At 62.9% G+C, this 57,671-nt stretch carries 40 protein-coding genes (1 of these 40 only partly in view); 15 read left to right on the top strand and 25 right to left on the bottom strand.

Translation table 11 applies throughout. From position 1 onward, the window contains the following. Nucleotides 1-120: 120 nt before the first annotated feature. From H3H36_RS18650 to H3H36_RS18660, 3 genes are read right to left on the bottom strand one after another with little or no spacing between them, the layout of a single operon-like run. Entirely contained in the window at nt 121-999 is an 879-nt protein-coding gene (locus H3H36_RS18650) for a plasmid partitioning protein RepB C-terminal domain-containing protein (RefSeq protein WP_182219651.1), read from the bottom strand. A gap of 2 nt (nt 1,000-1,001) precedes the next feature. Continuing rightward, the gene (locus H3H36_RS18655) at nt 1,002-1,907 is read right to left on the bottom strand and encodes a ParB/RepB/Spo0J family partition protein (RefSeq protein ID WP_182219601.1); all 906 of its coding nucleotides are present in this window, start codon (nt 1,905-1,907) and stop codon (nt 1,002-1,004) included. Next, nucleotides 1,904-3,478: a recombinase family protein gene (locus tag H3H36_RS18660; RefSeq protein WP_182219602.1), complete on the bottom strand. Its 1,575-nt coding sequence runs from the start codon at nt 3,476-3,478 to the stop codon at nt 1,904-1,906. Before H3H36_RS18660 ends, H3H36_RS18655 begins: the two co-directional genes overlap by 4 nt. Nucleotides 3,479-4,316: 838 nt before the next feature. Between H3H36_RS18660 and H3H36_RS18665 the strand changes: the two genes are divergently transcribed. The 3 genes from H3H36_RS18665 to H3H36_RS18675 all read left to right on the top strand — a co-directional run bounded on the left by H3H36_RS18665 (nt 4,317) and on the right by H3H36_RS18675 (nt 11,183). Next, nucleotides 4,317-4,886 (top strand): hypothetical protein, encoded by a 570-nt coding sequence (locus H3H36_RS18665; RefSeq protein ID WP_182219603.1) that lies wholly within the window; start codon nt 4,317-4,319, stop codon nt 4,884-4,886. Further along, complete coding sequence (locus H3H36_RS18670; RefSeq protein ID WP_182219604.1) at nt 4,849-7,734, top strand: protein kinase domain-containing protein; 2,886 nt, start codon at nt 4,849-4,851, stop codon at nt 7,732-7,734. The genes H3H36_RS18665 and H3H36_RS18670 overlap by 38 nt, the downstream gene beginning before the upstream one ends. Before the next feature lie 407 nt (nt 7,735-8,141). After that, complete coding sequence (locus H3H36_RS18675; RefSeq protein ID WP_182219605.1) at nt 8,142-11,183, top strand: DUF3427 domain-containing protein; 3,042 nt, start codon at nt 8,142-8,144, stop codon at nt 11,181-11,183. 319 nt (nt 11,184-11,502) lie between these two features. On the opposite strand, the gene H3H36_RS18680 is transcribed toward H3H36_RS18675, so the two are convergent. From H3H36_RS18680 to H3H36_RS18760, 17 genes are all read right to left on the bottom strand, one after another. Continuing rightward, complete coding sequence (locus tag H3H36_RS18680; RefSeq protein ID WP_182219606.1) at nt 11,503-11,739, bottom strand: hypothetical protein; 237 nt, start codon at nt 11,737-11,739, stop codon at nt 11,503-11,505. 681 nt (nt 11,740-12,420) lie between these two features. Further along, entirely contained in the window at nt 12,421-12,663 is a 243-nt protein-coding gene (locus tag H3H36_RS18685; protein WP_182219607.1) for an Imm74 family immunity protein, read from the bottom strand. Nucleotides 12,664-12,946: 283 nt separating this feature from the next. Next, the gene (locus tag H3H36_RS18690) at nt 12,947-13,348 is read right to left on the bottom strand and encodes a hypothetical protein (RefSeq protein WP_182219608.1); all 402 of its coding nucleotides are present in this window, start codon (nt 13,346-13,348) and stop codon (nt 12,947-12,949) included. A gap of 118 nt (nt 13,349-13,466) precedes the next feature. Then, nucleotides 13,467-14,096 carry a hypothetical protein gene (locus H3H36_RS18695; RefSeq protein ID WP_182219609.1) on the bottom strand — a complete coding sequence of 210 codons (630 nt, stop codon included), beginning with the start codon at nt 14,094-14,096 and terminating at the stop codon, nt 13,467-13,469. A 330-nt stretch (nt 14,097-14,426) separates the two neighbouring features. Next, nucleotides 14,427-15,002, bottom strand: coding sequence for a hypothetical protein (locus tag H3H36_RS18700; RefSeq protein ID WP_182219610.1), 576 nt, complete (start codon nt 15,000-15,002; stop codon nt 14,427-14,429). Nucleotides 15,003-15,235: 233 nt separating this feature from the next. Beyond that, a complete protein-coding gene (locus H3H36_RS18705) occupies nt 15,236-15,658 on the bottom strand; it encodes a hypothetical protein (RefSeq protein WP_182219611.1) in 423 nt (140 codons plus the stop codon). Between the two features lie 234 nt (nt 15,659-15,892). Next, nucleotides 15,893-16,354, bottom strand: a complete 462-nt coding sequence (locus H3H36_RS18710) for a hypothetical protein (RefSeq protein ID WP_182219612.1) — start codon at nt 16,352-16,354, stop codon at nt 15,893-15,895. Next, nucleotides 16,351-17,922, bottom strand: coding sequence for a PAAR-like domain-containing protein (locus H3H36_RS18715; RefSeq protein WP_182219613.1), 1,572 nt, complete (start codon nt 17,920-17,922; stop codon nt 16,351-16,353). Before H3H36_RS18715 ends, H3H36_RS18710 begins: the two co-directional genes overlap by 4 nt. Then, nucleotides 17,919-19,271, bottom strand: coding sequence for a DUF2169 family type VI secretion system accessory protein (locus H3H36_RS18720; protein ID WP_182219614.1), 1,353 nt, complete (start codon nt 19,269-19,271; stop codon nt 17,919-17,921). The genes H3H36_RS18715 and H3H36_RS18720 overlap by 4 nt, the downstream gene beginning before the upstream one ends. Nucleotides 19,272-19,279: 8 nt before the next feature. After that, entirely contained in the window at nt 19,280-21,457 is a 2,178-nt protein-coding gene (locus tag H3H36_RS18725; protein WP_229219984.1) for a type VI secretion system Vgr family protein, read from the bottom strand. A gap of 78 nt (nt 21,458-21,535) precedes the next feature. Beyond that, complete coding sequence (gene tssG, locus H3H36_RS18730) at nt 21,536-22,630, bottom strand: type VI secretion system baseplate subunit TssG (protein WP_182219615.1); 1,095 nt, start codon at nt 22,628-22,630, stop codon at nt 21,536-21,538. Continuing rightward, entirely contained in the window at nt 22,588-24,432 is a 1,845-nt protein-coding gene (gene tssF / locus H3H36_RS18735; RefSeq protein WP_182219616.1) for a type VI secretion system baseplate subunit TssF, read from the bottom strand. Before tssF ends, tssG begins: the two co-directional genes overlap by 43 nt. Nucleotides 24,433-24,531: 99 nt before the next feature. Then, the gene (locus H3H36_RS18740) at nt 24,532-25,431 is read right to left on the bottom strand and encodes a DMT family transporter (RefSeq protein ID WP_182219617.1); all 900 of its coding nucleotides are present in this window, start codon (nt 25,429-25,431) and stop codon (nt 24,532-24,534) included. Then, nucleotides 25,428-26,312 carry a DUF6024 family protein gene (locus H3H36_RS18745; protein WP_182219618.1) on the bottom strand — a complete coding sequence of 295 codons (885 nt, stop codon included), beginning with the start codon at nt 26,310-26,312 and terminating at the stop codon, nt 25,428-25,430. The genes H3H36_RS18740 and H3H36_RS18745 overlap by 4 nt, the downstream gene beginning before the upstream one ends. Before the next feature lie 20 nt (nt 26,313-26,332). Next, nucleotides 26,333-26,737, bottom strand: a complete 405-nt coding sequence (locus H3H36_RS18750) for an NUDIX hydrolase (protein ID WP_182219619.1) — start codon at nt 26,735-26,737, stop codon at nt 26,333-26,335. Nucleotides 26,738-26,809: 72 nt separating this feature from the next. Beyond that, nucleotides 26,810-27,433, bottom strand: coding sequence for a hypothetical protein (locus H3H36_RS18755; RefSeq protein WP_220459790.1), 624 nt, complete (start codon nt 27,431-27,433; stop codon nt 26,810-26,812). A 113-nt stretch (nt 27,434-27,546) separates the two neighbouring features. Next, on the bottom strand, nt 27,547-28,176 hold the full coding sequence (locus H3H36_RS18760) for an LOG family protein (RefSeq protein WP_182219621.1): 630 nt from the start codon (nt 28,174-28,176) through the stop codon (nt 27,547-27,549). 128 nt (nt 28,177-28,304) lie between these two features. On the opposite strand from H3H36_RS18760, the gene H3H36_RS18765 reads away from it, so the two are divergent. Together H3H36_RS18765 and H3H36_RS18770 are read left to right on the top strand one after the other, a co-directional pair. Further along, the gene (locus H3H36_RS18765) at nt 28,305-29,195 is read left to right on the top strand and encodes a LysR substrate-binding domain-containing protein (protein WP_182219622.1); all 891 of its coding nucleotides are present in this window, start codon (nt 28,305-28,307) and stop codon (nt 29,193-29,195) included. Nucleotides 29,196-29,370: 175 nt separating this feature from the next. After that, on the top strand, nt 29,371-30,093 hold the full coding sequence (locus tag H3H36_RS18770; protein ID WP_182219623.1) for a substrate-binding periplasmic protein: 723 nt from the start codon (nt 29,371-29,373) through the stop codon (nt 30,091-30,093). Here H3H36_RS18770 and H3H36_RS18775 read toward each other — a convergent pair. Beyond that, entirely contained in the window at nt 30,084-30,842 is a 759-nt protein-coding gene (locus H3H36_RS18775; RefSeq protein WP_182219624.1) for a M48 family metalloprotease, read from the bottom strand. The two genes, H3H36_RS18770 and H3H36_RS18775, sit on opposite strands and share 10 nt — an antisense overlap. 139 nt (nt 30,843-30,981) lie before the next feature. Between H3H36_RS18775 and H3H36_RS18780 the strand changes: the two genes are divergently transcribed. The 3 genes from H3H36_RS18780 (at nt 30,982) to H3H36_RS18790 (ending at nt 33,677) form a co-directional block, all read left to right on the top strand. Further along, nucleotides 30,982-32,022, top strand: a complete 1,041-nt coding sequence (locus H3H36_RS18780; RefSeq protein ID WP_182219625.1) for an energy transducer TonB — start codon at nt 30,982-30,984, stop codon at nt 32,020-32,022. 316 nt (nt 32,023-32,338) lie between these two features. Further along, nucleotides 32,339-32,950 (top strand): OmpW/AlkL family protein, encoded by a 612-nt coding sequence (locus H3H36_RS18785; protein ID WP_182219626.1) that lies wholly within the window; start codon nt 32,339-32,341, stop codon nt 32,948-32,950. A gap of 196 nt (nt 32,951-33,146) precedes the next feature. Beyond that, nucleotides 33,147-33,677 carry a hypothetical protein gene (locus H3H36_RS18790; RefSeq protein ID WP_182219627.1) on the top strand — a complete coding sequence of 177 codons (531 nt, stop codon included), beginning with the start codon at nt 33,147-33,149 and terminating at the stop codon, nt 33,675-33,677. An 88-nt stretch (nt 33,678-33,765) separates the two neighbouring features. On the opposite strand, the gene H3H36_RS18795 is transcribed toward H3H36_RS18790, so the two are convergent. Continuing rightward, nucleotides 33,766-35,403: a methyl-accepting chemotaxis protein gene (locus H3H36_RS18795; RefSeq protein WP_182219628.1), complete on the bottom strand. Its 1,638-nt coding sequence runs from the start codon at nt 35,401-35,403 to the stop codon at nt 33,766-33,768. A 166-nt stretch (nt 35,404-35,569) separates the two neighbouring features. Beyond that, nucleotides 35,570-36,595 carry an aldo/keto reductase gene (locus H3H36_RS18800; protein ID WP_182219629.1) on the bottom strand — a complete coding sequence of 342 codons (1,026 nt, stop codon included), beginning with the start codon at nt 36,593-36,595 and terminating at the stop codon, nt 35,570-35,572. A gap of 126 nt (nt 36,596-36,721) precedes the next feature. Between H3H36_RS18800 and H3H36_RS18805 the strand changes: the two genes are divergently transcribed. Then, nucleotides 36,722-37,627 carry a LysR family transcriptional regulator gene (locus tag H3H36_RS18805; RefSeq protein ID WP_182219630.1) on the top strand — a complete coding sequence of 302 codons (906 nt, stop codon included), beginning with the start codon at nt 36,722-36,724 and terminating at the stop codon, nt 37,625-37,627. A gap of 34 nt (nt 37,628-37,661) precedes the next feature. Next, a complete protein-coding gene (locus H3H36_RS18810; protein WP_182219631.1) occupies nt 37,662-39,335 on the top strand; it encodes a M20/M25/M40 family metallo-hydrolase in 1,674 nt (557 codons plus the stop codon). A 123-nt stretch (nt 39,336-39,458) separates the two neighbouring features. On the opposite strand, the gene folE is transcribed toward H3H36_RS18810, so the two are convergent. Further along, complete coding sequence (gene folE / locus H3H36_RS18815) at nt 39,459-40,022, bottom strand: GTP cyclohydrolase I FolE (protein ID WP_182219632.1); 564 nt, start codon at nt 40,020-40,022, stop codon at nt 39,459-39,461. Nucleotides 40,023-40,117: 95 nt separating this feature from the next. Further along, nucleotides 40,118-40,957, bottom strand: coding sequence for an NAD(+) diphosphatase (gene nudC, locus H3H36_RS18820; protein ID WP_182219633.1), 840 nt, complete (start codon nt 40,955-40,957; stop codon nt 40,118-40,120). Nucleotides 40,958-41,129: 172 nt separating this feature from the next. On the opposite strand from nudC, the gene H3H36_RS18825 reads away from it, so the two are divergent. From H3H36_RS18825 to H3H36_RS18845, 5 genes are all read left to right on the top strand, one after another. Continuing rightward, nucleotides 41,130-52,736, top strand: coding sequence for a beta strand repeat-containing protein (locus tag H3H36_RS18825; RefSeq protein ID WP_182219634.1), 11,607 nt, complete (start codon nt 41,130-41,132; stop codon nt 52,734-52,736). 212 nt (nt 52,737-52,948) lie between these two features. Further along, complete coding sequence (rfbF, locus tag H3H36_RS18830) at nt 52,949-53,722, top strand: glucose-1-phosphate cytidylyltransferase (protein ID WP_182219635.1); 774 nt, start codon at nt 52,949-52,951, stop codon at nt 53,720-53,722. Beyond that, nucleotides 53,719-54,801 (top strand): CDP-glucose 4,6-dehydratase, encoded by a 1,083-nt coding sequence (rfbG, locus tag H3H36_RS18835; RefSeq protein ID WP_182219653.1) that lies wholly within the window; start codon nt 53,719-53,721, stop codon nt 54,799-54,801. The genes rfbF and rfbG overlap by 4 nt, the downstream gene beginning before the upstream one ends. Before the next feature lie 13 nt (nt 54,802-54,814). After that, a complete protein-coding gene (gene rfbH / locus H3H36_RS18840) occupies nt 54,815-56,140 on the top strand; it encodes a lipopolysaccharide biosynthesis protein RfbH (RefSeq protein ID WP_182219636.1) in 1,326 nt (441 codons plus the stop codon). Continuing rightward, on the top strand, nt 56,140-57,671 hold the 5' portion of the coding sequence (locus H3H36_RS18845; RefSeq protein WP_182219637.1) for a thiamine pyrophosphate-binding protein. Its footprint extends 292 nt past the window's final position; the window shows 1,532 of its 1,824 coding nt (coding positions 1-1,532); the start codon lies at nt 56,140-56,142; its stop codon lies off the right edge, out of view. Before rfbH ends, H3H36_RS18845 begins: the two co-directional genes overlap by 1 nt.

Consider the following 57,671-nt stretch of genomic DNA (forward strand, 5'->3'; position numbering starts at 1 on the left):
CGCCCTGAGAACGATGGCCCTGATACGTTTCTATTGTTAAAGAGCGCGCTACCACTGGCACGTCCAGCACCGCGGGCCTCTATCCAGAAGGATAGTAGTGCCCTCACCGGCACCTGCCAGTTATTTATCCAATACCGCCATGCTGGCGATAGCGTCGAATTCGTTCAATACATCAGGGTGATGCTTTTTCAAATGACGTAGTATCGCGTCGTTTGCCATCAGCTTCGTTAAATACCCTTTGGCCAACACTAGGTTAAGGACGTCTTGTCCATAGGACTGCTCAGCTAGCTTGAACTGCTCCTGCAAATTTCCCATTTCCCGTTCCATTTTCGCCATCTGATCAGCACTAACGCCAGCCATCTTTCTGGTCTTAGTTTCCCCTACAATCATATTGCTGGGAGTGGCCGCAAACAAGGCCTGCGCGTATGCGACCGTCAGATTATTAGCGCTGACCATCAACTCAACGCATTCGACCTGCCTGGTAGGCTTCAGCTTGCGCAGCACCGCTCCTAGATTGGCTGAAAACACCTGATCGCGAAGTAGTTCTGCAGCCTCCGGGCAAATTCCATCGAGTAGATTTAGCTTTTTCAGAATCTGGCTAATATCAATATCTAGCGCCTTGGCGAGCCTCTCCGGCTTAACCCCACGCTCAACGGCACGCCTGATCATGACATGTTCCTGGATACTAGAGAGACGATTTACTCGATTGTTGTAGGTATAGCTTTCGTCGTCAAGAGCCACTAAGCACGGTGCCGTTTCAAATCCAAGTTGTTTTAAGGCTGTCAGGCGCGAGTGCCCATCCAGCAGGATGTACTGCCTATCTCGGTTAGGCTTACCTACAGATAAAGGCTCGATCAGGCCGATGGCCTCAACAGACGCGATAATTTGCTTGAACTTTCGTGACGTGAGCAAACCATCCGGCATTTTTCGCGAAGGCAGAATCGACGAAAGCGCTAAACTCAATGGTTCTGGCAAGAAGCCTAGAGGCGGCTTTCCCATGATCAAATTCCCTTCGTCCATACACGGTCTGCAAGATACTGAGGCAATGTATCCAGTCCCTCAGCACGTAAAAGATTCCCAAAGCTCTCGTCTATAAGAAGTTGGCGCAACGCTCCGACGATGAACAGAAGACTGCGCTGCGTGGTTTCCGCTTTCCTAACAAGCTGCTTCTGCCGCTCAACTTCACGCTTGTAATTGCGCACCAGGCTCGATGAGGTGACATCCTCATTATGGTTGCGAGGTGTCACTTTCCCGCCCATTCCTCGGCCTCGTGTGCGGCGGCGTTCAATCACTCTACGCGCTTGGATCAGGTGGCTACCACGCAACTTGCCGGACTCATAAGCATCCTGCAGAGCTGCCTGGATCGCTTTATCATCGTTGCCTGCGCCGGCGATGGTGATGGCGGCATTTAGCGGAATACGCCCGCTACCGACGGCCATCAAAAGCCGCTCTTCACCGTTTTTGAGTAGGTACAATATGCCCTGCACATAGTCCATGCTCAAGCCCGTCTTCTCCGTAATAGCTTTTTTATCGTAGCCCTGATCGCGCAACTGCTCAATTCCGGAAAGCAGTTCCAGCGGACTGAACTTGCGCCGTGCGATGTTCTCCGTAAGGCTCATGATGAAAGCCGACTCGTCATCGACGCTCATGACAATCGCGGGAATTTCCGACTGCCCAAGATTTCTAAATGCTTTAAAGCGTCCTTCGCCGCATATGAGCAAGTACCGAACGCCATCGCCAACTGGCCGCGGTGTCACAACTATGGGTTTCTTTAGACCGAGGCTTTGGATGTTGGTAACAATCTGTTCGAACACTCGATTATTGCGGTCGCGAGGATTGAGCACGTCAATCCTTTCCAATGGAATCATGCGCAACTCAGAGTGCTGATAGCCCTTGTCATGGGTCATGCGCTCCTCCGTAAACGACTGCGCCGTGCCATGCCGTATAGGTAATCCAAGCTGTCGAAGTGGTAGCATTCAAGCTCGATGCCATTGTGGTCGGCGAGGTGAATCCGAGGTTGCCCAAAGTCGAGCCGAGGTAATAAGTAATAATCCAGAGCAGTTTGATTTTCACTATCCAAGCGTACAGCCACCGTAATATCCGGTGCGAGTGTCGTATCGAAGCGCACCTTCCATCTACGTCGTCCATTGTCGAATGACTGGCAGCGGGCCAGCACTAACGAGACCGTAAATTCTCGATTGACGTTCAGAAGGTCTGTGGCCGGATCACGCTCAACCACACCACCTACGTCAGAGATCATTCGTTCAGTCTCAGTGACGATTTTTGGATGCAGGCGCCGCAGAAACTGGTTAGCTTCGAGGTACTGGTAATCCCTGTCCGGCGTAAAACCAACTGCTTGGTATGCACGGATCAGACTTCCAAACCTATGTGCATAGGCTGCCGCCGAGGGCATACCTTCAGCTTCGTTAATAATCAATCCCGAAAGGTATCCATGTCGCTGGTAAAGGCTGCGCAGTTTTTCGACTAGTTCCTCGTTGCTATATCGGTGCGCGCGTGCGCGCAAAATACCTTGTGTAGTATAGAAAAGCTCTGCAGGGACGATACCATCGAATGCCCCTTCCTTTTTGATCCACATATCCGGGCTGTTGACCACACGATGCTTCTTAAGTTTGAATGATCGGCGGTTGTAGACATTATTTCCGATATATTTCTCGTTGGACAGCACCTCTCTGACCGTAGCCCGTGTCCATGCGCGGCCAAGGTCAGTCTTGATGCCCTGGCTGTTGAGCCGCTCTGCGATCTCAGATTCCACAAAATTGTCATCGACGAACCAACGGTAGATCTGGTTGACAACACGCACTTCCGAATCTGGCCCAGGTTGCAGGATAACGCGGTCCGTCTGTAGGCTCTTGTGTTCACCCCGAGTCAGTTCGCTTTTGAAGACCCCCGTCTGATCTACTAAGACGCGCCGTAGCCCATACCCTGCAGGCCCGCCCTGTCGAAAACCCAGCTCAATCAGGCGGCACTGACCGGCGAATACTTTGGCCGAGAGCTCCCTGCTATATTCGCCGGCCATCGCGCGCTTGACGCCCTTGACGATCGTGGACACGGGAGAACCGTCGTTCTCAAACTGCTCTGCGCAATAAGCCACATGAATGCCAGCGCGCCGACAAATATACTCGTAATAAGCACTTTCATCGGCATCCTGAAACCGCCCCCAACGACTCACATCATAGACAAGGATGATCTGGAAATCCGCATTGCCCGTCTCAACGTCTTTGATTAACTGCTGCAAGGCTTGCCGGCCATCGATGCGCAGACCGCTCTTGCCGGAATCCGCGTAGGTACGAATGATCTCGATACCACGCCGCTGTGCATACTCGCGGATCTTGTCAGCCTGGTTCTCAGTCGAATACTGCTGATGCTCGGTAGACATCCGCACATATTCAGCAGCACGAAAAGTTGCCTGAGATTTCGGACGGTCAGGCACGCCCGCTGATTGTTCGTCTAGATACATAACACCGGCCCCCTCCGCTTTGATATGCACGCGCTCAGATCACTTAGCATTTCGCCGCGACCAAGCTTGGCCGAGGCGCATTCCGCAGCAACCTACTTGTCCAGTCGATCGAAAGCACAATGGGCCGAAAATACCGAACTTCAGCAAAAAAACCTAACAAGTCCTCTCTTTGCACACGTCCTTTTTGCAGGGACAGTCCATACACATAGCTGTAATTTTGACGATCAAAATACCGTCTCTAGACACGTCGCCTCCTCTGGCAGGCGCAATTTTGTACATCCCCGATGGCAACGTCATTGGTGGCATCCACGCGTCCATCTTTACACCGCCGGTGTTGCTAAATGGCTCAGTCCGTTGTCGATTGCGCCGGCGTTCGGCATACTCTGGTTGCGAATTGCGATACTGGCGCCAGTAGTCTGGATGGCTCGCTTGCCAAGCGCGCTGAGCCTGCCGTTGGTTAGCCCGGTAATCCGGATCGGTTTGCAACTTACTCTGTTGCCATTGGCGCTTCCTGGTACGCTGACAAGTCGGGGCTGAGCAAAAAGTTTGGTTGGGAGTTTGTGGTCGCGGGTGAAACGCCTTTCCACAGCCGGTGCAATACCTGATTGTCATTAATTTCTCCATAAGACAGGGTATGGAGTAGGGGTGCGAACTTATCCAGAAAGCTTTTAGTGACCAACATAGTCCAAAGACGTTTGCCAGCTTTCATCATGTTCAACATCATCTGACATTTACCATACAACAGCTATTCATGCTAAATTTGCCATATCAAGACTACATGTGGCGATTGTGGGTTACACCGCAGAACGCGGGGCTCCATCGCACCTGAATTCGCACCGTGACTATCGATCTCGTTCTAAAAGGCATTGACTACATCATCAAGCTGCTCGAGCGTCGCGAGAAGCGGGCGAAGGACCGGCAGGAAAAGATCTTCGCGCCGCTCTTCGCAGACCTGTGCAGCATCGACCAGAACTACAACCAGTTATTCCTATCTATTCAGCAATTATTTCCGTTCGACATCGAACCGCCCACCGCCAATACACAGGCTCAAGTTAGGGCTGCATGTGAAAAGATTCGCGAGATGCGCGTGGCCTTCGCCAGCACCCGCCAGCGCATCAGTGCCGTTGCGTCGGAACTGCAGTTGATGGACGAGTTGTCGCAAGCTGAGCGGGACTTCCTGCAAGCCGTAGTGGACTATTTACCCTGCGGCGAACTACGGCTACATGCCGAGGCACATGCAAACGCATCGGACATGACGCGAGCCACGCTTTTGCTGGACTTGCTTTACGAAAACCTCGAAGAACAGAACACGCGGCAGGTCGTCGATCGCACTGTAGCTATCAACAACAAACTCTGGAGAGAGGTTTGCCGTGCCTATTCCACGCTTTCTTACGCCGCTGCTGGATAGGTTTACCCGGCCCGCAGCGCCGTTAATTGATCTGGAGCGCATGCAGTTCATTGCTGCGAGGCCAGCACATTCGGGCCAACTCGGGCCGGTGTTACCACCCTTTCCCGACTTCTACAAACTCATGGATTGTCGCCAGCTAGCAGACACCGGCAAGGCGCAACTGTTCGTAGGCCGTGATCCTGAAGGACTGCAAAAGGTCATCAAATTCTGTCGCTTCCCTCGGAGCCCAGAGGAAGATTCACCACGTGCTGAGGAGATGGCTAACGCGCTGAAGATGAGCTTTTCAGAAGCTTACTCCCTGCCAGTTGATCGGGTCGCCAGTATCTGCCAGCATCCGCTAGACGCTGCTACGTATGGCTTCGCATACCAGATGCCGTTCTGCATCCATGGCAGCCTTGCAGATCACGCTGCTCATGGCTTTGCCTCACAGCACGAGGCTGTCGCAGTCGCGATGGCGACGCTTATCCCTTTGCTGTTGCTCAACGACCAGGGTGGCGCACACGGCGATATCAAGCCATCCAATATCCTTTATTGGGGGGGGGAGAACGCCAGCAGCAGAACGCAAGAAGGCCTCCGACTGGTCCTGGCCGACTTCGGAGCCTCCATTGACCTTCGGCATCGCGCGGGGACAGAACGGGACCTGCGGCGGGGTACGTTCCGGTACTGCGCGCCGGAGGCGCTTGCCGGTGCGTTACCCACGCACGCAGACGACATATGGGCGTGGGCAACCACTGTAATTGAGCTATTCCTACCTGCTGCACTGAGAGACCAGCGGACTGAAAACCATCGTCCCATTAAGCTTGACGATGTTCCCAAAGGTGCTATGCCAGACTGGCTGGCTTCAACCTTGCAGCGTTGTAGGGACCAGACCCCCCGCGATCGGCCTTCCGCCGATGTAGTGTTGGCCAGCTTCTTGGAGCATTGGGAGGTTGTGCGCGAACAGGGCGTGAGCCAACGGGCGCGCGGCAAGCCGGCGCTTGTCAACCCGCTGATCGACACGGAGGTGTCCATGAGGCGGTCCACAGGCACGCGGTTGTACGTCAACTCGGGCATCGACATCGAGATAGCAACTGCCGGCCAACTGTTGATGTCCGGCGCAGATAGCGGCACGCAGAAGGCCATTGACCTGCTGTACAAAGCGCTGGTCGACGATGGTGCTGAGCGTTGCTTACTCGACCAGTTTCTAGACAACATGTGGCTGCCTGTCTACAGCCGCACCGCGAAGGAAAACGCGCACAAAATTTATCTGCCGGTACCGAACTCCAGCCTACGAGAGGGAGTTCAGCTGTACCTGAACGCATTGATCGCAAATGTACACGGGCACTTCGACAAGAGCACGCTGGAAACCCTGGAGCAGTTGGCAAACCGAATGCACGGGGCTCGCTGCGGCGAGCAGGTTCAGGCGCTCGGCCCTGACCTAGTTTATGCATTCGCAACTATCAACCGCCCCGAGCTTGCCACCGACGCATTGGACCTACTCAACGACCAACAGCACACTTCGCAAACTATGTTGAGAGCACGCGCCTACGCCTTCATGGCGCGTGGTGCATTCATCGACGCTGTAAATCACTTTGGACTGGCTTTGCGGGTCTCGGACGGTGAGGTGGAGATCCGCCAGATCATCGAGTACGCGATCCTCGCGGCGGCCTGTGGTGGCAGATTGGGCACCCTGGCTGCAGGCGTCGAAGAGATGATGCAGAGCCCAACCTACAAGATGGCTACCGAGACGCTGCAGTTTCACCTAGCCGCCGCTTATCTGGCTGGTGACGAAGGCCTGTCTGTGCTGCACGCGCAAGCCCAGATTCTTAAGTCTGGAGCGTTCATGTCTAGAGCTACAACGATTGCCGAGCTATGGCTTGCAAGCGCCTGCTTGCTACGCCTGGGCGAACCGGCGCTCGCGGTGCGCTGTGCGTCGGCTGCCCTGCATGATCCGCGTTCGCTGCTGGGTACACAAACGGCGTTTCGCGCTGCGCTGGAATCGGTCCAAGGGGGCACAGCGCTAATTCCAGAAAGTAGCGCCAATGAAACAATACCTCTGGCTGTCGCGCGCGCTGCGGCCAGTGCTGGTAACTTGGAGCAGGCGTTGAGCGGCTTCATTGCCCTGCTGAAGGACACCGAACTTTCTGCTGCAACCCTGGTGGAGATTGCCAAAGAAGCCAGCGAGCTGTTTGATCGCCATAAGCGCCACCACGAAGAACTGCAGGTCTACGCACAGTTGTTCTCGAGCCTGGAGCGATGTGCATGCACAGGCGCCGAGCGCGCGGCCATGCGTCTGGCGGTGAACGAGTTGGCTACGCTGAAGCAACTCGGGCGTTGGGACGATCTTGTCGCGCTTGCGGCTTGTCGCTCTGTGTTCTTTGCCAGCTTCTCGACGGAGGCCAACGGCCCGGAAGCTGCGCGCTTCGAGTGGTACCTGTGCCATGGTTTTGAGGAACTGGGCAGGTACCCAGAAGTCGTCACGCAGTGCGACCGAGTAATCTCTTTGTGCCGGAGGTGGGAAACCGAAGAGACACGCGCAATACTGCAGCAGGCGTTGCGCTACAGAGGCGCAACGCTCAGCCAGCTGGGGCGAGAAGAGGAAGAGGCACATACGTATCTGCAGTACTTCGAGCTGCTTGCACTGGACCCGACTGACCAGGAAGACGCAAGCAGCCGGATTGAGGTGCGCCTGTTACTCGTGCTGTTGCTGCTTCGCCAGGGACGCCGCGAAGAGGCGCTGACCCATATTGTCGCGGCGCAGGAGGAATTTGCTGCGGTGCCTGCCGGCTTGACATCGCGTGCCGTCGAGTCAATGTCTTCGATGCAAGCGCTGCTGAAAACATTGATGCAGGAGTCGCACGGCCGCTGAGGCCGTGCGCGTCTTGCCGGCGCACGCAGTCCACCCTGCAAATCGCCCCAGCTCAGCTCGTTGCACCTCGGCCATTGCCCCTAACCTCGCCTCTGCGCTCGCGCCCCGTGCTTTGCAAGGTTCACCTTTTGTCTTGCCTAGGCGTCTGGTAGGAAAGTTTCAATGATTTTGAGATTTTTTTAGGAAAATTTCAATTATTTTGAGACGGCCGACCCGTTTCGTCTCACAAGTCGTGTTCAAGTCCTTGATTTATAAGGGGCAGAATTTCAAATATTTTGAGATCCTACAGCATTGTATATGCTATGCAAAAGCCAACCGCTTGCGGTTGGCTTTTTTTGCTTTTTGGTCATACCATGCGAGTAACGTAAAGAAAAATGCAATAACGACAAATCTCCTTTCGCCACTACATGACCAGCACACTCGCTTACTACAATCAAAATGCGGAAGTCTTCTACGCCAACACCGTTGATGTCGATATGTCGGGGTTACATGACCGATTCTTGTCGACGGTAAGTCCAGGTGGAATGGTCCTAGATGCGGGTTGTGGTTCTGGTCGAGATGCCAGGGCATTTCGCGAAAGAGGGTTTCGCGTTGAAGCGTTTGATGGATCAACAGAACTGGCCCGGTTGGCATCTGAGCACATTGGCATTCAAGTCACCGTGCGTCAATTCTCAGAGGTCCGAGAACATTCCTGCTATGACGGGATATGGGCATGCGCGAGCCTACTTCACCTACCGCAAGAAGAAATCTCTTCTGCGCTGCAGCGCCTTTGGAACGCCCTCAAACCGGGCGCCACGTTTTACCTGAGCTTTAAACTCGGCGTTGGCGAGCGCGTGCAAGACGGCCGTCACTTCACCGATGTTAGCGAAGATCAGCTACAAGGCTGGTTATCGACACTCCCCGATTTCGAACGCGCCGATTACTGGCAAACGGCAGACCAACGTCCCGGCCGTTCGGAGCGCTGGCTCAACGCGATCGCGTTTCGCGCAAAGACCGCTAAGGATAAGCTGGTCACTGGCGCCGATGATCCATTCTTGCCACACATTAGCGCGGCGATCAATCACGCCACGGATATCGACATGGCTGTCGCGTTCATCAAAACGACTGGCTTGCGTCTCCTGCTGCCGGACCTTCAGAGCGCATTAGCTGGCGACGCCAAACGGGAAATCGAACCCGCGCGGGTCCGCGTTTTGACCAGCGATTATCTCGACGTCACCGATCCGGAGGCGTTACGGCTACTCATGCTGCTTCAAGAACAAGGCGCGCAAGTGAAAGTGTACGAATCAGCTGGCGGCAGCTTTCACCTAAAAGCCTACCTGTTCGCGCGATACGACGGCGCGGACGGTCTCACCGGCACGGCCTTCATTGGCTCAAGCAACATCAGCAGACAGGCACTTCAAAATGGCTTGGAGTGGAATTACCGCGTGGACTATCCAGGCGATAGCGGTTTCTTGGAAGCGCGTGCCAGGTTCGAGGAACTATTTGCGCACATCCGCAGCGTCCCGCTAACCGATGCTTGGATCGCGCAATATGAAGACGTCACGTGCGCCGCCGTTTATGCCGGCTCTCAGCTAAGTCGCGCGGACGCGCTGGAGCGCCTGAAAGACGGACGACTAGCCATCATCTTCTCGGTTGATTTGTTCAACGAGGGCGTCGACCTACCTGAAATCGACACCGTCATGATGCTGCGGCCAACTGAATCGAAAATTCTTTTCCTGCAGCAGCTTGGCCGAGGTTTACGCAAATGCGTCGGCAAGGAAAAGCTGGTCATCTTGGACTTCATCGGCAACCACAAGAGCTTCCTGCACAAGCCGCAGGGGTTGTTCGAGTTCGACGCGAACTACAAACGTCTAGCGAAATTCGCGCGCGATTACGAAACCGATAAGCTGGCGCTTCCAGAAGGCTGCTACGTCAACTATGACCTGCGCCTCATTGACTTCCTCAAATCGCTCGACAGCGACGGCATCAGGAACGATTACCAGGCAATGCGCGATACCTTGGGACGACGCCCAACGCTCGCAGAGTTCTATCGGGGTGGCGCCAGCATGCAATCGATGCGCAACGACTACGGCAGTTGGTTCCAGCTCGTGGAAGCGATGGATGACCTTGATGATGACGAGCGAACGATCACATCCGTGCATCGCGGCTTCTTCCGCGAGATTGAAATAACGGCCATGTCGAAAAGCTTCAAGATGGTGCTACTCGAAGCGTTTCAGGAATTGAACGGTTGGACCGTCCCGCCCACCACACAGACGTTGGCGGCTGCATCTTGGAGGGTGCTGCAACGTCGCCGCAAGCTGCTGGCGGACTTGCCGAACACCCAGCGACAACTGCAAGACGGCACGACCAGCGCCTGGCATCGCTACTGGCTCGATAATCCGGTGAATGCGTGGATCGGCGGCAACCGAGCGACAAAGAACAATTCATACTTCCGCGTTACTGATGGAGTATTCCAGCCTTCGTTCAAAGTCGCGCCTGAGCTTGCGCAAAAGTTCGCGCCGATGATCCAAGAGTTGGTGGATTATCGCCTCGCGAGCTATGAGGTCCGTCTTGGCACCGAGGACATCCCTGACAACGTCATCCCAATCGACCGAGCCGCAAAGGCCAGCGGACGTGTTGAGCTTCCTTATTTTCCCAATCTCAAAATCGCCTGCGGCCACTTCAAGACTGGCACTGCCGATGCAGAAGAATACCGCGCGCTTGGCCCGTCCTACGGCCGCCTAGATCCCGAGCGGCACTTCATCGCCCGTGCGGCGGGAAATTCGATGAACGGAGGAAAACACCCCATTCAAGACGGCGACTACCTGCTTTTGGAATTCATCACTCCTACCCGAGCTGGCTCTATCACGGGCGCGGTCATGGCGATCGAACGGCAGGACGAAACTGGCGAAAGCAGCCAATATCTCTTGCGCACCGTCCTCAAATCACCGGAGGGCGGGTATATCCTGCGCGCAAATAACCCCGACTATGAGGATTTGCCCGCGACCGAGGACATGCGGACGTTGGCCCGGTTGAAGGACGTGATCAATCCGTTGGACCTCGCGATCGGCCAGGCGTTTATGCGCGAAGAGATACCGGCATTGTTCGGTGACGAGTTCAGTGTCGGCAAATGGAACGTCGGCCATATTTCGTTAGCCGACCAGAAAGCGGCCGTACTGCTAGTAACGATCAATAAGCAAGGTAAGGCGGTAGATCATCGATACATGGATCATTGGATCGATGACAAAACTTTCCATTGGCAAAGCCAGAACGCGACCACGCCGACCAACAAAAAAGGGCGGGAAATAATAGATCATGAGAAAACTGGTACGACCATCCATCTGTTTGTTCGTGAAAACAGACTTCTAAATGGAAAAGCGGCACCGTTTATCTATCATGGCTCCGTACAGTACAGGAGCCATTCGGGAAGTGCGCCGACGAGTGTAGTTTTCGAGCTAAGGGACAGCTAGCCTCAACTTACCGAGCTGACAAATACGTTCGGCGCCCAACCCGTTACCGTCGTGTTTGGCGAACGCTTCACAAACGTGGTTAGTTAAAACCCGCCCCCGCACACACAAAAACCCTTGCACGTCCGCGCAGTCGCGCTACAAATGGTGCAGTTGTTACAGCTGGTCCGGTGCCGGCTGCTGGGCCACGACGATCTCAATTCGGCGCTCGTAGTGCCTGTCGCCCGCACCGGCCAACCGCGGGAACACTTCGGATTTTTAATTATTCAGACAGAAATAATAATCTAGCATTACTTTCGAAAAAATTTGTAACGCTATGACCTCAGGACCATCTGTCTTTCCCTCTTCCATATTCCTCGCGGCTGATCTCGTCACCTCCCAGCAAGGCATCATTGAATAATCGGTTATCATATGGAACTGGATGCAAGCTCTCATCTTTTCCGTAAAAACGAACATAGATTTTTTTCGTTACATGGTCCCAACGGAACATCACTTCCTCAATAAAATAATCGACAAATATATCCTCGCGCGTAAACCGCTCTCCTTTATCGATTGGCATGATAGCCCTAGGCAATTCGCTGCCACAGTCCATTGTACTGTCGCTCCGGCTCAACTAATGTCCAAAGAGCGCCGCACGACGTGCATTCATAATATGCATCTGGGCCAAGTTGAGTACCGTCAGGCTGAAACCATTTTGGCCGTTTTATTTGTATAAGCTGTCCACTTTTTAAAGTCGCCTCAACTCTACGCGCATACAACAATTGTTCAGCCCTAGAGTCGAATATTTTCTGCTCACCCAACTGAGCACATCGCGAACAGGAAGGTACCAGATTCGCGATGCTGGACATGACGGTCTGTATATTACGACTCTTTAGTTTCAAGATGGGGCCAGGCGAGTATTGCGGTGCCAAGCGCGAACGGTTTTGGCTGACCCAATCACGAAATGCCTCCGGATTAACTTCCCCCCTTCGGAATGCTCGTAATTGATCAGCAATGTCTTTATCAAGTTGACACATCATTTTGCTTTTGTTCCTTTCAGAGGAAGCACCCATGAATCGCTCCATGACTTCCTCGAGCCCAAGAGCTAATGCATGTCCCCGCTTGAAGGCGCGTGGGCCGTCGTCCTGCTGGTCGTGCCGCCAGGCGGCGATGCACTCGGTGTGCCCCAGTGCGATCTTGCAGTAGCTCGATGATCGCGGGGGTAGTTCGGCGAGCCACTCCTTCAGTGTGTCGCGCGCTACTATTCGATTTCCAACGTATGCCCCCCAAGCTCGAAGTCCGCCCGTATGTCATCAATCACATCTGCTATTTCTCGTTCGGTCAAGTCAACATCTTGATTTGGGTAGTCCCAATGCTTGATTTGGTTTGACGATATTGCAAACCCAATTTTATCACCCGCAGGGAAAAACATTTCCCCGGGCACAGTAACAGTCTTCCCAGCCAACGCTACCTTGATACTTCCTCTTGAGACCTCCAAAATCATTCCCCCCCCCGCATAAAATTCCGTTTCCGTCCTTAGTGCAGGGACAATAGCAATAATTCTTTCAATCCGACGGTTTCTTTTTCAAAGCCGGTAATTCCGTTGTTTCCCATACATAGCCTACCTGTCCAGTCCCGTCTGTTCATAAGCCAGTTTTACAAATAAGTCGGACTTCTGCCGCTGCCATTCTTTGAGCGCTTGGACCGAAGTTTTGGAGATGATGGCACGCTGGTGAATATGACGGTTGCACAGCTTTAGATGGAGGCTTTAATCATAGAATACACGTCTACTTACCGCCAAGAAATTTTACATAGCTGCTTTTTCTATTCTTTTTCCACATGCGCCATGATAATGGGAGAAAAACAAACCACTGAAGATATCCCATGACTGCCGCAATGAACCACAATGCTAGGTACCCCAAAGGCCCAGCGTCAAAAGAAGTTATTTTAAGACTGTGCATTAGATCGCTGAAAAACGCGGGGCCAAAGAAACCGGACGGAAAGCCAACAAGCATCACAGCAAGTATTCCTGTCATTCGTCTCTCTTCAATACTTCCAATTGCAAAATCACCAACACGACCAGTGGAATATGAACACAGCCCATCTATAAGCCACCATAAACACCAAGCTAACCAAGCAAACATTAGAATGTGGCGTATTATAAATCGAAGGTTTTTTATAATGCTCATTTTCTACATTCGTTCATACACGCATTACTAACTTCCAACCAGTAGAATCATAGTTCCCACTATGAGGAAACATGGCTCTAATTTATAGAAAGTTGGTAAGCCGCCCCATATATAATTCCTATTTATCGCCTCGTAGTAAGGCGCCAACATTTGAAAGCAGCGTACAATAACTCGGGTAAGTATTATCAAACTCCCGAACCGCAACACGGCCAATGTCGACCGACATTTTCTCGTCCGAACTCAATGGCCAATGATCGCGTGTTAATTTCACATAACGCTGAAGCTCCTTCAAAAATCCTGACAATAGCGGATCCTTGTCCTTCAGTAGCAAAGTTTCGGTCTCCTGAATCGCCATATCAAGTTTGTTCAGGATGGCATTCCTTTCTCGTTCAATAATTTCCTCTGTTATGCCGTTTCTCAGCCGTATTTCCTCTCGAAGTTTTCGGAGCGCAGGTGTTTCACCGCCAGTCATTTCGAGCTTGAACTCAGCGTACGCGGACTCTAGATCAGAGTATTTCCTGAGATGCCCTTCGTTAAAAAAATATGCGCCGGGCATGTCCGCCCATCTTAATGGTTCATCAACTCTTTCGGCTATCGCGTCCTCAATAAATGGAAGCAAACCACCAAGCAAACACTTCACCTGATTATCATGCTTCGCATGTATAAAAAGTTCCCTCGCCAACTTTTCAGCCTTCTTCTTCAACGCAGCTCGATCAATTTTAGGTCTGGATTTTCCAATAGATTTCATAGGAATCCGCGCAATCTAAATTAGAGAATTTCCTGAATCTAGACGAGTTTTTCCGCATCCCATTGCATTGTCGTTCCGGCTCAACCAAACCAGCCATGGCAGACAACCAAGGACGGTCTTCCGATAAAAAATTTTGCAACATCACCTTACATCTTATATGGAACAAATATATACGACCACTTTCTTTCCTGCGCCGATCTTGCGCACGCAATTTCCGCAACGCAGGTGTTTCCCCGTCGGCAATTTCCATCTTAATTTCAGCATAGACTGCCTCAAGATAACCATATTGTCCGAGACTTCATTCATTAAATAGCTACTCCCCTAGCCCAATTATTTTCTAGAGATATCAATCAACATTTTCGAATCTAAAGAAAGATGGGCAGAGAGATTCCTAAAATTTCTTTTTTCAATATACGTCATCACATCTATGGCCTTATAATTGAATTGCAACGTGCACATCTCGCTTTCATCACAGAAAGCAGAGTGCACTGAATATACATCATCATCCACTTTCGGAACTGATTCAAAATACCAGTCCTTTAGTGCTCCTCCGTCCTTGCAGAAAAACCATCCCGTATTTTCGTCTCTTGCGAAACTTGATTCTTTTGAGCATCTTTTTTTGTCATCTCCAATACTCACAACAAATTGATCAGGAAAACCTCTTCCTTTGCGGTCTTTGCTCGGTTGCAGTAGAAACCCCTCATTTCCCGTTGAAGACGTAGGCAATTCAATAAATATCCCATGACTTGCATCCAATAAATCTTTGTTGATAGCGAACGGTGCGTTCACTACATATCGACGCGGGAGACAAAATTTTGTGTCTGCGATTTCAAATGTCGCACTTGAAAATCTCTCAAACCAGAAGACACCCGCAATAGCCACCACAAAAGCAAAGAAAATTCTCATCCTTCTTCTCATTTGTTATCACGACCATCACACCATATTCAGCTATAAGTTGTAGTCGGCAATTCCAGCAAAGTTCCCCAAAAATACCTCAGTTGACACATTATGTGATTTGTAGGCCTTCCAACGATATGCAGCGACTTGCTCTGCACTTAACGCATCTGTGCCTAAAATATGGCTCAGGAGTGTCTACAATGGTCGTGGCGATTCATACTGAACAGACATTTACGATCAAACTACTGGTAGCGAACCTTATCAGGCCAGTCTCCCGGCTCCTCCATTTCCATCAATGCCCAAACCTTTCCATCAATAGTTTGTAACTTTGGTTCGTCTAGAGGCATTGACATTGCCCGTACAAGAAACCTTGATAATGCTGCGTTGAATTCAGAAGTAAAAGCCGCTGGGAGTGTACCTTCTCGACGCTCAAAGAAATATTTCCCGCTAATAATTTCAGATCGATCCAAAATGGGATTGTTAATACCATAATTAATTGCGCTCTTCAAAAGCGGAATGAGAGTTCGATCTAAAGAGTAGCTATCCGCAGCGTCTATTGGTTGGATTAACGGAAGCAGCGCGGCAGCAGTGCGGGCCAACGCGACCTTGTCAACGGCCAGATAATTTGATTCATTAAATGAAACAAGAATAGTGTGCATATCCATGGCCTCGCACCACCACATTAACAAAAAGAACAATCAGCATCAGCAAGAATAATATAATCCGCCTGCAATAAACCTCTTTTCATTGCATTAACCATCTCTACAATCTCATAAATCTTATTTTATCAGGCCAATTTTTACTCCAGGAACAAGTTGCCTTTGTCACGCAAATTTTTGCCAATTTTATTCCGCCGTTCAGCCGGCTGGCAATATATATATATATGAAAATGGCGAAGTTTAAATTTCTGCCAATTTTTCGCCTATTCTAATAATCTTTTCTTGATGCGAAAGTTTGTTCCAGAGTGTATGTGTAATTGGCGCCACTTCGACGTCTGCTGTCTCAATTGGTTCTGTCATACGCCAAGAAAACCCGCCTTGGTTCCCGCAGACCGGACAAGGAGGGGGCAATCCAATTTCAAATTGCTCCCCATCAAAATCTGGATCACAAGCGATAGCGCCAAATACCTTCTGCAATACATCGCTATTTTCAAAACTCCTTCCTTTCTTAGCAAGAAGGATTTTATCAATTTCATCAGATACTTCCGCATAAGGACGATCATTAATTGCATCTAAATAACGAATTGCATCGCGTCCTCTTCTTCGAAGCAAGAACTCGCCATAGGCATGAGGTGGAAGCTGGGCAACCTTGAAGTTCTCACCACAGCATGGACAGTTGTAATTAAATAGCACAAGTTTCATTTTTTTATTTGAGTTACAATTTGTGGTTTAAGAATTTCATTGTAGCTTTCAAGAACCGCATTGTTTACTCCCCCCATAGCACGTTCTGAATTGAATCGAATTACATTAAAACCTTCTGCTCGTGCTTTTACTCCAATGGCTTGGGTGTCAGAACTTATTGGACCACCTTTGTACCCATATTTCGCCGCTATCTTTGGATTTGTCAAATCCAAGACCTTCATAGCACCAGAATCCATGGAGAAGCGAATTCCGGTAGTAGGATCAATCCCATAATGCGCCATTTCGGCAAGTGCCGTTTCTGGCTCCTCGGCAACATAGAATGCTTTTCCAAAACGACTATTAGGATTTAGGTACTTAGGATCAATTCCTTTAAGAATACTGTCGGCCTGTTTTGCTCCAGAGGTCGCATGGTAGACATCTTTCGCTTTCGCTACGTCTATAGCTCCGCCACTCACCACTTTTATACCATCACTGGCCGACAGCACGGTTGGCGTGACAAGTGAACGAGAAGCACCAACAGATCGGTATAAATTTGTCTGGAGAACTGTTCTAGGTGCAACACTAATGGCGTGTCGGCTTGGCATACCGGTCAATGACCAAGCGACGCTCATTGCTGCCGCCCCGGCATCATTTGCATCCGCGACCCGCTGTTCAGTCCCTCCTACCAAGCGCGTCGCTGCTCCTGGCGCACCGAAAGGTCCAAGAAGTGCAATATTCAGACTGTTCGTAGTCCTGGTTCGTTGTGCCTCGCTTTGGTTCGGATCCCAAGGAACCAACTGTGGCCCCGAAGCCGCGCTTCGGCCAACTGCCTTCATTCGCTCCACCACGTTGCTTCCGCTCAGAGTATTTCGCGTTATTTCTGCCGCCAACCGCTCAGCAGGAGTTTGCTTCGTGAACAGTCCAAGAGGATCGGCCACGTTCTGGGGTGTAGCCACCGATGCACTGCCCGACCTATTCGTATGCTGTGGATTTGAAGTTGCCAGCGCCTCTTTCGGAGCTGCGCCGCTCACCGGCGGCGTCGTCACATAAATCCCCGGACAATTCCCCCCATTCATCGTGCAAGCATCCCCTTCGCGCACCACCCGCTTGCCTTCGACGCGCACCGTGCTGCTGCCCTGTACCGGCTTTACCTCCCCGCTGACCGTGCCGGACTTGATGCCTTTGCCCGTCCCCCGTTCGTCGCCCGTGCATTTCGGCTGGGTGCTGGCATCTAGCAGGTAGACCGGACAGCCGTTGAACCTAACCGTACTCGCCGTGTTGACGCTGCTGGACAGGTCTTGCACCACCGGATAAGGCACGGGCACCATCGTCGGCCCATGCGGCGTCCAGTTGATCGATGGCGCCGTGCTGATGGCTTTGAAATTGCCATGCTTGCGCGCGCCGATCTTGTTGTTGGCCGCGGGCGCCGGGCTCGGCGCGGCGCTCACCGTTTGCTTGGCCAGCTGCGCTTGCAGCGCGGCGATGTTCTTTCTCAGTTGCTGGATGCGATCTTCCTGCTCGGCCGCCACGGCAACTTTGTCGACTTCGGCATCGCCTGTGGGATCGGACAACTTCAGACGGTCGGTCATGACGCTGCCCCCGCCGCCGCAGACAGGAATTCCTGCGCCTGCAGTTCCTGATAAGCCTCAGGATCAATTCGCGCGCTGTCCCGGTCGCTGAAGGTACGCATGCGAAACTCGCAGGCGACAACGTTGGCGACTTCCTCCATCGGCACGGTGATGCGCCAGACCAGCGTTACCGCGTAGTCCTCCGGCTCGATCAACACCGTGTCGATCACAAGCGGGCGCGTCGCCGCTGGCCCTTCGTCCGGCCGCAACAGGACGAAGCATTCATGTTCTGGCAGGCGAACACGAAGGTAGGTTCGCCCAACTTTGTCCAGGTGCAGACCGGGTACATCGGTGGGACACAAATTCACCAGCTCGATCACGTCGCCACCCGTCAACCCATCAACCTGCTGATCGGGCGGCGCGGCGTTCCACATGCAAAAGTCGAAGTCGCCCGGCAGCGGCGCCCTGGTGTGCGCGAACGCATTGCTAGCCGTACCCAGCAATGCCCGCCGTTCGGGATGCAGCTTGCTGCGCACACCCAGTCCGACCGGCTCGATCTTCACGTTCTTCTTCGACGGCTTCTGCAACTGCCAGAATTGACTAGCCGTGACCGGCGCCCCCGGCAGCTCTATCCTCGGCGCTGGCACCTCCGACTTCAACGCCGCCTTCAAATACCAGTGCGGCGCAAAGCCAACGCCGATGGAGTTGGCGGCACACATCGCATGAGCAACAGGCATGGTGACGCCTGGCTTCCCGGCATCCGGATGGCTGGCCAGTTGTTCCGCCGTAAGCCGATGCGCCTTGGGAACCCAGCGCGCATCCCGTTCACCCTGATTGATGCGGCACTGTCCGCCATACGCATGCTCATCGCGCAGCGGTAGCGATTTGAACTTCTTGGCGCGGGTAAGCTTCCACGGATTGGGCTGGATCAGCGTGAGCGTGCTCCATTTGACTACCCATTGCAGCAGCCGCAGCGGCCATATCCTTTTCTTGAACGCACGCTCGCCCGTGATGCGCAACGTCTTGTCCATCAGGATCTTGAGGTTATTGCCGCTGCCACGCCCCACAGCCAGCCGGACCAGAAAGTCCCGCACCTCCACACCATTGGGCGCGCGTGCCACGGCATGGACGATCACGTCGCACTGCGGCTTGAACGGGCAGTAATCGGATTCCTGACGTATGCCCGCGCTCGTACCATCCTCGAACGGGCTGTCGGCGGTGCACAACGGCTGCTGCTTCTCCGCATACTCAAGCTGACCGCTGGCTAAGCTCAACGTCTGCCGCAGCACGAATACCTGGAATTGCTGCGCGTGCTGGTCCACCGCATCGAACGCGGCAGCGGGAAAGGGTGTGTGGTTGACGACGTCCATCGCCCACCTCAGTTCACGTCCACGTCTTTGCCGTTGATATGCACCGGCCCGGAGGCGCCGATGTTGATGCGCGTGCCGCTGATGGTGATGGCGCCGTCCGACGTCATCTTCAAACTGGCGCTGCCCACGGTGATCTCAAATGAGTCCTTCGCCGTGATGGTGTAGGTGGTGCCGGCCCTGGTGTCCTTGCTTTGCCCGACCAGTTCCACCTGCGAGCGGGCGACCGTCGTGGCCATCGAACCGCCCACCAATACGCCGTAGTTGTCGCCCACCTCCAGCGCCTTTTCCAGCATGACCATTTCGTTCTTGGCCAGCATCACCGTTTCGATCCTGGTGCCGGCGATCGTCACAATATCGTTCTGCCCGACCGTCTCGACGCGGGTGCCGCCGATGTCGATCTTCTCCTCCCCATCCACCCGCTCCGTCCGCTTCCCATGCACGGTGATCTTCTCGTCATTGCCCACTGTTTCCGTGCGGTCGTGCTTGACCTGCACGGTCTCATCGCGCCCCACGGTCTTGCTGCGGTCGTTGCCCACGCTGTGCGATTCGTCGTGCTCCACCTCGATGCGCTGGTCGCGTTCGGCGTGCAGCCATACTTCCTCCTTGCCCTTCAAGTCCTCGAAGCGCAGCGCGTTGGCGTTGTCGCGGCTGCCCTCGCGCGTGGAGCGGGTCAGGATGCCGCTCTGGGTCTTGTTGGCCGGCAGCTCCCACGGCGGCATGTTGGCCGCGTTGTACACGCAACCGATCACCAGCGGCCGGTCGCACACGCCGTCGAGGAAGGTCACCACCACCTCCTGCCCCACGCGCGGGATGCCGATCATGCCGAAGCGATTGCCGGCCATGGACGTCATCACGCGCACCCAGGGCGAGCTGGCCGCGTCGAACTTGTGGTCGCGATCCCAGTGAAATTGCAGGCGCACCCGGCCGAATTCATCGGTGAGGATCTCGCTGCCCTTGTGCCCCACCACTGTGGCCGTCTGCACACCGTAGATGCGCACGTCGCGGCTGTTCAGGCCCACATGCGGGCGCCACCGCTTACTCTTGCGCAAACAGGTCAGCGTATTGCCGTAGTGCGACAGCGCATGCCGCCCATCCTGATAATTGTTGCTGGCCTGATGGTGCACAGACACAATCAGGTACTCGCGCCCGGCCCTGTCCTCCAGCGGCGCATCGTCGTCATCGCGCCCGCGCGCGCCGCCACTGAAGTGCTCGGTCAGGCGGAAGCTGCGGCCCGGCTGGGCGGCCCGGTCGTTGCCTTCGGCGCTGAAGTCCTGGCCGCGCGCGTCGATCTCCTCCATGCGGCGCGTGGCCAGCGCTTCGCCGGCCTCGTCGTCCTTGAAGCCGTAGGCGCCCGTGTCCTCGTACACTTCGAGCGGTGCCACCTTGCCCTGCGGGTTCAGCGATGGCCGGTCCATGCGGTTGCTGCGCGCGTTCTTGAAGTTGTAGCTGTTGACGGCCACCTTGCCGGAACTCACGTGCCGCACGGGACTCCACTGATGGATGCCGTCGTCCTCCATGGCGCCGGCCGCGTTCTGGAAGCGCATCGTGCCTTCGCCTTCGATCGATTTACCCAGCGTGCTGTCGTCCCCTATCCACAGCGTGTGGCCTTCGGCGCTGTGCTCGTACCAGTAGTACAGGCCGGCCTGTTCCAGCCGGCGGTGCAGGTGGTTGTAGTCGCTCTCGTTGTATTGCACCATCAACGTGGTGTTGGGCGTCTTGCCCGTGATGGCGTAGCGGTAGTCGCGTTGCTGGTAGTCGTCGAAGGTCTGCTCGCACAGTTCGCAGATGTTGAGGTTCTGGAACACGCGGCTGTTCTGGCGCAGGCGCAGGAAGGCCAGCCAGGGTTTGAGCGTCATGCGGTAGAAGGCGAAGCCGGCGTCCGTCCTGACGAGGCTGAAATCGAACACGTAGCCGTTGAAGTAGCGCAGCGTACCGTCGTTGCGCACCAGGGCGATGGTGACCAGCTTGCCCATCATGTCCTTGAGCGGGATCAGCGCGTTGTCCGACAGCACTTCCACCTGGAACTCGAAGTCGCGCGACAGGGCTTCGTTGGCGTTGATGGCGTTGGCCAGCAGCACGCTGTCGGGCCCGTCGTTGCGGGGGAAGCTCAGCGTCAGCAGGCGCTGGCCCTGCGGGTCCTCGGCCAGGCCGGCGAGGAAGGTGGTGACGTCGTGCAGCAAATTCATGATCGATGTCCTTGGTGGCGGGAGCGATGACCAGAACCGCCAAGGTAGCGCACTCATCCGGCGCGGTCTTGCGCCGCCTCAAGCGGGGTCGATCACGTAGTGCGATGTGCCCCAGTCCGTTATCGGCCGCTTGCTGAAAACGAAGGCGTCCACGCCCAGCCGCTGGCCGGCGCCCAGCGTCACCCGGCGCATCTCCTCCTTGCGCAGCACCACCTCCACCTCGAAGCGCAGCGTGGGCAGGTCGAACATGGCCAGCATGGCGTGCAGCGCCGCGGCGCCGGGGCTGCCTTTGATGAAGTGTTCGTATTGCGCACGCTCCAGCGGACCCAGCCGGATGCCGGCCACCAGGTCGCGCCGCCACATGCGCGGCCCCAGCGTCGCGCCGCGGCCCAGCAGGTTGTTCTGCCGGTTCAGGCGGGTGATGTGCTGCGGCGCCAGCGCGTGCATGCGGCCCACGCTGGGCGTGAGCCGAACAGGAATGGCGAAGTATTCGGCCAGCACGCGCTCCACCATCACGGCCGACACGGGCCGCTGGCGGAATGCCGTCGCGTAATAGGCCGCCACCTCGTCCGGCACGGTCCGGGCACCGTGGGCGGCGTGGCCATCCTGGCCGCTCCGACCACCGTGGCCAGAAACATTGCCGGACAATGCCAGCAGGCGCGGCAGCATGCCATCGCGGCCGTCGTCCGTTTGCGGCAGTTCCAGCCGGTGCTTGCGCCACGCCAGCCAGAACAGCGCCACCATGCGGTTGGAGAACAGGTCGATGAAGGCGCGCGGGCCGTCGTCCTGCTGGTCGTGCCGCCAGGCGGCGATACGTTCCGTGTAATGGTTGGGCAGCGCGCCGTGCGCGCCCAGCAGGCCCATGAACGCGGGCGTGATGCGGATGCGCTTGAGCTTGCCCTGCGCGGCCGCCGCGTGCAGCGCCGCTTCGCTGTCGATCGCCTCGCCCGCCTCCACCCGCAGCGCTTCGATCTGGCTGGCGGGGAAGCTGAGCGACATGCTGTTGTCAAAATGCAGGTAGTCGCGCAGCACGGCCGTGCGCGGCACGCCCTGCGCCACCAGCAAGTCCTCCAGCAGCCGCACGGCCTGGACGAATTCGAAGCGCTGCGGCTCCTCCAGCATGCGTTCGATTATTCCAGCGGCCGGTCGGCGCTGCGCGGTGGGCATTTCCATAGTTCGTCTCCGGTTCGCTTGGACAGCACCACCAGCTGGCTGTACACGTTGATCTGGCCGTACAGGCCGAAGAAGTGGTCGAGCACCTGCACGAATAGATGGATGCCGCCGCCGACGAAGGCCGCCTCGTCCAGCGTCACATGGATTTCCACGCCCGGCATCAGGGCCGCGTGCGGCTGGCGTCCCACCCAGGTTTGCGCCGTGCGGTAGTGCAGGTCCACCACGCCCTGGATGTGGCGTTGCGTCACCGGCGAGCGCGGCAAGTCGTACAGCGCCAGCATGGTGCGGAATTCCTCCAGGCCCATGCTGCTCAGCGCGCGGTGATTGAGCGACAGGTGGGCGATCAGCCGCCAGTGCGCGCTGTTGCCCGTCTCGAAGCGGCAACTGGCCGTGGGCTTGCGCAGCAGCCGGATGGTGGTGCTGGCGAGCGTGCCGTCCAGCACCAGGTCGCCATCCGGCTGGCCGTAGGGCAGCGACGATGGCAGGTCGCGGTTGCTGCACAGCAGTTCGACGGACAGCGTGGGCGCGGTCGGCGCGCACGGCGCCAGCTCCTGGTCCACCAGCGCGATGCGGGTTTCGTGGCCTGGACTCAACAGGGCGGTCACCGGGTCGCGTCGCGTGACCCAGTAGCGCGGCGGCTGGTTGCCCGCATGCCGGTGGCGCCGGCCGTAAAACGGTTGCAGCGCCTCGGTACCGTCGCGCCGGGCCGGGTCGGTGACGAGGCTGGCCGACTGCACGTCGTAAATCTCGTAGGCGGCGGGGTCGGCCGCGTCCGCCAGCAGCGCGTAGTCCGGCGCCGCGTGGCTGATGCTGACCGGGGCGGCGGGACGCTTGAACAGATTGACCACCGGCACGCAGTGCGGCAGCAGGTTGTGCGGGCCCAGGCTGCCCAGCGTGCGGGCCAGGTGGGAGCCGCCGGCGACGTTGGCCAGCGCCAGCTGCAACGTCACACTGCGGCAGTCCGGCGGCAGCTGGGCGGCGATGGCGGCCCAGTCCATGTCGATGAAGTTGAATTTTTCCGGGAACGCGAAATATTCCGTCAGCAAACGATAGGCCGGATGTGAACGGGCGCCGCACGGCAGCAAGGCTTCGTCCTCGGAGAACCCCACTGCACGCAGCGGCACGCGCGCCAGCCGGCGCCAGTCCGGCTGGCCGGGCAGCACCAGGCACGCGCACGCGACGCGCATGAACAAGGTGTCGCGCAAGGCGGCGCAGAACAGTGGATCGCCGTCGATGAACAGGCGCAGTCGAGGCAGCGTCAGCCCGGCCAGGCTCGCCGGGCCGGTGCAGGAAATCGTGATGCCGATGCTGGAACTGACGCCGGCACCCAGCCCTGTGGCGTGCGGCGCGTCGATCACGGCATGGAAGCGGGCGCCCGTCACTGCGAGCGGCGCCAGCAGCACGTCGTTGGCGGTGCTGAACAGGCACTTCACGCCCTGCTCCTGCAGCGACTTCATGACGGCGCCGCGCGGCACGGTGATCACTTCCTCGGCCGCCTCCGCCTTCGTATGCCGCAAATCCAGTTGCGCGATCGAACACGGCGGGAAGCAGCGCAGGTAGTGCGGATACAGCATTTCCAGCAGCGATTCCGTGAACAGCGGAAAGTCGTCATCCATGCGCTTGGAGACGCGCGCAGCCAGCAGCGCCGTGCCTTCCATCATCCGTTCGATGTGGGGATCCTTGCAGATGCCGCCGCTCAGTTCCATCTTGCTGGCCAGGCCAGGGAAGCGTTCGCCAAAGGCGCGCATGTTCCGGCGCAGCAGGGCCAGCTCGGCTTCGTAATATGGGATCAGGTGCTCCATGGTCCACTCCCCTTGCAAGAAAGGAATGGCCATACTGTCACCGATGCAATACGCGCTGCTTGATCTATGGCAAAGCCCGCCAGCGCCGACGGGCTTCGCTTACGTGGTTGCTACCGCTGGCAAGTCCGGCCGGCGGCTTGCATAAACGGAGTGGAACAGCACGGCGACGATGATGATCGCCCCGCCCAGCATCACCTGCGCGCCCGGCTGTTCGCCGAAGCGGCTCCAGATCCACAGCGGCGCGAGCGCCGTTTCCAGCAGCAGGAACAGGCCCGTGTTCGAGGCTGCGACGTAACGTGTGCTCAGCGCGAGCAAGCCCAGCGCCAATGGCATGACGAGCGCCCCTTCGATCAGCGTCCACACGCCGTGCGTGGGCGCGAGCAGGGCCGGGATGTTGTCCAGCGGCGTCAACTGCAAGCCGGCCACGAGCAGCGCGGCCACCACGCCCCCCAGCGAAGGCAGCCCGACCGTGCCGCCCTCCACGCGCGCGGAACACAGGAATGCCATGGCCATCGCGACGGAAGTCGCCATCGCGAAATAGTTGGCGTACATCGACCCGCCGGATGGCGCGCCGCTGATCGTCACGGCCACGCCGCACAGGGCGATGGCGGCGGCCATCAGCACGGCGCGGTCCAGCCGCTCGGCGAACAGCAGGCGCGCCAGCAAGGCGGAAACGAAGGGCGTCGACGAAATGATGACCAGCACCGTCGCCACCGCGCCATGGGCCAGCGCGGACACGAAGGTGACCGAGGCGATCGCGAAAAACACCGTGGCCGCCAGGTTGCTGCGCGTGGGCCACGGCTTGCCGATCACCGCCCGCCAGCGCGGCACCAGCGCATACACCAGCACGAACGCCAGCCACATGAGCAGGCCGCGCAGGATCACGATCACCCAGGCATCGTCGATGTGCATCAGGCGGATCAGCAAGGCGTCCAGGCTGAGCAGCAGGCCGCCGGCGATGCCGATGGCGCTGCCGCGCATGGTGTTGGAATTGGTCATGAATGTTGAAATAGATGTTGGAGGGCGGCCTGCACCTGGGGCGCAAGATCGACGGGAGCGTCCGCCTTCGCACCGCGCGACCAAGTGGCGATGCGCAGCGTATCGGACTCGGGGAAATACGTCGCACCGACCTCGCGCAGCGCCGCCTTGTCCAGCCGCCGGAACAGGTCGTGGCGGAAGCAGGCGAACGGCAGCGCGTGCCCGGCATCGGACACGCGCGCCAGCGCGGCGCCCACCTGCGGCGCATGAACCGCGCCGATGGCCGCCTTGTTGAAGCGCAGCGATCCCGATTCGTCGAGGTTGCGCAAGGCCTGGATCAGCGGCGCTTGCGACGCCGTGGACGTTTCCAGCAGCGCCAGCAAATCGTAGGGCTGGCTGGCCGCCACATCCTGCCGCACCGCGACCAGCGCCAGCCCGACGGCCAGCGCGGCATGCTTGTGGAACGGCGCGACGAACACCCTGGCGCTGCTGACCAGTTCACGATGCAGGTTGGTCGCAAAGCTGTGGGAAGCATCGACCAGCTCGATGGGCGACGCCTCGCGCGACAGGCGCTGCACCGCGCCCGTGTACGGACAGACATGGGTGGTGAGCAGCGCGTCCACCGGCCGCCCGCCGCCGTTGCCCAAGGCGCCAAACAATTGTTCGACAGGCGCGTAGTGGCGGCCACGGGCCAGCGCCACGTGCCGGCCACGGGCGGCCAGCAATTGGACCAGCACCAGCAAGCCATGGGTGACGGAGGGCACCAGGAAGAGCGCGAATTCCTGCAAGCCATAGGCGGCGGCAAGGCGCTCACGCAAGGCGTTGCGCAGCATCCTCGCGTCGCGAAAGAAATTGCCCGCCCCCTCATGCTGGAAGATCGGGGCGATGGAAGCGCTGTCCATAGCTCGCTCGCCGCCTGCCGTCAGGCGATCAGCTTCTTCTTCAGCAGCAGCGGGATCACCGCGTTGGCGAACACGGAACCGACCTGCGGCGCTGGCCCCGCCAGGTCGCTGCGATACCAGACGATTTCCTCGATCTCCGCGCTCGCGCGCGGCTCGCCGACGATGTCGGCCAGGTACACATGCATCTCGATCGGTATGCCTTCGAACGCCGCCACGCCACGGAACATGCCGAGGTAGGAAGCGTCCTGTATCGCCACGTCCAGCTCCTCGCGCACCTCGCGCGCCAGGCAATCGAGGTTGTCCTCGCCGGGCTGCGGTTTGCCTCCCGGCGAAATGAAGGTCGTGGTGCCGCGCTTGCGCGTGAGCAGCAGGGCATTGTCGCGCACGATGGCGGCGGCGCATTTGACGATGGCGGTTTTCTGCATGGATGTGACGGTGTGGATGGAATGACAGCCACCGTGCGGCACCGGAAATCAGGCACCGCGCGGTGACGGGGGTTACGCCGCTTCGGCCAGCGGCTGCGGCGCCACGTGCAATTGTCCGCCCGACAGGAAGTCGATGATGCTCATGGCCAGCGGGGTTTTTTCCTGCAGGTAGGACAGGATTACCTCGTCCGATGGCGTGGTGAAGCTGTCGCCGAAGATGCTCACGCCTTCCAGCGATTTGGTCGAGATGCCCAGTTGCAGCAGCTTGTACTTGACGTCGTCGGACGATTGCGCGAACTCGTAGATCGGCGAGCGGTACGCGATGTCGAATTTCTCCATCATCTTGACGAAGTATTCCTTGGCCACCAGGCGCTGCTCGGGGAATTCCTTTTGATAGTTGGTGATGCCATCGTTGACGACGGAAATATCGTTGCGGCGGCAGAAGTCGACCAGGTGGGCGTGGATCGCCAGCTTCTCCCCCAGCAGCACCAGGTTCTTCTTGTGCTTGAGGATGTCCGTCTCGATGTGTTCGATGGCGATGGCGCGGAACGCGCCGCTGATGTCCTCCACCGTGTGGCCCACCACCAGCTCGCCGAAGCGGCGGCGCAGTTCGTCGACGCGGTGCGACAGGATGCCACGGTGCAGCGAGCAGCCGCTGTTGGCCGAATACAGCTGGACCGGAATGCCTTGCAACATGAGATGGCAGGCCGCGAGGGTACTGTCGCGTCCGCCGGTAAACATGACCAATTGGGTTGCCGCTGGTGTTCGCATCATTTTTCCTTTTGTAAGAAGTTGGTCTCCCGCGCCGCTCAGGCGGCGCGTGCGTTCTGCAAGGCGGTGAGCGGGATCTGGCTGCCGATATGGGCGGCGATCGCGTCCGCATCATCCAGTACTGTTATTTCACCGAGCTCACCGGGGTTGATGAGGCCGGAATACTCGAGACGTTCGCGCATCCACCCCAGCAAGCCCTGCCAGAACTGCGTCCCCACCAGCACGACCGGCACCTTGCTCATTTTTCGTGTCTGCATCAAGGTCAGCATCTCGAACAGTTCATCGAGCGTGCCCATACCGCCGGGCATCACGATGAACGCATGCGAACACTTGGCGAAGGCCAGCTTGCGGGTGGTGAAGTTGTCGAAAACGAGAGCAATATCCTGGTAGCTGTCGTCCAGCGGTTCGAACGGCAGGGCGATGTTGAAGCCCACCGTCTGGCTGGCGCCGGCGCTCGCGCCCGCGTTCGCCGCGCGCATGATGCCGGGACCGCCGCCGGAAATGACGGTATAGCCCTGGTTCGACAGACGCTCGGCGATCCCATATGCAAGACGATAGAGCTCGCTCTCCGGCGCAATCCGCGCGCTGCCAAATATGCTCACAGCGGTCCCGATGCGGCCCAGTGTCTGTTCGATACAGTCAAGTTCCCTGAGTATGGTTGCATGCATGGATTTGCCAGTGGAAAAGCGAAGTTAAATCGAATGAAACATTTGCAAGAAAATATTTTAGCCGCACTTTTCCAGACGGCGTAGCGAAATTAATGCACAATGGCTGCAAATAAATTTCACAGCCAATCATGCGCCGCTTACCGCCGTTACGGGCTATCCAGAGTTTCGAGGCCGCCGCCGACCATGCCAGTTTCAGCCGCGCCGCGACGGCCCTGTGCGTCACCCACAGCGCCATCAGCCACCAGATCCGCGCGCTCGAAGAATGGTTGGGGAAGGATTTATTCGTGCGTCACAACAGCGGCGTGCGCCTGACGCCGGAAGGGGAACAATTGAAAAGCGCGTGCAACGCGGCGTTCTCGCGGCTGGAAGACGAGTGCGCCCGCATCCGCGCGCCGGCCCTCGAGCGCAAGCTGACCATCGCCTGCTCGGCCAGTTTCCTGGCGCACTGGCTGCTGCCGCGCATCGAACGCTTCTCGCGCCAGTTGCCGCAACTGGTGCTCAATTTCCAGACCAGCGGCGATGTCGATGCCCTGCTGTCGCAGCGGGTGGACGCGCTGATCCTGAGCGGCCAGGCGCCCGCCTCGGCCGACATCGACGCCACCTGCCTGGCGGCCGACGCCATCGGCCCCGTGTGCGCGCCGAACTGGCCCCATCCACCGCGCGCGCCGCAGGACATCCTGGCGCTGCCCCTGTTCCACGCCACTTCGCGGCTGGACGCGTGGAACGAGTGGGCCGGCATGGCCGGCCTCAGCGCCAACCTGCATCACGGACAAACGCTGGACAGCCTGTCGCTGACCATCGAGGCGGCGCGCAGCGGCCTCGGTTTCGCCATCACGCCCCAGCTGCTGGTGCGGCGCGACCTGGAGGAGGGACGGCTGATCGCGCCGCTGGGCTTCATCCAGGCCGAGCGTTCGACCTTCCTCTACCTGAGCGCGGCGCGCAAGACGCAGCCCGACATCGCCGCGTTCCGCCACTGGCTGGTGCAGGAGGCGGACAGCGATGCGCCGCCGCTGATCTGACGGCTGCCTGCCCGGCGCGGCCGCGCGTGACAGCCGATGTGGTACAAAATTGACGCCCTCACCCGTCGTGCGGCCCAGCTGTCGTAGAATGGCCGCTATCACCGCTGTTCGCTTGCCCGCCCCCCCGCCGTAAGCGATCCGCCCCCACCCAACATCCCACGGAGGCGAACCGCCCATGCTTCGGCAATTCCTGTGTCTGCTTGTCGCCCTGTTCCTTGCTCCCGCCGCACAGGCGGCATCCGGCGAGCTCGTCATGATCGCGCCCACCGACCTGGCCATGCCGCTGGTGCAGTTCCGCGACGGCAAACTGAGCGGCGGCATCCTGAAAGACCTGGGCGATGCGCTGGCCCAGCGCCTGGGACGGCAGGCCAGCTACCTGAGCGTGGACGTCGATGGCGTCACCCCCACCCTGACCCAGGGCCGCGCCGACGGCATCTGCTACGTGCTGCCGTTCTGGATCGATGGCGACTACCAGTGGAGCCGGCCGCTGATCCCGGACGCGGAACTGGTGGTGGCGCGCGAAGGGGCGCCGCCAATCCGCTCGCTGGCCGACCTGCGCGACCGCGCCATCGGCACCGTGGCCGGCTACCGTTATCCGCGCGTGGAGCAGGTGCTGGGCAAGCAATTTTTCCGCACCGAGTCGCCCAATATGGACAAGAACCTGCGCCGGCTGATGGCGGGCGAGGTGCAGTACACCATCATGGTGCAGTCCACCATGGCCTACCTGAGCCGCAACGACAAGACGCTGCGCCTGCGCCCCGACCTGGTGTTCTCCACCTTCAAGGCGCAGTGCGCGTTCTCGCGCAAGTCCGCCATCCCGTTCCAGGACATCAACCGCGCCCTCGACGCGCTGGCCGACGACGGCAGCGTGGAGCGCATCCTGGCCCGTTATCGCTGACCCTGCGGCGCGGCCAGCGTGGTGGCCAGCGCCCGCGCGGCGCGCCAGCGGCTGGCCGGGGCCGGATGGTCGTCGCTGTCGAAATAGGGCCGGTCACTGGCGCGCATCAGCTTGCGGTAGTACTGCGCCAGCCGTTCGGGCGGCCAGCCGGCGTGGGCCGCCAGCAGCAAGCCGGCGTGGTCGGCCTCCCGCTCCTGCGCCACATTGAGCGGCGCCAGCCTGGCCATCAGGTCCCCGTCGTGATCGACGGCGTCCACCAGCGCCTCGAATGGCCGCCCGGCCCAGGCCGGCTCCAGCGCCAGCGCCCGCTCCAGTTCCCGCAAATTGTGGCGCAAGGCGGCGTGGGCAATCTCATGGGCCAACACCATGGCCAGTTCCGCATCGGACAACGCCAGCCGCGCCACGTACGCCTGGCTGACGAGGATCTTGCCGCCGGCCATGCAGTCCGCATCCTGGTCCGGGTCCGAGGTTCCATGTACTTCCCAACGCCAGGCCGCCGTGTCGGGATAGTCGCGCGCGGCCTGCGCGATCAGGCCGGCCGCCACCCGCCGCACGCGGGCGGTGAACGCCGGCACCGGATCGAGCTGGCCGGCCGCGTCAAGCGCGGCGAGGCGGTCCGCGTACACCGCGGCCGCCTGCGCCGCCACCCGCTCATCGGTGAGCGGCAGCGTCAGCGCGCCGGCCTGGCCGGCCAGCAGCGCCAGCACCAGCGCCGCGCGCCGTGCTGGCAAGGGGAAGAAAGCGTGCATGTCTGGCGCCGGAGGGAAGGATACCCATCCATGGTAGGCCAGTCCGTGCGCTGGCTCAATAGATGAATATAAACGCAACCTTCCATTTAGGAAACAATACTGATAAAATTAAGAAATTAATAACATATGGAGCACGGCCATGCGCTTGCTGCTGTCCCTGACCTCCCTGCTGCTGGCGGCCAACGCCGGCGCCGCCATGACCTACATTGGCAACCCCGACTGCCTGATCGCCAACCCGGCCCCCGTTGAAGGCGAGCAGGTGAGCTGGAGCGGCGGCTGCAAGGATGGCTATGCGGATGGCATGGGCATCCTGAACTGGTCCGTGCGCGGCCGTCCGCATGGCGGCTACGAAGGCGTGCTGGTCAAGGGCGTGCCCAATGGCCCCGGCTTCCTGCTGCTGGAAGACGAGTCCTCGCTGCAAGGCAATTTCAAGGATGGCAAGCTGGAAGGCAAGGGCGTCTACACTGGCCCGAAAGGCAGCAAGCTCAATGTGAACTTCGTGGCCGGCGTCGCGAGCGGCGTTGCCGATTACAGCACACCGCAGGGCGACAGCTACCACGGCGAGTGGCAAGGCAATTACCCGCAAGGCCAGGGCAAGATGAGCTATGGCACCGGCGGCAGTTACGAGGGCGGCTGGGCGCACGGTGAATTCAGCGGCAAGGGCGTGATCACCTATCCCAACGGCATCCAGGTGACGCGCGAGTTCCACCCGCAGCCCAAGCCGCAACATCCGACGGAGCGGCCAACCTATGGCATCCACCAGGACCAGCCCGACCTCGGCAGCCATATCAAGCGTGACGCCACCTCGGGCTTCCAGGTGCCGCCAAGCCTGAGCTATGAGCAGCTCTCGCCGGAACAGCAGCAACTGGTCAAGGCGCCGTACAAAATCCTGCTGCAAGACGATGAGCCACCCTATCCGCTCAAAGGGCCGGAAAGCATCGCCCGTGCGTTCACGGCGATGCACGCCAAGGCGCGCGTGCGGGGACAATTCCACCTGCTGGCGCAGATCGACAGCGAGGGCAAGCCCACCAGCGTCAGCGTGCTGGAAGCCCCGGAGCCGGAACTGGGCCGCATCGCCGCCACCATCCTCATGCTCAGCAAGTTCAAGCCGGCGCGCTGCGGCGGCCAGCCATGCGCCATGCGCTACCCCTTCGACCTGGAATTCATCCTCCGCTACTGAGCACCAGGCGCCGGCCCCCCAGCCGGCCCTGCCGCGACGCGCCAGCTGCTTGTCCAGGCCAGTATCATGCCCAGCCTGGCGCGGCACCGGCCTGCCATGGGCTGGCGCACGCCATGGCCTGGGCACAGGTTCCGCACCTTGACCTGCCCCGAATGCTGACCATCCAACAAAAAATAGTCGTCAAATCAAGGCCTGCGCACGCTGAGCCTGCTACCCCCCCGTGTCCCGGACAATTTTGACTTAGATCAAAGTTTGTGCGGCACCGCAGCAATAGACTGATTGCGTTACTTCAATGAAACAAAGAGAGGAAATACAAATGCAAAAGTCTGCTGCAGCAATCATTCTGGTCTCCCTCGGCATGCTGGCCGGTAACGTGATGGCGGAAGAAAGCCCATGGCTGGTGCGTGCGCGCGCCGTGCATCTGGACCCGGCCAACAAATCGGATCCGGTCGGTGGCGTGGGTGCGTCGGATCTCATCCACGTGAGTTCCAAGACCATTCCCGAAGTGGACATCTCCTATTTCTTCACCCGCAACGTGTCGGCCGAGCTGGTGCTGACCTACCCGCAAAAGCATGACGTGAGCCTGAACGGCGCCAACATCGGTACCTTCAAGCACCTGCCGCCCACACTGCTGGCCCAGTACCACTTCCTGCCCGACGCGCAGCTGAACCCGTACGTGGGCGCCGGTATCAACTACACCAACATCACCAAGGTGGAGCTGCTGAACGGCGCCGGTGGTCTCGAGCACAAGAGCTTCGGCCTGGCCCTGCAAGCTGGCGTGGACTACAAGATCGACAGGAACTGGTCGCTCAACTTTGACGTGAAGAAAGTGCAGATCCGCAGCGACGTGTTCGTCAGCGGCGCCAAGGTCAGCAACGTGCAGATCGACCCATGGCTGGTGGGCGTGGGCGTGGGCTACCGCTTCTAAGTCATCCGCTACTCCGTCCGTTCGCGCGGCGCCCGCCGCGTGAACTGCCGCCGTCGCGCCCCGGCCACAAGCTGGCCGGGCGCGACGCGCTTTCTTCCCGCCGCCCCGCTCCCTCCCTGCCGCACCACAGGCGCCATCCGCATGGCCGCGCTGCCGCTATAATGGACGCACCATTTTTTTGCTGACGACACCCGCCATGCGCAAGATCCTGCTCGCCACCCTGCCCCTGTTGCTGACGGCCTGCGTCGACGACTCGGCCTCGTATTACGTGGGCGGCAGCGGCAGCAGCCACGCGCTGACCGTGAAGCGCGAGCAGGAACACCTGTGGAAGCGCGACGCGGCCGTGTCGCTGATCCTGTCGCGCTGGCCGGACTGCCAGCGCCGCATCAGCCTGGGCAGCATGCCGGCCAAGGACGTGGAAATCGAACTGTTCGGCCTGGGCGAACAGACCTGGATCCTGCGCGACGGCAACCAGCTGTGGCAGGTGGAGACGCAAACCTGCACCGAGCTGGCGGCACCGAAGGCCGAAGCGGGCGACTTGCTGGGGGTATTCCGGGTCGAGGGCGGCAAGCTGGTGTTCGTGCCGGCTGTGCTCTCGCCGGCCGGGGCGCCCGGCGCGGCGGAGACGCCCGGCGCCCCGGCCGATGGCCCGGCCGATGAAGGCCAGGCGGCCGACGCGGCGCCGGCCGGCGGCGGCGCCCCGGCGTCAGGCAAGGCCGCGCAATAACGCCGCACACGAAAAAAAGGGGGACGTCGCACATGTGACTGTGCTGCGTCCCCATGTGCCGGGGGCCGTTGCCGTGCAGGGCGTTCGGCTAGCGCGTCAGCGCCACCCGGCGCGCCGGCCTGGCCACGCGGGCCGGCGCTGGCGCGGCGGCCACGGCGGCCGGACGGACCGCCTCCCCGCTCAGGCGGAAGCGCGCCACCATGTCGGCCAGGTGGGCCGCCTGTTCCTGCATGCTGCCGGCGGCGGCGGCGGCCTGTTCCACCAGGGCCGCGTTCTGCTGCGTCACGCTGTCCATTTCCGTGATCGCCATGTTGACATGGCCGATGCCCGTGCTCTGCTCGGTCGAGGCGGCCGTGATGTCGCGCATGATGGCCGTCACGCGCGACACGCTGACCACCACCTGGTCCATCGTGGTGCCGGCCTGGGCCACCAGGGCACTGCCGGCGTTGATGCTGTCGACCGAGTCATTGATCAGGGTCTTGATTTCCTTGGCCGCCGCCGCGCTGCGCTGGGCCAGGTTGCGCACTTCCGACGCCACCACGGCGAAGCCCCGGCCCTGCTCGCCGGCGCGGGCCGCTTCCACGGCCGCGTTCAGGGCCAGGATGTTGGTCTGGAACGCGATGCCGTCGATCACGCTGATGATGTCGACGATGCGGGTGGCCGAGGCATTGATGGTCTCCATGGTCTGCACCACTTGCGACACCACGCGCCCGCCCTGCTCGGCCACTTGCGAGGCCGATTCCACCAGCTCATTGGCTTGCACGGCGTTGCTGGCGTTCTGGTTCACGGTGGAGGTCAATTCCTCCATCGAAGCGGCCGTCTGCTCCAGCGCGCTGGCCTGCGATTCCGTGCGGGCCGACAAGTCCAGATTGCCGCTGGCGATTTCGGCCGACGCGGTGGCGATCATCTCGGCGCTGTGGCGGATCTCGCCGATGGTGTCGGCCAGCTGGTCGCGCATGGCCTTCATGCCGTACAGGATGCTGCCGCGGTCGCTTTCATGGGTGTCCACGTCGGTGCTCAGGTCGCCGCCGGCGATGCGGGCCGCCACCTGGCCCGCGTACTCGGGGTCGCCGCCGATGGTGTGGCGCAGGCTGCGGTTGACCACGCTGACGATCAGCGCCAGCACGGCGCACACGCCCAGCAGCACGGCGCCCGAGGTGAGCAGGGAATTGCGGAACGCGTTGTCGATGTCGTCCACGTACACGCCCGTCAGCAGGTGCCAGTCCCAGGGCCCGTAACGGCCCACGCGGCTCAGCTTGGGCACCGGGTCGGCCGAACCGGGACGGGGCCAGTAGTAGCGCACGAAGCCGCCACTGTCGCTGCTGTTGCCGGCGGCGATGATGTCGCGGTAGACATAGTTGCCCTTGGGGTCTTGCAGGCTGCTCATGTCCTTGCCTTCCATTTCCGGCTTGATCGGATGCATGATCACGACGGCATTGGAATTGTTGATCGACAGGTAGCCGTCGCTGCCGTAGCGCATGCTGCGGATCACGGCCTTGGCCCGGGTTTGCGCTTCCTCCCTGGTCAGCGTGCCGGCCGCCACCTGGGCGTCGAACCCCTTGACGACGCTGAGCGCGTTATCGACGAGGTTGCGCAAGTCATTGCTGCGTTCCTCGATACGCACATCGCGCGCGTGAAACGCGTCGACGATGAAGATCGCCATGATGCACAGCAGGCTGCAAATGAGGGGCACCCACAGTTTTTGTTGGAAGGTCAGGCGATTCACGGCAAGCTCCTATGTTAACAAGGAGAAAGAATACGCCGAATTGGCGCGATCAGCTATAAGCTGTGTAACTAGCTGTCATTCATGTTGTTTATTTGCAGTGTAGAATTTGACAACGGGAGTGATATCTGGACACGCCCGTTATTGCCATTGCAACATCAAGCGCGCATCAGGCGCGCCGTTCGCTGTCGAGCAAGGCCACGGCGTGCGCGTTGTAGCGCGCGCCGGCGGCCGCGCCGGCCGGCACCACCTGCTCCAGCCGCGCCAGGTCGGCCGCCGACAGGTGCACGCCGGCCGCGCCCAGCGCCTCGGCCAGCCGCTGCCGGCTGCGCGCGCCCACCAGCGGCACGATGTCGGCCCCCAGCGCCGCCCCTTGTGCGGCCACCCAGGCGATGGCCACCTGGGCCACGGACACGCCCAGTTCCCCGGCGATGGCGCGCACCCGCTCCACCAGCGCCAGGTTGTGGCGCAGGTTCTCGCCCTGGAAGCGGGGGCTGTGCTGGCCGCGGAAATCGTTCTCGCCGGCGCGCCGGGCCGTCCAGTGGCCGCTGATCAGGCCGCGCGACAGCACGCCGTAGGCCGTGATGCCGATGCCCAGTGCGCGGCAGGTCTGCACGATGCCCTCTTCGATGCCGCGCGAGATCATCGAATACTCGATCTGCAGGTCGCTGATGGGATGCACGGCATGGGCCCGGCGCAGCGTCTCCGGTCCCACCTCGGACAGGCCGATGTGGCGGATCAGGCCAGCCTTGACCAGCTCGGCCATGGCGCCCACCGTGTCCTCGATCGGCACGGCCGGGTCCAGCCGGGCCGGGCGGTAGATGTCGATGTAGTCCACCCCGAGGCGCTGCAGCGAGTAGGCCAGGAAGTTCTTCAGCGCCGCGGGCCGGTTGTCCACGCCGCTCCAGCCGCCGCGCGGGTCGCGCAGCGCGCCGAACTTGACGCTGATGACGGCCTGCTCGCGGCGGCGGCCCGCCAGCGCCTCGCGCAGCAGCAGTTCGTTGTGGCCCATGCCGTAGAAATCGCCCGTGTCGAGCAGGGTCACGCCGACCTCCAGCGCGGCGTGGATGGTGGCCAGGCTTTCGGCGCGGTCGGCCGGGCCATACAGGTCCGACATGCCCATCAGGCCCAGGCCCAGTTGCGACACTTGCGGTCCGGTGCTGCCAAGCTGACGTGTTTGCTGATGTGCTTGCATGTGATTCTCCAGTGTGATGTCAGGCGCCTGGCCCGGTCGGGGGCGCGATGGAGCCATTATGCTATTATCGACTTTGGCAATAAATGCTCTGAATACTATTACTTTATTCGAGAAAATATAACAATCATGGACCAGCTGAAAGCCATGCACATCTTCAAGGCCGTGGCCGACAGCAAGAGCTTCACGCTGGCGGCCCAGCAGCTGGACTTGCCCCGGCCCACCGTCACCAACGCCGTGCAAGCGATCGAACAGCAGCTGGGGGTGCGCCTGCTGCAACGCACCACGCGCAAGGTCAGCCTGACGGTGGAAGGGGCGCTGTACCTGGACCGTTGCAGCGCCCTGCTCAACGACCTGGACGACCTGAACGGCCTGTTCCTGGGCGACGGCCGCCAGCCGGCCGGCAGCCTGCGGGTGGACTTGCCCGAGCGGCTCGCGCACCAGGTGGTGATCCCGGCCCTGCCCGATTTTTTCCAGCGCTATCCGGAGATCCAGGTCAAGCTCGGTTCGCGCGACCGCTACGCCGACCTGGTGGGCGAAGGCATCGATTGCGCCGTGCGGGCCGGCGTGCTGCGCGACTCCACGCTGGTGGCGCGCAAGGTGACGGACATGGAACAGATCAACGTGGGGGCGCCCGCCTATCTTGCGCGCCACGGCCGGCCGCGCACGCTGGCCGATTTGCGCCAGCACTGGGCCGTGAACTTCTTCTCCAGCCAGACCGGGCGCGACCTGGACTGGGAATACCTGGACGCCGACGGCACCCGGCATACGCTCGCCATGCGCAGCCAGGTGTCGGTCAGCGGCACGGAAGCCTACCTGGAAAGCTGCTTGGCCGGCCTGGGCCTGATCCAGTCGCCGCGGCTGGGCATGCTCGACTTGCTGGCGGCCGGCGCGCTGGAGGAAGTGCTGCCCGCCTTCCGCCCGGCGCCGCTGCCGCTGCACATCGTGTACGCCCACAACCGCCACCTGTCGCCGCGGGTGCGGGTGTTCGTCGATTGGCTGGCCGATGTGCTATTGCAGCATTCTGTTTGTTAAAATAGGCCAATCTTTCCGCCAACCTCTACCCCCAATGAGATTCCACCCCACCGCGGCGCTGCTGGCGCTGTGCGCGTGCGCCGCCGCTGGCGCCGCCGCGCCGCTCAAAGTCGACACCGACGCCATGCTGTCCCAGATCACCACGCTCGCCTCGGACGAATTCGAAGGCCGGGCGCCGGGCAGCCATGGCGAGACGCTCACCGTCGACTACCTGCAACAACAACTGAAGAAACTGGGCCTGGAGCCGGGCAACCCGGACGGCACCTACCTGCAGGCGGTGCCCATGGCGGGCATCTCCACCCATCCCACGCTGAGCTACCGGGCCGGCGCCGGTGCGCCTGTCAAGCTGGCCTATCCGGACCAGTTCGTGGCCTGGAGCGCGCGTACCGACAAGCAAGTCAATGTGGCCGATTCGGAGCTGGTGTTCGTCGGCTACGGCATCACGGCGCCCCAGTACCAGTGGGACGACTACAAGGGCGTGGACTTGCACGGCAAGACCGTGGTGGTGCTGATCAACGACCCGCCGCTGCCCGACCCCAAGCATCCGAAGCAGCTCGACGCCAGCCAGTTCGGCGGCAAGGCCCTCACCTGGTACGGGCGCTGGAACTACAAGTTCGAAATGGCCGCCAGGCTGGGCGCGGCCGCCGTGCTGATCGTGCACGACACCAGGCCGGCCGGCTATCCCTACGACGTGGCACGCAGCAGCCTGGCGCGCGAAGTGTTCACCATCAAGACCAAGGGCCCCCATCCCGCGTTCCCGCCGCTGGCCGGCTGGCTGCCGCTGGAGCAGGCGCGCGCCATGTTCAAGGCTGGCGGCCAGGACTTCGACCAGCTCCAGCATGGCGCCCTGTCGCGCGACTTCAAACCCGTACCGCTGGGCGTGAAAGTGACGCTGAATGCGCAGAACACGTGGCGCGAGGTGGTGTCGAACAATGTGGTGGCGAAAATCACGGGCGCCGATCCCGCGCTCAGGAATGAAGTCGTGCTCTACAGCGCGCACTGGGACCATTTCGGCATCGACGACACGCTGCCGGGCCCGCGCACGCAGCAGATCTTCCACGGCGCGCGCGACAACGCCTCGGGCGTGGCCGCCCTGCTGGCCGTGGCCAAGGCCTACAAGGCGCTGCCGGTGGCGCCCAAGCGCAGCATCGTATTCCTGTTCACCACGGGCGAGGAACGCGGGCTGCTGGGCGCGCAATACTACGCGCGCAACCCGCTGTATCCGCTCAACAAGACGCTGCTCGACCTGAACGTGGAAGGCCTGAACCTGTGGGGCCGCACGCGCGACGTGGAACTGGTGGGCATGGGCCGCAGCGATGCGGAAGACATCGTGGTCAGCGCAGCCAGGAAGCAGGGCCGCACCGTGCATGGCGAGATCAACCCCGAGCTGGGCATGTACTTCCGCAACGACCAGCTGGAATTCGCGCGCGCCGGCGTGCCCGCGCTGTTGCTGCGCGGCGGCGCGCAATACACGGGAACGGGCGCGGCGGGTGCGCTGGCCAGGCGCCAGGGCTACACGGCCAACCAATACCACACCGTGCACGACGTGGTGGAGCCGGACTGGGACCTGCGCGGCGCGGCGCAGGATATCGCCCTGCTGTACGAGGTGGGCTACCAGGTGGCGCAAGGCAGCGCGTTCCCGCAATGGAAGCCGAACGCCGAATTCAAGGCCGCGCGCGAGCAATCGCTGGCGGCGCGGCCCAAATAAAGCTGGACAGGAAAATTCCGGGAGGCAAAATCGGGGACGGCCCCCTATTTTCCCGTAGAGGAAAATAGGGGTCCGTCCCCGATTTTGCCTCCCGGAATTTATCGCCCCGGTGGATTAGGCCACTCAGTCGCGTGCCAGGGCCAGGAATTCCGTGCGCAGCGCCAGGTTGGGCTGCAACTCGCCCAGCATGGCCGAGGTGATGGTTTCCTCGCCCGGCGTGCGGATGCCGCGGCTTTCCATGCACATGTGACGGCACTTGACGACCACCCCCACCGCCTTCGGTTCCAGCACGTCCATCAGCGCGTTGGCGATCTGGATCGTCATGCGTTCCTGCACTTGCAGACGCTTGGCAAAGCAGTCCACCAGCCGGGTCAGCTTGGACAGGCCGACGATCTTGCCATTGGGCAGGTAACCGACCGTGGCCTTGCCGAAGAACGGCGCCAGGTGGTGCTCGCAGTGGCTGTAGACGGGAATGTTCTTCACCACGATCAGCTCGTTGTACTGCTCGGCCCCGTCCTCGAACGCTTTCAGCAGCTCGACCGGGTCTTGCTCGTAGCCCGAGGTCCAGTGTTTCCAGGCCTTGGCCACCCGGTGCGGGGTTTCGGCCAGGCCGGGACGGTCCGGGTCCTCGCCAAGCGAGCTGAGCAGACGGCGCCAGTCTTGTTCCGTGAAAGCTTCTTTAGACATGATGTTGTGAGACCATAAAAGTAACGATTGCCGCAAGTATACAGAAAATGCGGCAGACCCACCGGCGCGGCCCCGCAGCCGGGGCCGCGCCGCCGCTAGCGCCCGGGCGAGCCCGGCCGATGGGCGTTGATCAGCGCGGCGGCGATCGAGACCGTGATCGGCATCTCCGGCCATTCGTCGTCCGGGCCGAACCAGCGCGCGTCGGCGATCTCGTTGGGGTCGACGCGGATCTCGCCATCGAGGTAATCAGCCGTGAAGGCCACCATCAGCGAATGCGGGAATGGCCACGGCTGGCTGCCGAAGTAGCGCAGGTTGTGCACCCGCAAGCCGACCTCCTCGTACACTTCGCGGTGCACGGCTTCCTCGATCGATTCGCCCGCCTCCAGGAAACCGGCCAGCGCCGTGTAGCGCTTGTAGGGCGCGTTGGCGTGCATGGCCAGCAGCACCTGCTCGCCCTTGCGGATCAGCACCATCATGGCCGGCGAGATGCGCGGGTAGGCGCTCATGCCGCACGCGGGACATTGATAGCAGCGTTCGCCTGCCACATGGGTCATGGGCGTGGCGCAGGCGCCGCAATAGCGGTGGGTGCGGGCCCATTCGGCCAGTTGCACGGCCCGCCCTGCCACACCGAGAAAACCATCGTCGCGCAGGCCGAACAGGGCGCGCAGGCTGTGCCAGCCGTAGTCGGGCCCCGGCACGGCGTCGCGGTCGGTCCAGGCCGCCTGGTAATACTGGCCGTCCAGCACGCCCACCGGGTGGATGCGCGCCGGCGCCACGTCCAGCGTGGCCAGTACGGCCGGCGGCGGCAACGACCAATCGTCGTTGCGCAAAAGCAACTGTCCACGATGGCTCAGGAAAGTCAGGGGCGCAGGATGGGACGCAGACGCGGTTGGCGGATGGATCAGGGGCGTGAAGACGGCGGGCGTGTGCAGCATGGGGGCTCATTCCTGAGGATGCGATAGCGTGCATCTTACCGTGTTTCCAACATGCTGATCCGGCGCCGCTAAGTCCTTGTTTTCATGCCAAGATTTGCGTGGGAATTACTTGCTTTTTCTCAATCTCAGGCCGATTGGCGTTACTATATCCTTCTGCCAGGAGATACCCACTATGCCATCGCTCGTACCCGGTTTAACCACCGACCAAATCGTCAGCCTGTCGACCTACCAGATCACCTTGTTGACCACGGCCGACATCGGCTTGCTGTCGACCTTGCAGACGTCGGCGTTGCGCACGGACCAGCTGGCCGCGTTGAGCAGCGAGCAGGTGCGTGCGCTGCCGACCCAGGACTTGCAGGCCCTGAGCACGGCGCAGCTGGGGACCGGCTTCGGCACCCGGCAGATCCAGGCCCTGGGCACCCAGCAAATACCGCTGCTGACGACGGCCCAGCTGGTGTACGGGCTCACCTCCGACCAGTTCGCCTCCCTGAGCACGGCGCAACTGGGGGCGCTGACCACCGCCCAGGTGGCCCTGTTGGGCACGGCCGACCTGGCCGCCCTGCGCACGGCCCAGCTGATCGGCCTGGGCACGGCGCAACTGCACGCCCTCGGTTCGGACCAGGTGGCCGCGCTGACGACGGCCGACGTGGCCGCCCTGCGCAGCCAGCAACTGGCGGCGCTGGACACGGGCAGCGTGGCCGGCCTGCGCACCGACCAGGTGGCCGCGCTCGGTTCGGCCCAGCTGGCCGCCATGCCAACCCAGCAGATCGCGGCGCTGGGCACGGCGCAAGTGGCCGTACTGGGCACGGCCCAGGCCAGCGCGCTGGGCACGGCCCAGGTGGCGGCCCTGTCGTCCATCCAGCTGGACGCGCTGGCCACGGCCAGCGTGGCCAGCCTGAAAACCCAGCAGATCGCCGCGCTCGGCAGCGCCCTGTTCAGCGCCCTCACCACCGACCAGGTGGCCGCGCTCAAGACGGCGCAGGCGCAAGCGCTGTCGTCGCAACAACTGGCCGCGCTGCGTTCGGACCAGCTGGCCGCCTTGCAGACGGCCGACCTGGCCGCGCTGGCCACGCTGGCCTTGAGCGGGCTGGGCACGTCCAACGTGGCCGCGCTCAGCACCAGCCAGGCCGCCGCGCTGGCCAGCAACCAGCTCAACGCCCTGTCCAGCAGCCAGATGGCCGCGCTGGGCAGTGACCAGATCGTCGCCCTGACCACGGGCCAGCTGGCCAACCTGGGCACGCGCCAGCTGGCCGCCCTCACCACGGCCCAACTGGCCGCGCTGGAGACGGCCGACTGGGCCAGCCTGAAAACCCAGCAACTGGCCGCCCTGGCCACGGCCCAGCTGGCCGCCATCACGACGGCCCAGTTCGCGTCGCTGAAGAGCCTGCAAGTGCCGGGCCTGGGTACTTTCCAACTGGCGTCGCTGCGCTCGGATCAGCTCGCCGCGCTGGCCACCGCCACCCTGCGCGCGCTGCAGACCCAGCAAGTGGCCGCGCTGGCCAGCAACGCCGTGGCCGCGCTGCAGACGGCGCAACTGGCCAGCCTGGCCACGCAACAACTGGCCGCGCTGGGCACGCCCCAGATCGCGGCCCTGGGCAGCGACCAGATCGTCGCCCTCACCACGGCCCAGGCCGCCGCGCTGACGACGCGCCAGCTGGCCGCCCTGTCCACCGACCAGCTCAACGCGCTGGAAACGGTGGACTGGGCCGCCCTGAAGAGCAACCAGGTGGCGGCCCTGACGACGGCCCAGGTCGGCGCGCTGGGCACGGCGCTGATCGCCGCCCTCAGCACGGCCCAAGCCGCCGCGCTGACCACGCAACAGTTGCGTGCCCTCAGCACGGCCCAGCTGGCCGCGCTCAGCTCGGCCGATTACGCAGCCCTGCAATCGTCGCAGTTGCTGGGCCTGGGCACGGCCGCCATCGCCGCCCTCAGCACCAGCCAGGTGGCGGCCCTGAAGACGGCCCAGCTGGCGCAACTGAGCACGGACCAGATCGCCGTGCTGAACTCGGACCAGCTGGCCGCGCTGGGCACGGCCCAGGTGGCCGCCTTGACGACGCGCCAGGTCGCCAGCCTGGGCACGGACCAGGTGGCCGCGCTCATCACGCGCGACTGGGCCGCGCTGACCACCAACCAGCTGACGGCGCTTGGCACCGACCAGCTGGCGGCCGTGACGACGGCCCAGGTGGCCGCCCTCACCACGGCCCAGGCCGCGTCACTGACGACGCGCCAGGTGGCCGCGCTGTCGAGCAACCAGCTCAACGCCCTGCCCACGCTGACGCTGGCCGCGCTCCGGACGGCCCAGGTGGCCAGCCTGGGCACGGACGACCTGGCCGCGCTGGCCACGGCGCAGTTGCAGGCGCTCACGACGGCCCAGTTACAGGCGCTGGGCACGGCCCAGCTGCAAGGTTTGACGACGGCCCAGATCGTGGCGCTGACGACGCTGCAAGCGGGCAACCTGGCCACCAAACAGGTGGCCGCCCTCACCAGCGACCAGCTGGCCGCGCTGGAGACGGTCGACCTGGCCGCCTTCAAGACGGCCCAGATCCGGGCCCTGACGACGGCCGAGATCGCCCAACTGAGCACGGCCCAGGTGGCCTCGCTCACCCCGGCCCAGGCGGCGGCCTTGAGCACCAGCCAGCTCAACGCGCTGGGCAGCGCCCAACTGCTGATGCTCAACACGGCCAACCTGTCGTCGCTGCTGACGACCCAGATCGCCCAGCTCGACACGGCCAGCATCGCGGCCCTGTCCACGGCCCAGATCGCCGCGCTGACGACGGCCCAGGTGGACGCCTTCAACACGCTACAGTTGCAGGCGCTGACAACGGCCCAGATCGTGGCCCTGAACACGCTGCAAGTGAGCAGCCTGCTGACGGCCCAGGTGGCCGCGCTCACCAGCGACCAGCTGGCGGCCCTGGAAACGGTGGACCTGGCCAGCCTGAAGACGGCCCAGCTTAACGCCCTCACGACGGCCCAGGCCGCCCAACTGAGCACGGCCCAGCTGCAAGCGCTGACCAGCCAGCAATCGGCCAGCCTGGCCACGCGATTGCTGGCGGCCCTCACCACGGACCAGGTGGCGGCGCTGGAGACGGCCGACCTGGCCGCGCTGGGCACGGCCCAATGGCGCGGCTTCAGCACGGACGACATCGCCGCGCTGGGCACGGCCCAGGTGCGCGCCATGAACACGGCCCAGCTGAGCACGCTCACCACGGCCCAGTTCCAGGTCTTGAGCACGGCCCAGCTGGCCGCCCTCAATTCGCTGCAACTGAGCAAGCTGGCCACGCTGCAAATCGCCAGCCTCACCTCCGGCCAGCTGGCCGGACTGGACACGGCCCACGTGGCCGCCCTGCAGACGGCCCAGGTGGCCGCGCTGACGACGGACCAGGTCGCGCTGCTCAGCACGGCCCAGGTGGCGGGCCTGAGCACGGCGCAAACGGCGGCCCTGGGCACACGCCAGCTGGGCGCGTTCGGCAGCGACCAGATCGTGGCCCTGACGACGGCCCAGGCCGGCGCGCTGACGACGGCCCAGGTGGCATCGCTCAGCAGCGACCAGCTGGCGGCGCTGGAAACGGCGGACCTGGCCAGCATGAAGACGGCGCAGCTGAACGCCTTGACGACGGCCCAGGCCAGCGAACTGAGCACGGCCCAGCTGCAGGCGCTGACCACCCAGCAGGCGGCCAGCCTGGCCACGCGGCTGCTGGCGGCCCTCACCACCGACCAGGTGGCGGCGCTGGAGACGGCCGACCTGGCCGCGCTGGGCACGGCCCAGTGGCGCGGCTTCAGCACCGACGACATCGCCGCGCTGGGCACGGCCCAGGTCAGCGCGATGACGACGGCGCAACTGAGTACCCTCACCACGGCCCAGTTCCAGGCCTTGAGCACGGCCCAGCTGAACGCCCTCAATTCTGTGCAACTGAGCAAGCTGGCCACGGCGCAGATGGCCGCCCTCACGTCCGACCAGCTGGGCGCGCTCGGCACGGACGACATGGCCGCCCTGCAAACGGCCCAGCTCAACGCCCTCACGACGGCCTCGGCCGCCCTGCTCGGCAGCGCCCAGTTGAACGCCCTGTCGACGCTGCAGATGGCCAACCTGGGCACGCGCCAGCTGGCGGCCCTGACGACGGACCAGATCCTGGCCCTGACCACGGCCGAACTGGTGGTGTGGCGCAGCGCCCAGTTGCGGGCCCTGACCACCAGCCAGCTGGGCGCCCTGTCGACGGCCCAGTTGCCAGCCCTGGGCACCGCCCAGGTGGCGGCGCTGGCCACGGACCAGTGGCCAGGCTTGAACAGCGGCCAGATCGCGGCCCTCACGACGGCCCAGGCCGCCGGCCTGACGACGGCCCAGGTGGCCGCCTTCAACAGCGACCAGCTGGCCGCGCTGGAGACGGTGGACCTGGCCGCCATGAAGACCAGCCAGATCGCGGCCCTGACGACGGTCGAAGTGGGCGAGCTCAGCACGGCCCAGATCGCCGCGCTGACGACGGCCCAGGCCCGCGCGCTGGGCACGGCCCAGTTGACGGCCCTCAATTCGGACCAGGTGGCCGCGCTCACGGCGGCCGACCTGGCCGCGTTCAGCTCGCTCCAGCTGGCCGCCCTGGGCACCGCCCTGCTGGGCATGCTGGGCACGGCCCAGCTGCAAGCGATGACGACGGCCCAGATCGCCGCCCTGTCGACCAGCCAGATCCAGTCGCTGGGCACGGACATGATCGTGGCCCTCACCACCGCCCAGGCCGCCAGCCTGACGACGGCCCAGATGGCCGCGCTGTCCACGCTGCAAGCCAGTGTGCTGGAGACGGCCGACCTGGCCGCCATGAAGACCAGCCAGCTCAACGCGCTGGGCACGCAGCAGATCGCCGCGCTGGGCAGCGACCAGCTCGACGCCCTCACCACCAGCCAGCTGGCCAACCTGGCCACGCGCCAGCTGGCCGCCCTCACCACCGACCAGGTGCAAGCGCTGCTGACGACGGAACTGGCGGCCTTGCGCAGCGCGCAGATCGCCGCCCTCACCTCGGACCAGGTGGCCGCCCTCAGGACGGTCCAGTTCCAGAGCCTGGCCACGGCCCAGGTCGGCGCGCTGGGCACGGCCCAGTTGCAAGCCGTGGGCAGCGCCCAGATCGCCGCCCTCACCACGGCCCAAGCCGCCTCGCTGACGACGATCCAGGTGGGCGCCCTGTCCACCGACCAGCTGGCCGCGCTCAGCACCGACCAGCTGGCGGCCCTGAAGACGGCCCAGCTCAACGCGCTGGGCACGGCGGCGCTGGCCAGCCTGTCCACGGCCCAGATCGCCGCGCTAACGACGCAGCAAGCGTCCGCCCTGCGCACGGCCCTGGTGGCGGCCCTGACCACGCAGCAGATCGCCGCGCTGGCGCTGGCCGAGCTGGAGGCGCTCAAGAGCGCCCAGTTGCAGGCGCTCACCACCGACCAGCTGGCCGCGCTGGGCAGCGACCAGTGGCAAAGCCTGGGCACGGCCCAGATCGCGGCGCTGGCCACGGCCCAGGTCGCCAGCCTGGGCAGCGCCCAGGTCGCCCTCCTCACCACGGCCCAGGCCGCCGGCCTGACGACGGCCCAGGTGGCCGCGCTGGGCACGGCCCAGCTCGTCGCGCTGTCCACCGATGACCTCGCTGCCCTGAAGACGGCCCAGCTGGCCGCGCTGGGCAGCGACGCCATCGGCACGCTCACCACGGCCCAGGTCGTGGCCCTGACCACGCAGCAAGCCGGCGCGCTGACGACGGCGCAAGTGGCCGCGCTGACCACGCTGCAAGTGCAGGCGCTGGAAAGCGCCGACCTGGACGCGCTCAAGTCGGCCCAGGTGGCGGCGCTGGGCACGGCCCAGCTGGCCGCCCTGACCACCGACCAGATCGCCGGCATGACGACGGCCCAGATCGCCGCGCTGGCCAGCGCCCAGCTGCGCGCGCTGCGCAGCGACCAGATCATCGCCCTCACCACCGCCCAGGCCGCCGGCCTGACGACGGCCCAGGTGGCCGCGCTCGATACCGCCCAGGTCGCCGTGCTGTCGACCGACGACGTGGCCGCCCTCAAGACGGCCCAGGTGGGCGCGCTCGACAGCACCCAGCTGGCCGCCCTCGGAACGGACCAGATCGTGGCCCTGACCACGCTGCAGGCCGCCGCCCTCAAGACGGCCCAGGTGGCCGCCCTCACCACGGTCCAGGTGGCCGCGCTGGAAACGGCCGATCTGGCGGTCTTGAAGACGGCCCAGGTGGCCGCCCTCACCACCGACCAGCTCGACGCCTTGTCGACCGACCAGGTACAAAGCATGGCCACGGTCCAGATCGCGGCCCTGTCCACGGCCCAGTTGCTGGGCTTGCGCAGCGACCAGATCGCCGCCCTCACCTCGGCCCAGATCGCCGCCCTGACGACGGCCCAGACCGTCGCGCTGGGCACGCTGCAACTGGCGGCCCTGACGACCGATGAACTGGCCGCCCTGAAACCGGCCCAGATCGCCGCGCTGAGCACCGACCAGTTGAACGCCCTGAGCACCGACCAGCTGGCGTCCCTGACGACGCTGCAGACGGTGGCCCTGACCACCAGCCAGCTGGCCGCGCTGGCCACGGTCCAGGTGGCCGCCTTGCGCACCGACCAGGTGGCCACGCTCAAGACGGCCCAGCTGGCCGCGCTGCGCACCGACCAGCTCGACGCCCTCAGCACCGACCAGCTGCAAAGCCTGACCCCGGCCCAGGTCGCCGCGTTCGGCAGCGCCCAGGTGCAAGCGTTGACGACGGACCAGATCGTGGCCCTGACGACGGCCCAGGCCGCCGGCTTGACGACGGCCCAGGTGGCCGCGCTGGCCACGGCCCAGCTGGCCGCGCTGGAAACGGAGGACTTGCAAGCCCTCAAGACGGCCCAGGTGGCGGCGCTGAGCACGACGCAATTGAGCGGCCTCAGCACGGACCAGATCGGCGCCCTGAGCACGGGCCAGGCGGCCGCCCTCACGACGGCCCAGGTGGCCGCGTTGAGCACCAGCCAGTTGCTGGCGCTCAACACGGACGACGTGGCGGCCCTGCGCGCGCCCCAGCTGGCCGCGCTGGCCACGGCCCAGCTGGTGGCCCTGAGCACGGACCAGCTGCAAGCCGTGGGCACGGCCCAGCTCGCGGGCCTGGCCAGCGCTCAGTTGCAGGCCCTGACGACGGACCAGATCGTGGCCCTCACGACCGGCCAGGCCGCCAGCCTGACCAACGCCCAGCTGGCCGCGCTGTCGAGCGATCAATTGGCCGCGCTGGAAACGGACGACCTGGCCGCCCTCAGGACGGCCCAGCTCGCCGCGCTGGCCACGCTGCAACTGGCGCAACTGACGAGCGCCCAGCTGGTGTCGCTGACGACGGCCCAGGTCGCCGCCTTGACGACGCTGCAAGTGGCCAGCCTGGGCAGCGCCCAGCTGCCCACCCTCACGACGGACGAACTGGCGGCCCTGACCACGGGCCAGCTGGCCGCCCTGAGCACGCTGCAACTGCCACTGCTGTCGACCGACCAGCTGCAAAGCTTCACCACGGCCCAGATCGCCGCATTGAGCACGGCCCAGTTGCCGGGCTTGAGCACGGACCAGATCGCGGCCCTGACCACCACCCAGGCGCGCGGCCTGGCCGCGGCGCAACTGAACGCGCTGGGCAGCGACCAGCTGGCCGCATTGTCCACGGACGATGTGCAAGCGCTCACCACGGCCCAGATCGCCGGGCTGGCCAGCGCCCAGTTGGCGCTGCTGGCGACCGGCCAGATCATGGCGCTGACGACGGCCCAAGTGGCGGCCCTGGGCAGCGCCCAGGTGGCCGCGCTGGCCACCGTCCAGGTGCAAACCTTGCCGACCGACGACCTGGCCGCGCTGGGCACGGCCCAGCTGGCCGCGTTCAGCAGCGACCAGCTGGCCGCCATCAGCACCGACCAGTTGCAGGCCCTCACCTCGACGCAACTGAACGCCATGGCCACGGCCCAGCTGGGCGGTCTCAGCACGGACCAGATCGCCGCCCTCACCACGGCCCAGGCCGCCTCACTGGCGACGCGCCAGCTGGCCGCCCTGCGCAGCGACCAGCTGGCCGCCTTCAGCACCGACGACATCGCCAGCCTGGGCAGTGCCCAGCTGAACAGCTTCGCCACGGCCCAGTTCGCCGGCCTGAGCACGGACCAGATCGTGGCCCTGACCACGCGCCAGACGGCCGCGCTGGCCACCGGCCAGCTGGCCGCCATGACCAGCGGCCAGTTGAACGCCATGGAAACGGTGGACGTGGCCGCGCTGGGCAGCGTCCAGCTGGGCGCGCTGGCCACGGCCAACGTGGCCGCGCTGAGCACGGACTGGCTGGCCGTACTGGCCAGCGGCCAGCTGGCCGGCTTCAGCACCAGCCAGATCAACGCGCTGGGCAGCGACCAGATCGGCAGCCTGGCCACCCAACAGGTGGTGGGCTTGAGCAGCACCCAACTGGCCGCGTTCACGTCGGACCAGATCGCCGCACTGAGCACGCTGGACTTGAACGCCCTGCGCACCAACCAGGTGACGGCCCTCACCACCGACCAGGTGGCCGGCCTGACCACGCTGCAGCTGAACGCGCTGGCCTCGGCCACGCTGGCCGCGCTGGGCACGGCGCAGATCGCGCTGGGCCTGGGCACGGCCCAGTTGAGCGGGCTGGACACGTCGCAGCTGGCCGCCCTGTCCACGCTGCAAGTGGCAGCCCTGGGCAACGCCCAGGCCGCCGCCTTGACGACCGACCAGATCGTGGCCCTGACCACGGCCCAGTGGCGCGCCCTGGGCAGCGACCAGATCAACGCCCTCGGCAGCGACCAACTGGCCGCCATCGAAACGGCCGACCTGGCCGCGCTGGCCACGCGCCAGGTGGCCGCGCTGGCCACGGGCCAGCTGCAACTGCTGGGCACGGACCAGTTGAACGCCCTGACCACGGCCGAACTGGCGGCACTGGACACCGACCAGCTGACGGCCTTGACGACGGATCAGCTCTCCAGCCTGGCCACCGGCAAGCTGGCCAGCCTGGCCACGGCCCAGGTGGCGGCCCTGACGACGGCCCAGGTGGCGGCCTTGACAACGGCCCAGGCCGCTTCGCTCAAGACCACCCAACTGGCCGCGCTGAACACCAACCAGCTGGCCGCGCTGGGCACCGACCAGCTGGCCGCCCTGTCCACGGCCGCGCTGGCCACGCTGTCTACCGACCAGCTCAGCGCCGGCCTCACGACGGACCAGATCGTGGCCCTCACCACGGCCCAGGCCGCATCGCTGACGACGCGCCAGGTGGTGGCGCTGACCACCAGCCAGCTGGCCGCCATGGAGACGGCCGACCTGTCCTCGCTGCAAACGCGCCAGATCGCCGCCCTCACCAGCGACCAGCTGGCCGCGCTCGGCAGCGACCAGTGGAACGCCCTCAGCAGCACGGCATTGCGGGCCTTGACGACGGCCCAGCTGCTGGCCGGCCTGTCCACCGCCACGCTGGCCGCGCTGGCCACGGCCAGCCTGGCCGCCCTGACCTCGACCCAGCTCGCCTATGGCCTGAGCACGGATGACGTGGTGGCGCTCAGCACCGACCAGTTGGCCGCCCTGACGACGGCCCAGATCGGCGCCCTGAGCACCAACCAGTTCACCACGCTGAGCACGGACCAGATCGTGGCCTTGACGACGGCCCAGGCCGCCGCACTGGCCACGGCCCAGCTGGCCACGCTGACGCAAGACCAGCTGGCCGCGCTGGAAACGGCCGACCTGGCCGCGCTGGGCAGCAAGCAGCTGGCCGCCCTCACCAGCGACCAGTTCGCGGCGCTGTCGACGGCGCAGACGGCCAGCCTGGGCACGGCCCAGTTGCGCGGCATGACGACGGCCCAGGCCGGGGCCATCCCGTCGGCCCAGCTGGCCGCGTTCAGCACCGACCAGCTGGCGTCGCTGGGTACCTTGCAGGTGGCGGCCCTGAACGGCGCCACGCTGGCCACGCTGGCCACGGCGTCGCTGACGGCGTTGACGCCGGCCCAGGTGGCGGCCCTGACGACGGCCCAGATCACGGCCCTGTCGCTGAGCCAGGTGCCAGCCCTGACGGCCACCCAGGTGCCGGCCCTGGGCAGCGCCCAGCTGGCCGCGCTGACGGCCGACCAGATGTTTGTGCTGGGCACGGACCAGGTGCAGGCCTTGACGACGGCCCAGATCGGCTACCTGACGACGGCCCAGCTGGCCGTGCTGACGCCGGCCCAGGTCGGTGCGCTGAGCACGCTGCAAGTGGACGCGATCAAGCTGAGCCAGATCACGGCGCTGGGCGTGGACCAGTTGACGGCCCTGTCCACCGACCAGGTGGCCAACCTGACCACGGCGCAAGTGCTGACCCTGACGACGGCCCAGATCGCCGCCCTGCTGGCGTCGCAAGTGGCGGCGCTGACGACGGCCCAGGTGCAATCGCTGAAGACCTCGCAAGTGGCCACCTTCAGCGTGGACCAGCTGAACGCCGTCAGCACCGACCAGTTGACCGTGTTCAGCACGGCCCAGATCAACGCCCTCACGGCGACCCAGGTCGGCTACCTGACGGGCGACCAGGTGGCAGCCCTGACCACCAGCCAGGTGGCCTCGCTCAAGACCAGCCAGCTGCTGGGCATGGGCGCGGCCCAGGTGGCCGCGTTCACCAGCGTCCAGTTGCCGGTGCTGAGCACGGCCCAGCTGACGGCCCTGACGACCGACCAGCTGGCCGCCATCGCCGTGCCCCAGCTCGACGCGCTGACCACGCTGCAGGTCAAATCGCTCAAGACGGCCCAGATCGTGGGCTTGACCACCGGGCAGATCGCCGGCCTGACCAGCGACCAGGCGGCCGCCTTGACGACGGCCGAACTGGCCTCGCTGACGACGCAGCAGATCGTGGCGCTGGAGACGGCCGACCTGGCCGCCCTCAGTACGGCCCAGATCGCCGCCTTCAGCAACACCCAGGTGGCGGCCATGAGCACCGACCAGACCATGGCCCTGAACCCGGCCTCGTCGCGCTACGCCACGCCGCTGATCCTGGACTTGAGCGGCGACGGCGTGTCCACGCTGAGCGTGGCGGCCGGCGTGCAGTTCGACCTCTACGGCGACGGCCGCACCGTGCACACGGGCTGGGTGGCCGCCAGCGATGGCTTGCTGGTGATGGACCGCAACAACGACGGCCAGATCACCAGCGGCGGCGAACTGTTCGGCAGCGCCACCCGGCTGGCCGACGGCAGCGTGGCCAGGGATGGTTACGCGGCCCTGGGCCAGCTCGACAGCAACGGCGATGGCCAGATCACCAGCGCCGACCTGGCCTTTGGCCAGCTGCAAGTGTGGGTGGATGCCAACAGCGACGCCGTGACGGAAGCGGGCGAGCTGCACAGCCTGAGTTCGCTGGGCATCACGGCCATCGCCACCACGGCCACGGCCGGTGGCGCGCAGCAGTACGGCAACCGGCTGGGCCTGGTGTCGAGCTTCACCCGCAGCGACGGCAGCGTGCACCAGGCGGCCGACGTGTGGTTCGTGGCCAACCGCCAGGAAGGCGTGCAGTCGCCGATGAGCAGCCAGGTGGGCAGCCTGGCCCATGCACTGACGCACTATGCCTTGGCCCACGCCGGGCTGGCGGCCGACCCGGCCCCAGCAGTGGTCCCGGCGCCGGCCAGTACGCTGGCGGCCGGCACCTCGCAGCAGGTGGCGGCGCTGACGGCGGCCCTGAGCCAGTACGACGCGAACGGCCGGCCACGCGTGGGCACGCTGCTGAGCGCGCCGCCCCGGCCCGATGGCATGGCCGATCCGCGCGCCAGCGGCCACGGCTGGCTGGCCTTGCCGCCGAAGTAACAGCGGCCCGGCAATGTTGACTGGACGGCACCGCGCCCCTGTGCGCGGTGCCGCAACACAGTGTTGCCAAATGAAAATAAAGCCCTGCACACCCTCTTGCTTCTGGTTTAGAATAAGCTCGCTTGGGCCCACAATAGGGCCGTCAGATGGATCGCCGCCGCACGCGCGCACCGCTGCCATAACGACAAAGACCTAACTATCGAGGGAGCAGCATGAAAGCAGTCATACTCGCCGGCGGCCTGGGGACGCGGCTCAGTGAGGAAACCTCCGTCCGGCCGAAACCCATGGTCGAGATCGGCGGCAAGCCGATCCTGTGGCACATCATGAAGACCTATTCGTCGCATGGCATCAATGACTTCGTCATCTGCTGCGGCTACAAGGGCTACATCATCAAGGAATTTTTCGCCAACTACTTCCTGCACACCTCCGACGTCACCTTCGACATGCAGTACAACACCATGGAAGTGCACTCGCGCCACGCCGAGCCGTGGAAGGTGACGCTGGTCGACACGGGCGAGAACACCTTGACGGGCGGACGCCTGAAGCGCGTGAAAAAATACCTGGACCCGGACGAGGCGTTCTGCTTCACCTACGGCGACGGCGTGGCCGACGTCGACATCACGGCCGCCGTGCAGTTCCACCGCGCGCACGGCAAGCTGGGCACCATGACGGCCGTGCAGCCGCCGGGCCGCTTCGGCGCCATCGACCTCGATGGCACCCGCATCCTGAGCTTCAAGGAAAAACCGCAAGGCGACGGCAACTGGGTCAACGGCGGCTACTTCGTGCTCTCGCCCAAGGTGCTCGACTACATCGCCGACGACAGCACCACGTGGGAAAAGGAACCGATGGAACACCTGGCGCGCGACAACCAGATGGACGCCTTCTTCCACCACGGCTTCTGGCAGCCGATGGACACCCTGCGCGACAAGGTGCTGCTGGAAGACCTGTGGCAGAACGGCAAGGCGCCGTGGAAGCGCTGGCCATGACGCCAGGTTTCTGGCAAGGCAAGCGTGTGTTCCTGACGGGGCACACGGGCTTCAAGGGCAGCTGGCTGAGCCTGTGGTTGCAGCAACTGGGCGCGCACGTGAGCGGCTACGCGCTGGCGCCCGGTACGCCGTCATTGTTCACGGTGGCCGACGTGGCCACCGGCATGCACTCGCAGCTCGGCGACATCCGTGACGGCGCCGCCCTCACGCGCGCCGTGCAGCAAGCCCGGCCCGACATCGTGATCCACATGGCGGCCCAGGCCCTGGTGCGCTATTCCTACGCCCATCCGGTGGAGACCTACAGCACCAACGTGATGGGCCTGGTCAACCTGTTCGAGGCCGTGCGCGCCACACCGGGCATCAAGGCCGTCGTCAACGTCACCAGCGACAAGTGCTACGAGAACCGCGAATGGCCATGGGGCTACCGCGAGAACGAAGCCATGGGCGGCTACGACCCCTACAGCAACAGCAAGGGCTGCGCCGAACTGGTCACGTCGGCCTACCGCAATTCCTACTTCAACGCCGAACGCTACGCCGAGCATGGCGTGGCGCTCGGTTCCGGCCGCGCCGGCAACGTGATCGGCGGCGGCGACTGGGCCGAGGACCGCCTGATCCCCGACATGGTGCGCGCCATCGCGCGCCGCCAGCCGGTGCTGATCCGCAGCCCGCACGCGATCCGCCCGTGGCAGCACGTGCTGGAACCGCTGTCGGGCTATTTGACGCTGGCCGAACGGCTGGTGCTGGACGGTCCCGCCTACGCCGAAGGCTACAACTTCGGCCCGCACGACACGGACGCCCGCCCCGTTTCCTGGATCATCGAGCGGCTGTGCCAGAGCTGGGGCGCAGGCGCCAGCTGGGAACTGGACGGCGCGCCGCAACCGCACGAAGCCACTTACCTCAAGCTCGACTGCTCCAAGGCGCGCAGCCGGCTGCACTGGCAGCCACGCTGGAACCTGGGCCACACCATCGACAAGATCGTGGCATGGCACCAGGCCTACGCCGCCAACCCGGACGGCGCCGCCATGCGCGCGCTGACGCTGGCCCAGATCGAGCAATACCAACACACGGACATCAAGTAAGGTCGCAATTATCATGAGTGAACAGCAAAGCAAGGAACAACTGCGCGAACAGATCATCAAGCTGGTGGCCGAATACGGCGCCCTGGCCAGCGCCCCGCGCCCGTTCGAGCCGGGCGTGACGGTGGTGCCGCCGGCCGGCAAGGTGGTCGGCGCGCCTGAAATGGAACTGATGGTCGAAGCGTCGCTGGACGCCTGGCTGACCACGGGCCGCTTCAACGACCAGTTCGAAGCCAGGCTGGCCAAGTTCATCGGGGTGGACTTCCTGATCACCGTCAATTCCGGTTCCTCGGCCAACCTGGTGGCGTTCAACACGCTCACTTCGCCCAAGCTGGGCGCGCGCGCCATTCAGCCCGGCGATGAAGTGATCGGCGTGGCGGCCGGTTTCCCCACCACCGTCAACCCCATCCTGCAGTTCGGCGCGGTGCCCGTGTTCGTGGACGTGGAGCTGGGCACCTACAACATCGACGCCTCAAAAATCGAGGCGGCCATCTCGCCCAAGACCAAGGCCATCATGCTGGCCCACACGCTGGGCAACCCGTACAACCTGGACGTCATCGTCGCCCTGTGCAAGAAGCACAATCTGTGGCTGATCGAGGATTGCTGCGACGCCCTCGGCTCGACCTACAACGGCAAGATGGTGGGCACCTTCGGCGACATCGGCACCATGTCGTTCTACCCGGCCCACCACATCACCATGGGCGAAGGCGGCGCCGTGTTCACCAACAATCCGGAACTGAAGATGATCGCCGAATCGTTCCGCGACTGGGGCCGCGACTGCTACTGCGCGCCGGGCAAGGACAACACCTGCGGCAAGCGCTTCGGCTGGAAGCTGGGCACGCTGCCGGAAGGCTACGACCACAAGTACACCTACAGCCACCTGGGCTACAACCTCAAGATCACCGACATGCAGGCGGCCTGCGGCCTGGCCCAGATCGACCGCGCGCCCGGCTTCATCCAGGCCCGCAAGGACAACTTCGCCTACCTGAAGGAAAAGCTGCAGTCGTGCGCCGAATTCCTGATCCTGCCGGAAGCGACCGAAAACAGCGACCCATCGTGGTTCGGCTTCCCCATGACCTTGAAGCCGGAAGCGAACGTGTCGCGCGTGGACCTGCTGACCTACCTGGACCAGCACAAGATCGGCACCCGTTTGCTGTTCGCCGGCAACCTGACGCGCCAGCCCTACATGATGGGCCGTCACTACCGCGTCTCGGGCGAACTGACCAACACCGACCGCGTCATGAACGACACCTTCTGGATCGGCGTATTCCCCGGCCTGACGCGCGAGATGCTGGACTTCACCATCGAGAAGCTGGAGACTTTCTTCGGCGTGAATTTCTGATGCAAGCACCTGAACTGAACGTCAAGGTCGCCGAACTGGTGGCCGCAGCCCTGGAACAGCTGGACATCCGCCACGCCTTCGGCATCATCGGCGCCGGCAATGTGCACCTGTTCGAGGCCATCACCCGCCGCGGTTTCACGGAAATCGTGTGCGTGCACCACGAGCAGGCGGCCGCCATGGCCGTGCAGACCTACTACCGCACCTGCGGCCGGCTGGCCGCCGCGCTGCTGACCACGGGCGCCGGCTCCACCAACGGCGTCACCGGCGTGGTGTCGGCCTGGGCCGACTCCATCCCCTGCATCATGATCGCCGGCAACGAGAACTCCAAGTTCACCCGCCCCGACAATCCGCTGCGCATGTGGGGCGTGCAGGGCTACGACTCGTGCCAGATGGTGCGCGAAGTGACCAAGTACGCCGAACGCGTGACGCGGCCCGAATACGCCGTCTACGAACTGGAAAAGGCCGCCCACATCGCGCTGGCCGGCCGCCCCGGCCCCACCTGGGTCGAGATCCCGATGGACATCCAGGCCGCCCGCATCCCGCCGCCCGCGCTGGAACACTACCAGGCCCCTGCGGCCGACGCGACGCTGACGCCGGACGTACAGCGCCAGCTGGCCAGCGCCATCCAGGCGCTGGGCAAGGCGGAACGCCCGCTGCTGTGGCTGGGCAACGGCATCCGCCTGGCCGGCGCCGAGCGCCTGATCGCGCCCCTGCTGGAACAGCTGGGCGTGCCGGCCCTCGTATCGTGGGCCGGCATCGACATGATCGATTCGTCGCACCCGCTGGTGTTCGGCCGCGCCGGTGTGTACGGCCAGCGCGCCGCCAACTTCATCCTGCAAAACAGTGACTACGTGCTGGCCATCGGCACCCGCCTGGCCATCCCGCAGGTCGGCTACGATTTGAGCGAACTGGCCCGCCTGGCCCGCATCGACGTGGTCGACATCGACCCCACGGAAGCGGTCAAGCATGCCGTGCGCACCACGGAAAACATCGTCTGCGACGCCGGCGCCTTCCTGCGCGCGCTGGCGGCCCAGGCTCCGGCCCAGCCCAAGCGCGACGCCTGGCTGGAACGCTGCCGCGCCTACGAAGCCCAGTTCCCGTGGGTGGGCCCGGAGCACGCCGACCAGGGCGGCTACATGAATTCCTACCGCTTCATGGAACGCCTGAACGGCTTCTTCAAGCCGGACCAGAAGGTCGTCACGGACATGGGCACGGCCCTGCTGTGCGGCCACCAGGCATTGCGCATCCACCAAGGCCAGCGCCTGATGACCTCCACCGGCCTCGGCGAGATGGGTTACGGCCTGCCGGCCGCGCTGGGCGTCTCGTTCGCCACCGACCGCGGCGAAGTGATGTGCCTGAACTGCGACGGCGGCATGATGATGAATTTGCAGGAGCTGCAAACCATCGTCCACCACAAGCTGCCCGTCAAGCTGTTCATCTTCAACAATGACGGCTACCTGATGATCAAGCACACCCAGAAGTCGCTGTTCAAGGCCGACTACGTGGGCACGGACCGCGCCTCCGGCGTGTC

Source organism: Rugamonas fusca, from assembly GCF_014042365.1.
Lineage (GTDB): Bacteria > Pseudomonadota > Gammaproteobacteria > Burkholderiales > Burkholderiaceae_D > Rugamonas > Rugamonas fusca.

Excerpts from the sequence above, each read along its gene's own strand:
- tssF (WP_182219616.1), bottom strand. The coding sequence starts at position 24,432 with ATGGAGCACCTGATCCCATATTACGAAGCCGAGCTGGCCCTGCTGCGC.
- H3H36_RS18770 (WP_182219623.1), top strand. The coding sequence starts at position 29,371 with ATGCTTCGGCAATTCCTGTGTCTGCTTGTCGCCCTGTTCCTTGCTCCC.
- H3H36_RS18775 (WP_182219624.1), bottom strand. The coding sequence starts at position 30,842 with ATGCACGCTTTCTTCCCCTTGCCAGCACGGCGCGCGGCGCTGGTGCTG.
- tssG (WP_182219615.1), bottom strand. The coding sequence starts at position 22,630 with ATGGAAATGCCCACCGCGCAGCGCCGACCGGCCGCTGGAATAATCGAA.
- H3H36_RS18725 (WP_229219984.1), bottom strand. The coding sequence starts at position 21,457 with ATGAATTTGCTGCACGACGTCACCACCTTCCTCGCCGGCCTGGCCGAG.
- H3H36_RS18750 (WP_182219619.1), bottom strand. The coding sequence starts at position 26,737 with ATGCAGAAAACCGCCATCGTCAAATGCGCCGCCGCCATCGTGCGCGAC.
- H3H36_RS18785 (WP_182219626.1), top strand. The coding sequence starts at position 32,339 with ATGCAAAAGTCTGCTGCAGCAATCATTCTGGTCTCCCTCGGCATGCTG.
- H3H36_RS18825 (WP_182219634.1), top strand. The coding sequence starts at position 41,130 with ATGCCATCGCTCGTACCCGGTTTAACCACCGACCAAATCGTCAGCCTG.
- rfbF (WP_182219635.1), top strand. The coding sequence starts at position 52,949 with ATGAAAGCAGTCATACTCGCCGGCGGCCTGGGGACGCGGCTCAGTGAG.
- H3H36_RS18700 (WP_182219610.1), bottom strand. The coding sequence starts at position 15,002 with ATGAGAATTTTCTTTGCTTTTGTGGTGGCTATTGCGGGTGTCTTCTGG.
- H3H36_RS18710 (WP_182219612.1), bottom strand. The coding sequence starts at position 16,354 with ATGAAACTTGTGCTATTTAATTACAACTGTCCATGCTGTGGTGAGAAC.
- H3H36_RS18800 (WP_182219629.1), bottom strand. The coding sequence starts at position 36,595 with ATGCAAGCACATCAGCAAACACGTCAGCTTGGCAGCACCGGACCGCAA.
- H3H36_RS18695 (WP_182219609.1), bottom strand. The coding sequence starts at position 14,096 with ATGAAATCTATTGGAAAATCCAGACCTAAAATTGATCGAGCTGCGTTG.
- rfbH (WP_182219636.1), top strand. The coding sequence starts at position 54,815 with ATGAGTGAACAGCAAAGCAAGGAACAACTGCGCGAACAGATCATCAAG.
- H3H36_RS18720 (WP_182219614.1), bottom strand. The coding sequence starts at position 19,271 with ATGGACGTCGTCAACCACACACCCTTTCCCGCTGCCGCGTTCGATGCG.
- H3H36_RS18780 (WP_182219625.1), top strand. The coding sequence starts at position 30,982 with ATGCGCTTGCTGCTGTCCCTGACCTCCCTGCTGCTGGCGGCCAACGCC.
- H3H36_RS18690 (WP_182219608.1), bottom strand. The coding sequence starts at position 13,348 with ATGAGCATTATAAAAAACCTTCGATTTATAATACGCCACATTCTAATG.
- H3H36_RS18765 (WP_182219622.1), top strand. The coding sequence starts at position 28,305 with ATGCGCCGCTTACCGCCGTTACGGGCTATCCAGAGTTTCGAGGCCGCC.
- H3H36_RS18680 (WP_182219606.1), bottom strand. The coding sequence starts at position 11,739 with ATGCCAATCGATAAAGGAGAGCGGTTTACGCGCGAGGATATATTTGTC.
- H3H36_RS18650 (WP_182219651.1), bottom strand. The coding sequence starts at position 999 with ATGGGAAAGCCGCCTCTAGGCTTCTTGCCAGAACCATTGAGTTTAGCG.
- H3H36_RS18740 (WP_182219617.1), bottom strand. The coding sequence starts at position 25,431 with ATGACCAATTCCAACACCATGCGCGGCAGCGCCATCGGCATCGCCGGC.
- H3H36_RS18660 (WP_182219602.1), bottom strand. The coding sequence starts at position 3,478 with ATGTATCTAGACGAACAATCAGCGGGCGTGCCTGACCGTCCGAAATCT.
- H3H36_RS18805 (WP_182219630.1), top strand. The coding sequence starts at position 36,722 with ATGGACCAGCTGAAAGCCATGCACATCTTCAAGGCCGTGGCCGACAGC.
- H3H36_RS18675 (WP_182219605.1), top strand. The coding sequence starts at position 8,142 with ATGACCAGCACACTCGCTTACTACAATCAAAATGCGGAAGTCTTCTAC.
- H3H36_RS18810 (WP_182219631.1), top strand. The coding sequence starts at position 37,662 with ATGAGATTCCACCCCACCGCGGCGCTGCTGGCGCTGTGCGCGTGCGCC.
- H3H36_RS18715 (WP_182219613.1), bottom strand. The coding sequence starts at position 17,922 with ATGACCGACCGTCTGAAGTTGTCCGATCCCACAGGCGATGCCGAAGTC.
- H3H36_RS18790 (WP_182219627.1), top strand. The coding sequence starts at position 33,147 with ATGCGCAAGATCCTGCTCGCCACCCTGCCCCTGTTGCTGACGGCCTGC.
- nudC (WP_182219633.1), bottom strand. The coding sequence starts at position 40,957 with ATGCTGCACACGCCCGCCGTCTTCACGCCCCTGATCCATCCGCCAACC.
- rfbG (WP_182219653.1), top strand. The coding sequence starts at position 53,719 with ATGACGCCAGGTTTCTGGCAAGGCAAGCGTGTGTTCCTGACGGGGCAC.
- H3H36_RS18760 (WP_182219621.1), bottom strand. The coding sequence starts at position 28,176 with ATGCATGCAACCATACTCAGGGAACTTGACTGTATCGAACAGACACTG.
- H3H36_RS18655 (WP_182219601.1), bottom strand. The coding sequence starts at position 1,907 with ATGACCCATGACAAGGGCTATCAGCACTCTGAGTTGCGCATGATTCCA.
- H3H36_RS18755 (WP_220459790.1), bottom strand. The coding sequence starts at position 27,433 with ATGTTGCAAGGCATTCCGGTCCAGCTGTATTCGGCCAACAGCGGCTGC.
- H3H36_RS18705 (WP_182219611.1), bottom strand. The coding sequence starts at position 15,658 with ATGGATATGCACACTATTCTTGTTTCATTTAATGAATCAAATTATCTG.
- folE (WP_182219632.1), bottom strand. The coding sequence starts at position 40,022 with ATGTCTAAAGAAGCTTTCACGGAACAAGACTGGCGCCGTCTGCTCAGC.
- H3H36_RS18745 (WP_182219618.1), bottom strand. The coding sequence starts at position 26,312 with ATGGACAGCGCTTCCATCGCCCCGATCTTCCAGCATGAGGGGGCGGGC.
- H3H36_RS18685 (WP_182219607.1), bottom strand. The coding sequence starts at position 12,663 with ATGATTTTGGAGGTCTCAAGAGGAAGTATCAAGGTAGCGTTGGCTGGG.